Raw genomic sequence first — 53,631 nt, 5'->3', positions numbered from 1 at the left:
ACGGCTTCGCGGAACGGCCGGCCATCCAGCGTGGCGGGCAGCGCCGCCCCCGCGCGCTCGATGCACTTGCGCACCAGCGAGAAACCGTTGGAATGCACGCCGCTCGACGCGAGCCCCAGGACCACGTCGCCGGGCGCGACCTCGCGGCCGGTGAGGATGCCGGACTTCTCCACCGCGCCGACCGCGAAGCCGGCCAGGTCGTATTCGCCCGGCGGGTACATGCCCGGCATCTCGGCGGTCTCGCCGCCGATCAGGGCGCAGCCCGACAGCTCGCAACCGCGGGCGATGCCGCCCACCACGCGGGCGGCGGTGTCCACATCCAGCTTGCCGCAGGCGAAGTAGTCCAGGAAGAAGAGGGGCTCGGCGCCCTGCACCAGCACGTCGTTCACGCTCATGGCGACGAGATCGATGCCGACCGTGTCGTGCATGCCCCACTCGAAGGCGAGCTTGAGCTTGGTGCCCACGCCGTCGGTGCCGCTCACCAGCACCGGCTCGCGATACCGCTTGGGCACTTCGAAGAGCGCGCCGAAGCCGCCGATGCCGGCCAGCACGCCTTCGCGCAAGGTCTTCTTCGCCAGGGGCTTGATGCGCTCGACCAGCGCATCGCCGGCATCGATGTCGACGCCGGCGTCTTTGTACGAAAGGGGGGTCTGGCTCATGGGAGGGAGGGCGGCAAGCGCGAGGGCGCCCGATAGAATTTGCAGGATTTTACCGGCGGCACCCCTGTCCGCCCGCCTCCGCGCAGCGTCGTCCCACCCTCATGCAATTCACCCCCACGCAAAAGCGCGCCGCGCTCTGGGCCGCGATCGCTTTGCTGGCGCTGCTCGCCCTGCGCGCCCTCGGTCCGGTGCTCACGCCGTTCGTGGTCGGCGCCGTGCTCGCCTACGCGCTCACGCCGCTGGTCGACCGCCTCGACGAGGCGGGCCGCGGATGGGTGCCGCGCGTGGTCTCGGTGGTCGTGGTGGAACTGCTGTTCATCTTCGTCCTCTTTTCGCTGTCGCTGCTGGTGCTGCCGATCCTGGTCAAGGAGATCCCGCTGATGCGCGAGCAGGTGCCGGTGCTCTTCCGCTGGCTGGACGAGACCGTGCGGCCCTGGCTGGCGCAGTACGGGGTCAACGTCGCGCTGGACCTGGATAGCCTGCGGGCGCAGGTGATGCGCTACCTGAACACGAACTACGAGGAGGCCCTGTCGCGGGTGCTGCCCTCGCTGAAGATCGGCGGCAGCGTGGTGTTCACGCTCCTCTTCAACGCCGTGCTGATCCCGGTGGCGCTGTTCTACCTGCTGCTGGACTGGGACCGCTTCGTCCATCGCGTGCTGGAACTGGTGCCCCCTCGCATGCGGCCCGCCGTCGATTCGTTCACCCAGGAGTGCGACCAGGTGCTCGGGCAGTACCTGCGCGGCCAGCTGCTGGTGATGATCACGATGGCGAGTTTCTATTCGCTGGGCCTGGCGCTGTTCGGGCTCGACCTCGCCGTGCCGATCGGGCTGTTCACCGGGCTGGCGATGTTCGTGCCCTACCTGGGCTTCGGCATCGGGCTGGTACTGGCGCTGCTGGCCGGGCTGCTGCAGTTCGCCTCGGCCAAGGCGCTGGTGATGGTGGCGGTCGTGTACGGCGCGGGGCAGGTCATCGAAGGCTTCTACTTCACGCCCCGGTTCGTGGGCGAGCGCATCGGCCTGCATCCGCTGGCGGTGATCTTCGCGCTGCTGGCGTTCGCTTACCTGTTCGGCTTCCTCGGCGTGCTGGTGGCGCTGCCCGCCAGCGCGGTGCTGCTGGTGGCGATCCGCCGCGTGCGCGACGGCTACATGGGCAGCCGCCTGTACCAGGAATGAAGCAGATTCCGCTTCCCATCGGGATGGCGCGTGCGCCGACCCTGTCGGCCTTCTTCGCCGGACCGAACGAGCCCGCGGTCGCGCACCTGAAGCTCTGGGTGGGCAGCCCGACCCGCTCACCCGTGCCCACCTACCTGTGGGGGCCGCCGGCGAGCGGCAAGACGCACCTGCTGCGGGCGGTGCGCGAAGCCTTGCGGGAGCAGGGCGCTTCGGCCGGCTGGCTGGACGCCGCGGTGCTCGAGCCGCCGCCCTTCGACGAGCGCTGGGCGGTGGTGCTGCTGGACGACGTGCACCTGTACACCGCCGTGCAGCAGCACGCGGCCTTCAGCTGGTTCGTGAGCGCCCAGGCCCTGCAGCGCGGCGTGCTCGCCGCCGGGCTGCTGCCGCCCGCGCACCTGCAGCTGCGGGAAGACCTGCGCACGCGACTGGGCTGGGGCCACGTCTTCCAGCTGCAGCTGCTGTCGGAGCCGGAGCGGCGTGCGGTGCTGCGCCAGGCGGCGGACGCGCGCGGCGTGTTCCTGGGCGACGAGGTGATGGACTTCATGCTCACGCGCTTCTCGCGCGACCTGGGCAGCCTGATGCAGCTGCTCGAGGAGCTGGACGCCTATGCGCTGCAGACCCAGCGCGCCATCACCATCCCGCTGATCAAGTCGATGCTGGAGAACGAGTGACGCGCAAGACGAAGGTCGCCCTGTTCGACCTGGACCACACCCTGCTGCCGATCGACTCCGACTACAGCTGGGGCGTCTTCACGCAGGCGATCGGCTGGACCGACCCGGTGGAATTCAAGCGGCGCAACGACGAGTTCTACGCGCACTACAAGGCCGGCACGCTGGACGTGGACGCCTACGTGCGCTTCGCCACCGACGCGATCCGGCTGAAGGGCCGCGAGGCGTCGCTTGCGGCGCGCGAGCGCTTCATGCGGGAGGTCATCGCGCCGGTGGTCCGGCCCCAGGCGCTGGAGCTGGTGCGCGGCCACCAGCGCGCGGGCGACCGCGTCGCCATCGTCACCGCCACCAACGAATTCGTCACCGAGCCGATCGCGCGAGTCTTCGGCGTCGAGGAACTCATCGCGGTTCGCCTCGTCCTCGGGCCGGACGGCTGGATCACGGGCGAGATCGACGGCGAGCCGTCGCTGCGCGCGGGCAAGGTGACGCGAGTGGGCGAGTGGCTGGCCGCGCAGGGCCTGGGTTGGGACGAGGTGGAGACCACCTTCTACTCCGATTCGCCCAACGACCTGCCGCTGCTCGAGCGCTGCGACCACCCCGTGGCCACCAACGCCGACGACACCTTGCGCCGCCTGGCCCTCCAGCGCGGCTGGCGCATACTGGACCTGTTCGCTTCCCATCCATGATCAAGAAATTCATCGACCGCCTGCTGGGCGCCGGCGGCGCCGGCCGCAAGCCCCGCTTCGGCAAGCGCCAGGAGATCGGTCCCCAGGAACACGCCATCGATCCCTCCCTGGTGGACGAGCGCGCGCTCAACGTGGTGCACACGCTCAAGGAGGCCGGGTTCCAGGCCTACATCGTGGGCGGCGCGGTGCGCGACCTGCTGCTCGGCCTGCGCCCCAAGGACTTCGACGTCGCCACCGACGCCACGCCGGAGCAGGTCAAGGGGCTGTTCCGGCGCGCCTTCATCATCGGACGGCGCTTCCGCATCGTGCACGTGGTGTACGGCCGCGGCCGCGAGCACGAGGTGATCGAGGTCTCCACCTTCCGCGCCTACATGGACAACGCGGCCGCCGAGGCGGTGGCCGGCAACGAGAAGACCAGCCGCAGCGAGCTGGCGGGCATGAAGCACGCCGTGGATGCGACCGGACGCGTGCTGCGCGACAACGTGTGGGGCCCGCAGGAGGAGGACGCGACGCGGCGCGACTTCACCATCAACGCCATGTACTACGACCCGGAGACGCGCACCCTGGTCGACTACCACGGCGGCATGAAGGACGCGCGCAAGCTCACGCTGCGGATGATCGGCGACCCTACCACGCGTTACCGCGAGGACCCGGTGCGCATCGTGCGCGCCGTGCGGTTCGTGGCCAAGCTCAGTCCGCTCGGCTTCAAGCTCGAGGCCAAGACCGCCGCGGCCATCAAGCCCTGTCTTGCGCTGCTGGCCGACGTGCCGCAGAGCCGGTTGTTCGACGAGATGCTCAAGCTGCTGCAGACCGGGCATTCGGTCGCCACCATCGAGCAGCTCAAGGCGCTGGGCCTGGACAAGGGCATCTACCCGCTGCTCGATTTGATCGTCGAGCGCAGCGAGCAGCCTTTCGTGCGCGCCGCGCTGCAGGACACCGACCGGCGCGTCGCCGAGGACAAGCCGGTCGCGCCCAGCTTCCTGCTTTCGTGCGTGCTCTGGTCCGACGTGCGCGAGGGCTGGGCCCAGCGCCTCGCGCGCAAGGAGCATCCGTTTCCCGCGCTGCAGGGCGCGATCGACGACGTGTTCGATTCGCGCATCGGGGACGTGTCGGGCCGCGGCAAGCTGGGCGCCGACATGCGCGAGATCTGGATGATGCAGCCGCGCTTCGAGCGGCGCACCGGCAACACGCCTTTCAGCCTGATCGAGCAGCCGCGCTTTCGCGCCGGCTTCGACTTCATGCGGCTGCGCGCCGACGCGGGCGAAGTCGACGTCGTGCTGGCCGACTGGTGGCAGGAGTTCAGCCAGGCCGACGACCAGGAGCGCGAGGACCTCGTCGCGCAGGTGCGGCAGGAGCATCAGAAGGGCGCGCGTCGCGTGCGCGTGGTCAAGCCGCAGGAGAAGGCGTCGCCCGCCGAACGCCCCGCCGCGGGTGCGCCGCTGCCGCCCGAGTCCTCCGCGGAGGCGGCCGAGCCCGCGCGGGGGCCCGACGGCGCGGGCGCCGACGCGCCCAAGAAGCGCCGCCGCCGACGCCGCAAGCCCGGTGCGGGCGGCGGACATGCGCCGGCCGGGGAAGCCGGGCCGCTGCCTTCGGGCGGACCGGAGTGAGGCCGCGGCGCGCAGCCGCTTGCCTTGGCCAGCCATGAGGGAGCCGGTCACCGCGTACGTCGCGCTCGGCGCCAACCTCGGCGATGCGCAGCAGGCGGTGCGCGCGGCGATGGACCGGCTCGATGCGCTTGCGCAAACCCGCGTCACCGCGCGCTCATCTCTCTACCGCACCGCGCCTGTCGGTGCGAGCGGGCCTGACTTCATCAACGCCGTGGTGCGGCTGCAGACCGCTTTGACGGCGCCCGACCTGCTCGATGGCCTGCTGGCCGCCGAACTCGACGCCGGCCGTGAGCGTCCCTTCCCGAACGCTCCACGCACGCTGGACCTCGACCTGCTGCTCTACGGCGATGCGCGCATCGACAGCCCGCGCCTGACGGTGCCGCATCCGCGCATGAGGGAGCGAGCCTTCGTGCTCGTGCCGCTCGCGGAGATCGCGCCGACTGCGGTGCCGCCGAACGCGCTGGCGGCCCTTACCTCCCAGGTCATTGCCCGCATTCCCTGAGTTGGCGAGCATGGAGCCATCCCACAAGGAGGTTCACATGAGCGACACCGGATTGATTGCACTGGCCTGCGGGCTGATCATCGGCCTCGGCGCCATCGGCGCATGCCTGGGCATCGGCACCATGGGCGGCCGCTTCATCGACGGCGCGGTGCGCCAGCCCGAGATGATGGAACCGCTGCAGACCAAGATGTTCCTGCTGGCCGGGCTGATCGACGCCAACTTCCTGATCGGCGTCGGGGTGGCGATGATGTTCATCTTCGCCAACCCGTTCGCGCGCTGACCGTCAGCGCGGGCCGCCGCGCTGGCGGGCGACGTCCAGCTCGCTCACCGGCCCCGCGCGATTGCCCCACGACGTACGCAGGTGCGTGAGCACGGCGGCGACGTCGGCGTCGTTGAGCAGCATCACGTAAGGCGGCATGCCGTAGGGGCGCGGATTGCCTTCCGTCGCGGGCGGGTAGCCGCCCCCCATCACGACCTGGACGAGGTTGGCGGTGATGGGCAGCGTCACGGCGCGGTTGCCGGCCAGCGGCGGATAGGCGCCGGGCACGCCTTCGCCACGCAGGCCGTGGCATTGGGCGCAGTGCTGCGAGTAGATGCGCGCGCCGCGTTCGGCCACCTTGGGATCGACGGGCGGCGTGGGGCCGGGCTCCGAAGGCGGGATCTGCGGCAGCGATTTCAGGAACACACCCATGGCGACCGCGTCGGCGTCGGTGAGGTACTGCGTGCTGTAGAGCACCACTTCCGCCATCGGCCCGAGCACCGTGCCCTGCGCGCTCGCGCCGTCGCGCAGCAGGCGCGCGATGTCCTTGGGGCTCCAGTGCGCGACACCCGCTTCACTGGCCGCGGCGAGGGAAGGCGCGTACCAGTTCTGCATCGGGATCAGGCCGCCCGACAGGTCCATCATCTCGCTGCTGGCGCCCAGCACGTTGCGCGCCGTGTGGCAGGCCGCGCAGTGGCCCAGGCCGCGCACCAGGTAGGCGCCGCGGTTCCACTCGGCCGATTGCTCGGGGTCGGGCTCGTACACGCCGGGGCGGAAGTAGAGCGCGCGCCACACGGCCAGCGCGGCCTGCGTGCTGTAAGGCCAGCGCAGCGCGTGCCGCGTGTTCTGGCGCTCGACCGCGGGCACGGTGCGCAGGTAGGCATGCATCGCGTCGGAATCGGCGCGGGTCACCTCGGTGTAGTTCGGGTAGGGGAAGGCGGGATAGAGCAGCCGGCCGTCGCGCGATCGGCCGTGGTGCAGGGCGCGCCAGAAGTCGTCGGCGGTCCATGAACCCAGGCCCGTGCGGGCGTCGGGCGTGAGGTTGCTCGAATAGACGATGCCGAACGGCGTGTCGATCGCGCGGCCGCCCGCCCACGCCGCGCCGCCGCGGTCGGTGTGGCAGGCCATGCAGTTGCCCACGCGCGCCAGGTAGGCACCGCGCTCCACCGACGCCGGCCCCGCAGCGGCCGACGGGCCGGGGTCGTGGTCGCCGTAGTTCACGTACCAGACCCAGCCCGCGGCAGCCAGGACGAGCAGGGCGAGGACCAGCAGGACCCGCTTCACGGCCGCTGCCTCCCGGCCGGAAGGATCGCGCTGCCGCATGGCATCGGCGCCCGATGCTCGAGGTGCTCCACCGCTCGCGGCTGCGCGGGCAGCGGCTGCGCGGCCAGCCAGCTGGCGACCGCCACCAGGTCCTCGGGCGAGAGGGCGCGCGCGATCTGCGCCATGCAGTCGGGCGCATGCGCTCGCCTCTGCCCGGTGCGCCAGGCGCCGAGTTGCGCATTCAGGTAGTCGCGCGAGAGGCCGAGCAGGCCCGGCGTGTTCGGCTGGATGCCGGTGAGCGCTTCGCCATGGCAGCCGGCGCACGAGGGCAGGTTCGTGCCCGGGACGCCTTGCAGCGCGAGCTGCCGTCCGCGCTCGAGCACTTCCGGCGTCGCCTTCGGCGTGGGCGGTTGCGCGTACGGCAGGTCCAGCTGCGCGAAATGCTGCGCCATCTCCAGCAGGTAGTCCTCGGAGAGCGGATCCAGCAGGCGCGTCATCAGCCAGTAGTGGCGGCGGCCGTCGCGGAAATTGAGCAGCTGGTTGTAGAGGTAGCCGGCGGGCTTGCCGGCGATGCGCGGGTAGTAGCCGTCGGGGCCGGCGCGGCCCTGTGCACCGTGGCAGATGGTGCAGGCCATCGTGCGCTGGGCCATGGTGTCTTCGAAGGGCACCTCGGATCGCGGCGCCGTAGCACGAACCGCCGGAACGGCCACCAGCGCGACGGCAAGGAAGAGCAGGCGCGAGAGATTTGTCACGGAGCCGGATCATGCATCAGGCGCGCTGCACGGCCGTGTCCATGCGCCGCCGTCCTACATGTCCGCCATGGCCGCGTTCCTAGAGTGGGGCGAGGACCACCGTCATGAACAAGCCCGCTTCCGCCCCCGACACCATGCCCCCGCACGAGTTGCCGCCGCCCGAGAAGGACGAGGTGCCCGAGGGGACGAACGACACCATCCATCACCCGGACGACCAGGCCGGGAAGCATCCCGCGCGCGAGGACCAGAAGCCACGGTCTCCGTACGTCCACGGGAACACGTGAGGCGAGCCGCCTCACTCCAGCACGATGTCGGCCGCCGGGTGCGCCACGCAGGGCAGCACCCAGCCTTCGCGCTTTTCCTCCGCGAGCACGCCGGGCCACTCGATCCGGTAGCTCACCTCGCCCGAGAGCATGCGCTGCATGCAGGTGCGGCAGCTGCCGTTGCGGCAGGAGCTCGGGAAGGGCCATCCCGCGGCCTCGGCGGAGCGAAGCAGGGTCTGGTCCTGCGGCGCGTCGAAGCTGGGGCCGCCCACCCCGATCGTCACCCGCCACACCACTGCACCGACCTCGCTGTCATCCATCAGCGATCATAGGCACGCCCAACACACGGACCCACCACACATGGCCTCGAGTTTCTTCGCCCTGCTGGACGACATCGCGACGATCCTGGACGACGTGTCCCTTCTGACCAAGGTCGCGGCCAAGAAGACGGCTGGCGTCCTGGGCGACGACCTCGCGCTCAATGCGCAGCAGGTGTCCGGCGTCGCGGCCGATCGCGAGCTGCCCGTAGTGTGGGCGGTGGCCAAGGGATCGGCGATCAACAAGCTGATCCTCGTACCCACGGCGCTCGCCATCAGCGCCATCGCGCCCTGGGCGGTGCTGCCGCTGCTGATGATCGGCGGCGCGTACCTGTGCTTCGAAGGCTTCGAGAAGATCGCCCACCGCTTCCTGCACCACGAGGACGACCACGCGCGGGTGCGGGCGCTGGAGCGCACGCTGGCCGATCCCGCCGTCGACGTGATCGCGCTGGAGAAGGACAAGATCAAGGGCGCGGTGCGCACCGACTTCATCCTGTCCGCCGAGATCATCGTCATCGCCCTGGGCACCGTCGCCGCGGAAGCGCTGCCCACGCGCATCGCGGTGCTCGTGGGCATCGCGGCGCTGATGACCGTGGGCGTCTACGGCCTGGTCGCCGGCATCGTGAAGCTCGACGACCTTGGCCTGTGGCTCGCGCGCACCGGCGCGGGGGTGCGCCGCTCGGTGGGCAACGCCATCCTGCGCATCGCGCCGTGGTTGATGAAGGCGCTCTCGCTGGCCGGCGCCGCGGCCATGTTCCTGGTGGGCGGCAGCATCCTCACGCACGGCGTGCCGGCGCTCGAACACGCGGTGGAGCACGCGGCCGAGGGCCTGCCCGCCTTCGCGGGCACGCTGCTGCCGCTGCTTGCCCACGCGGTAGTGGGCATCGTCGCGGGCGGCGTGGTGATGGGCGGCGTCGCGCTGGCCAAGCGCACCTTCGGGCGGCGCGCCGCGGCCTGACCGAGTCCTACAGGCGCCGGGGGCTGTCACTGGCGCGGCCCGCGCCGCTCGCGCCTTAGTGTTGCGGCCCATGGAATTTTCCGAATGGATCGACTTGCTGCAGTGGCCCGCCATGGCTGCCAGCCTGCTGGCCGCGTGGCTGGTGGCCTCCAACCGCAAGGATCGCCGCAACGTGGGGTTCTGGGTCTTCCTCGCGAGCAACGTGCTGTGGGCCGTCTGGGGCTGGCATGACGGCGCGTGGGCGCTCATCGCACTGCAGGTGGCGCTGGCCGCCCTGAACATCCGCGGCGTCTCCAAGACCGAGCCTCCCGAGCACCACCGGGCCCAGGCGTAGGCGCCGTCCTACCGTGCGGTGCGGCGGCGGCCCATGTCGCGCTGTGGCTCATCCGGCCATCATGCTGCTGAGGCGGACGACACCGCCGGAAGGGAAGTCACCATGGCGCGCCTCCTGCAGCAACTCCTGTCCCCGTTCGACTCCGCCGCCGACGACGCGCGCGATCACTCGTACCTCCCCGCGGGAGACGACGAATTCGCCCTCGGATTCGAGTGCGCGAACCCCGCATTGCAGTTCGATGGCTGGGAGCCTTCCGGCGCCTTGCCGCAGGGTTCGAGCCGCGGCTACTGAGCAGCAAATCGTGACAGTGGCGGTCCTACAGGCCCTGCCGTTCTAAACCCACTTCGAGGCTCGTGCGGGGCGACCTAATCTTTGGTCAGCCGGTGCCAACAACTGCCGGCGCCTTTCCATCCGAACCCCCTCGTGGGCAGTTGAATCAAGGAGTTAGACATGATCAAGACAACCCTCACCACGGTGGCGGCCGCGGCCGCCCTGGCCTTCGGCAGTTACGCCATCGCCCAGAGCGCCGGCGCTTCCGGCAGCGGCACCAGCGGCTCCGCCTCCAGCACCAGCGGCGGCAGCGGCAGCGCCAGCGGCACCGCCGGCACGACCAACCCGCAGGACCGTTCCACGTCGACGGGCACCACCGGCACGATGGGCGCTTCCGGCAGCACCCCGAGCACCAGCGGCTCGAGCGCCAGCGGCTCCAGCAGCACCCCGAGCTCCTCGAGCAGCAGCAGCACGCCGGCCGCGAGCGGCTCCACCAGCACCCCGAGCGCCAGCGGCTCCGCCAGCACCCCGAGCGCCAGCAGCGGCTCGAGCAGCTCGCCGAGCAGCAGCGGCACGTCGATGGGCGCCAGCGGCGGCTCGAGCTCCAGCTCCAGCACGACGCCCCCGGCCTCCGGCTCCACCGCCGGTTCTTCGGGCTCGGCCAGCTCGCCGTCGACCGCTTCCGGCTCGGCCAGCACGCCCAGCAGCAGCGGCAGCACGATGGGTTCCAGCGGCAGCAGCTCCAGCAGCAGCACGATGGGCTCGGGCAGCTCCAGCGACGCCAGCGGCAGCCGCGCCGCCCGCGCCGACCGCAACTAAGCGGCACGCCCGCCGCACACAAGGGGCGGGCCTGCGGGCCCGCCCTTTTTCGTTGAGACTCTCGCCATGCGATTTCCCTGGCTCCCCACGACGTCCCGGCGAACCGATCAGCCTGCGAAGAAAGGCGATGGGGTGCGCGCGACCCTGGTCGCGGCGCTCCTTTGCGGATCGGCGGCAGTGGGCTGGTGGTATGGCCAGCCGCAGCAGCAGGGTGAACCCGCCGCGAAGGTCGCGCCGAAGCTCAAGTCCGCGCCGCACCTTCCCCGGTTCGCGACGTTCGCGGGCGAGCAGCCCACGCCCGACGTGCGGCATGTCGCCGACTGGGCCCTGGATTCCGGAGATGCCGGCGGCCGCTCGTACGTCGTGATCGACAAGCAACAGGCGCACGTGTGGCTGTTCGATCCGCAAGGCGTGCTGGTGGCGCACACGCCCAGCCTGATCGGCTCCGCGGTCGGGGACGACGCCGTACCGGGCATCGGCGAGAAGCCGTTGTCGCAGATCCAGCCGGAGGAGAAGACCACGCCGGCCGGCCGGTTCGTGGCCGAACCCGGCGTCAACGCCCAGGGCGAGGACATCGTCTGGGTCTCCTACGACCTCGCGGTGTCCATGCATCGCGTGCGCGCCAACGTGAAGGCCGAGCGCCGCCTGGAACGCCTCGCCTCCGAAACCCCGGACGACAACCGCATCTCGTTCGGCTGCATCAACCTGCCCGTGGACTTCTACGAACACGCCCTGCTGCCCGCGGTGCGCGGCACCGGCGCCGTCGTCTACGTGCTGCCCGAAACGCGCCCGGTGCAGCAGCAGTTCGGCTCCTACGACGTGGCCACGCGCTGGCGCGGCACACGGACCGCGCCCGCGTGAATTTGCGCACGGGCTCCCGCGCGAACCCATCCATCGATCCCCGATGCCGGCTTGCGGCTGCTGAGCGCCGCTAGCATTGCCGGAAGCTGAGCCGCTGCGGGTGCGGCAGCGCAGAAGAGCCCGCCCGCAGCGGGAACACGGGGACTTTCGGATGCAATGGAAGAGCAGGGCGGCGCTGCTGTGCGCCGCGTGGGTCGTCGCGTGCGCCGCCACCGCGGGCAATCTCGATGCGGGCTTCGAGCGGCAGCAGCCTTCGGCCGACGCGCGCGAGATGGCCGAGTTCGTGCAGGACACCCACGATGCAGGAGGTCGCCCCTACCTCATCGTCGACAAGAAGGCGGCGCGCCTGTTCGTCTTCGAAGGCAACGGCCGGATGCTCGCGAGCACGCCTGTGCTGCTGGGCGCCGAGCCGGGTGACCACAGCGTGCCGGGCGTCGGGGAGCGCGCACAGACCGGCGAGCTGGCCCCGGAAGACCGAACCACGCCGGCCGGCCGCTTCCTCACGCAGCCGGGCCGCAACCTCGAAGGCGAGCACGTGATCTGGCTCGACTACAACGCCGCGCTTGCGTTGCACCGGCTGCGCCCGGGCCGTGCCCACCAGGTGCGCGCTGCGAGGCTGGAGCATTCGCAGCCGCACGAGCGCCGCGTATCGCTGGGCTGCGTAGTCGTGCCGGTGGCCTTCTACGTGGATGTGATCGAGCCGCTCCTGGGCTCGCGTCGTGGCGTGGTGTACGTGCTGCCGGAAACGCAATCGGTGCGCGATCTCTTCGTGCAGCTGTGAAGCTGCGCGCAGCACCATGAAGAAAGCCGGGCGTCACCCGGCTTTTTTTTCCAAGCGCACCCGCCCGTTCAGATCGACTGCCAGTGGTTCTCCGCCACCACGCAGCCGCTGATGCGCCAGCTGCTGTCAGGCTGGCGTTCTAGCGCGAACAGCGCGAGCCAGGACTTGTCGTCCGTGTCCTTGATCTCGACCAGCTGCAGCACGCTGCCGTCTTCCTCTTGCGGCTTGTGGAAGCTGACGGAAGCGGGGCGGTAGACCATCGGATAGACGCCTCGCACCATCGCGAGGAAGCGGTTGGAGCTGCCGATGGCCGCGCGCACCTCGGGGGTGGCGGTCTCGAAGGCCTTGTCGGCATCGTCCACCGCCAGCGCCGACAGCTGCGCGACGATCACCTCCCGAACGCGGGAAGCTTCCGGCTCGGCGAGCGGACTGGCAACCGCGCGAACGTGGGCGCCGAGGGCCGCCAGCGCCATGACGATCAGCGCGAACAATCGAACGGAATGCCGGTTCATGGGACGCTCCCTGCTGGAAGGTGATGCATGCAGGGTAGGAAGCGGCGCGCGCGCGGGTTGTAGGCGGAACGCGCTGCGGGCAGTGCGCAAACACGTCTCCGCGCGTGGGCGGTTGCTAACGCGGCGGGGGGAGTTTTCGCCGCGTCGCGGGTGTGGCGCGACACGGTGGCGGAAGCGGGCAAGGTAAATGGCCCACCGCGGCCGCTGGACAATGTTCGTTCGTTTCGCAGTGGATCGCGGAAGACCGATACCTGTCTCGTGGCGCGGCACCCGGCGGGCACAAGGGGAAGTGTGGGGAGCGACCCGGTCGCACGCCGCAGGCAGGCTGCTTGTGCGGCTGTAGGCGCGTGCCCGGACCGCGCGCCGTCCTCGGGCCTACCGCGTGGCGGTGCCGGCCTGCCTCATGCGCTCGACGATGGTTTCGCGCGTGCTGCGGATCTCGGAAGCGAAGGGATTGCGCGGGTCGGAAGCGGCCTGCTCGATGAGAGCGAGGGCCTCGCGCTGCTGGCCCTGGTCGGACAGCACCTGGGCCAGGTTGTTGGCGACGATGGCCGAGGCCGGATGGCGCCGCCGAGCCTCTCGCAGCACTTCGGTGGCCTGCGCCAGAGCGCCGCGCGCGTGCAGCTGGTTGGCCAGCCCCACGGCGGCGGCCAGGTTGTCGGGCCAGCGGCGAAGCGCGGTCGCGAAGGCGAGGGCGACGCGCTCCGGGTCGGCCACTCTCGCCAGTGCGAGCACGGCGTTGGTCCACGCGTCCTCGGTGGCCGTGACGGGAATGCGGTCGGGCGGCGTGACCACCATGGCCCAGTAGCCGCTTTTCATCCAGGTGCGCTCGAAGGCGGTGAAGGGCATCTCCAGCCGCGCCGTGGTGCCCGAGCGCAGGTAGACCGTGCCGCTCGGGTAGTCGAATCCGTTGACGACGGCGTAGTGCCACTGCTGCGACAGCGCGCCGATGTCCTGCAGCACCAGCACCGGATTGCCCGCGGCCACTTCGCGCAGCAGGTCGGAGTAGCGCGGCGCGAGCACGTACGAGATGCGCCCGTTGCGGCGCGCGGCCGCGAGCATCTCCAGTTGCAGGCTGCCGCGTCGCGCCGGCACGTACACCTGCGACACCAGCGGCTCCGGCGTGATCGGCACGCCGGTGTGGGCCAGCACGGTGGCCAGCGCGGCGGGGCCGCACTGGTACTCGTTCTGCGGGAAGAAGGGGACGTCCTCGAGCTGGATGCTCTGCGGCACGCCGGCCGGCCAGCCGCTGCGCAGCGCCAGCGTCTGCGGCACCATCTGCGCGCAGCCGGCCGCCACCAGCACCAGCACGGCGGCGAGGGATGCGCGCAGCGCGAAAAACCAAGCCCGCATCAGGCGGGCTTCGGAATGCGGCATGCCGGTCGTCCGGCGGCGCGCATCAGCGGCGGAACCCGAAGTACCAGATCGCGGCCAGTATCACCAGCACGAGCAGCACGGTGCCGCCATCCGCGCCGGCGGGCGCTTCGCGCATGTCGGAAGCGAGCTGCGTGACCTCCTGGTCGCTCATGGCGGCGACGCGGTCGCGCGCCTGGTTCGGATCCACGCCCATCGCTTCCAGCCGCGAAGTCGTGTCCGCGCGGGCCAGCACCTCCAGCACCATTGCGCGATCCGTCTGCGCCGCACCCGGCGCGGCTTGGTCCGCACCGATCATCCCGGCCCCGGCTGTCTGGAAGGACAGCGCGAGCGTCGACACCACCAGGCCACGGCAAATCATCTTCTTCAGGTTCATCACGGGCTCCTTGTACGGTTGGAAGGGAACGGCGCCGGCGCGCGTGCCGGGCGCGCAACCAATATACGCGTGCGCCGCGGCGTTGTGTGGTGCTCGCGTCACGGTCGAGCAGGAGAAGCTTGTGCGTCGCGCGTCGAACGATCACGCCCCGTCATTCGTCGTCGCCGCCCAGCACGCCCCCGAGCAGCCCGCCCGCGCCGAAGCCGCCGAGCGCCGAACCCTCCTCGCGGGAGCCGCCGCGTTGCGGCGCGGCGGCGAACACTCGCGAGGCCAGGCGCGAGAACGGCAGGCTCTGCAGCCAGACCGTGCCCGGGCCCGAGAGCTTCGCGAAGAACAGGCCTTCGCCGCCGAAGAGCGCAGTCTTGATCTTGCCGACGTACTGGATCTCGAAGCTGGTGCTGGGCGTGTACGCGACCACGCAGCCGGTGTCCACCAGCAGCGTCTGGCCGGCCTGCAGTTCGCGCCGCACGACGGTGCCCCCGGCATGCACGAAGGCGAGACCGTCGCCGTCGAGCTTCTGCATGATGAACCCCTCGCCGCCGAAGAAGCCGGCGGACAGGCGCTGCTGGACCGCGATACCCAGCGACACGCCGCGGGCGGCGCACAGGAACGCGTCCTTCTGGCAGATGAGCGTGCCGCCCAGCTGGCGCAGGTCCATCGGCAGGATCTTGCCGGGGTAGGGCGCGGCGAACGCCACGCGCTGCCTGGTGCCCGAGTTGTTGCTGTAGATCGTGGTGAACAGCGATTCGCCCGTCACCAGCCGCTTGCCCGCGCCGAGCAGCTTGCCGAACAGGCCGCCCTGCTGCGCGCTGCCGTCGCCGAACACCGTGTCCATCGCGATGCCGGCGTCCATGAACATCATGCTGCCCGCCTCGCCGATCGCGGCCTCGCCCGGGTCGAGTTCCACCTCGACGAACTGCATCTCCGCACCGCGGATCTCGTAGTCGATCACGTCCATGGCCATGTCCAGAACCTCCGTTGCATGTTGAACGGGCGGATCGTAGATCGAGATGGCGCACGGACGCACACGGCCCCCGCGCAGCGATCGCGCGCCGCGCAGGAGACTTGGTGGGACTGGCACCGCGACGCGCGCTACAGCGCGCCGGTGGCGTACTGACGGCCGCTACAGGACCGATGTCGGGTCGCGGCGGATGGTGTCGCGGCCGCGATGCTGGTGCCGGTCGAGCTTGCCCAGCGTGTGCTCCAGCGCGTGGATCAGCTTCGTCGTCGCACCCCGGACGGCTTCGTCCTGCGAAGGCGCGTGGTGCGTGACCGCCACCGGGTCGCGTCCCGCGATGCGCGCTTCCAGCGTGCAGCGCTTGTCGTCCGCGCCCTTCTTGCCGCTGTTGGTGTCGCGCAGCTGGACCTCGATGCGCGTGATGTCCTGGCCGAAACGGTCCAGCGAGTCGTTGAGGAAGTCGCTCGCCCAGCGCTCCAGGCTTTCCTTGTTCTCGATACCGTTGCTCGTGTTCACCTGAACCTGCATTGCACGCTTCCTTTCATGCTTGCTCCAGGCCAGTGTGGCCACACGGCTGCGCATGGGGTGTAGGACAATGGCGGCCCCTTCGTTCAGACGTCCCTTTCCCCTCACATGAGCCTGCTCGACGCCATCGAGATCGAGACCGCGCCGCAGCCGTCCGCGACCGTCATCGTGCTGCACGGCCTGGGCGCCGACGGCAACGACTTCGTGCCGATCGCCAGCCAGCTGCGCCTGCAGCCCGTCGGGCCGGTGCGCTTCGTCTTTCCGCACGCGCCGGTGATGCCGGTGACGATCAACAACGGCTACCGCATGCGGGCCTGGTACGACATCCTCGGCGCCGACCTCGTGCGGCGCGAGGACGAGGCCGGGCTGCGCAGCTCGCTCACCGCTGTGGAGGCGCTGCTCGCACGCGAGAAGTCGCGCGGCATGCCGGCGTCGCGCATCGTGCTGGCCGGCTTTTCGCAAGGTTGCGCGATGGCGCTGCTGACCGGCCTGCGGCATGCCGAGAGGCTGGCGGGCATCGTCGGGCTCTCGGGCTACGTGCCGCTGGCCGCCACGACCACGGCCGAGCGCAGCGACGCCAATGCGCTCACGCCGATCTTCATGGCGCATGGAACCTACGACAACGTCGTGGCGCCGCAGCGCGGCCGCGAGTCCTGCGAGCTGCTGCGCGCGATGGGTTACGACGTGAGCTGGCACGAGTACCCGATGGCGCATTCGGTGTGCCTGGAGGAGATCGAGGACCTCAACGCCTGGCTGCTCAAGGTGCTGGCGCGCGATTGACGCGCGGTTGCCAGCCCACCTGCGCGCGACCGGCGCAGGCGCCATCCGGATGAGGGACGCCTAGCGCATCCGCGATTCCGGCGTGCGCTGCAGGAATTGCCCAAAGGTGTTAACTTCTGCGGCCTGTCCCCGAGGGCGAACAACGATCCCATGAGCCGACTGCAAGACGCCCTCAACCAGATTGCCGCCGAGCGGCTGCGGGGCATCCGCCGCGGCATCGAGAAGGAAAGCCTCAGGGCCACGCGGGCCGGCACGCTGGCGCTCACGCCGCATCCGGCCGCGCTGGGTTCCGCGCTCACGCATCCGCACATCACCACCGACTACAGCGAGTCGCAGCTCGAGCTGATCACCGGCGTGCATGCCACGCCCGAGACCTGCCTGGAGGAACTGCTGCGCATCCACCAGTACGTGGTGCGCGCGCTCGGCGACGAGATGCTGTGGGTCTCCAGCATGCCGTGCAACCTGCCGGCCGACGAGACGATTCCGATCGGCCGCTACGGCTCGTCCAACGTCGGGCGCGCCAAGAGCGTCTACCGCATGGGGCTGGCGCACCGCTACGGCCGGCGCATGCAGACCATCTCGGGCATCCACTACAACTGGTCCATGCCGGGCGTGGGCAGCGACCAGTACTTCGCGCTCATCCGCAACTTCCGCCGCCACGCCTTCCTGCTGCTGTACCTGTTCGGCGCCTCGCCGGCGGTCTGCTCGTCGTTCGTCGCGGGCCGCCAGCATGACCTGCAGGCGCTGGGCGAAGGCACGATGTTCATGCCCTGGGGCACGTCGCTTCGCATGGGCCGCCTGGGCTACCAGAGCGACGCGCAGGCCAGCCTGGCGGTCAGCTACAACGGACTGGACGGCTACGCGGCATCGCTGCAGGAGGCGCTCACCCGCCCGTACCCCGCGTACGAAGCGGTGGGCATCACGAACCCCGGCGGCGAGTACAACCAGCTGGCCACCAGCCTGCTGCAGATCGAGAACGAGTTCTACGGGCCGATCCGCCCGAAGCGCGTGATCTTCCCGGGCGAGAGGCCGCTGCATGCGCTGCGCGAGCGCGGCGTCGAATACATCGAGGTGCGCCTGCTCGACCTGGACCCTTTCGTGCCGGTCGGCATCAAGGCGACCACGCTGCGATTCCTCGACGTGTTCCTGCTGCACTGCCTGCTGGCCGACAGCCCGCCGGACACGCCGGCGGAGATCGCGCAGATCGGCCGCAACCAGCACCGCACCGCGGCCTTCGGCCGCCAGCCGGGCCTGAAGCTCGAACGCGGCCGCGGCGAAGTCCACCTGACGGAGTGGGCCGAGGAACTGCTGGACGCCTTCGCGCCGGCCGCGGCGGCGCTGGATGCGGCCCATGGCGCCAGCGACCACGCCGACGCGCTGCGCGCCGCGCGCGCGATGCTCGCCGACCCGGCCCTGCTGCCTTCGGCCCGCGTGCTGGAGGTGATGGCGCGCGACCACGCCGACTCCTTCATCGGCTTCACCCGTGCGCACTCCCTGCAGACGCACAACAAGCTGCTGTCGCTGCCGTTCAGCAGTGCGCAGCAGGCGCGCTTCGATGCCCTGAGCCAGCAGTCGCTGCAGGAGCAGCGCGACATCGAGGCGCGCGACTCCATGCCTTTCGAGATCTACCGGCAGCAGTACATCTCGCCGGAGAGGCTCGGGCTGGGCAAGACGGCGGTCGCGCCGGCCCTGGCGGCTGTCTGATCGCCGCAAAACCGCTGCTTTTTTTCACGTTTTTCGCGCCTGCTTCACGCGGGGCTGTCCACTGTTGAGCCACAGTGGCGCCTTGGGAGTGTTCCCGTCTTCCCGAGGAGGAGCGAATGAAGCAAATCGACCACAAGACCTGGTGCGCGGGGCTGCTGGCAGCCCTGGTCCTGGCGCTCGGCAGCCCGGCCCTGGCAGAAAAGCCCGACTGGGGCGGCGGTGGAAGTCACAAGCACAAGGGGGGTGGCAAGGACCACGACGGCGGCGGCAAGCATGCCCACAAGCATGAGAAGAAGGGCGGCGGCCACCGCGAGGCGCGCGTCGGCGGTTACTTCAACGACCGCGACCGCCAGGCGATCCGCGTCTCCTGGGGCGAGAGCTACGGTGGCGGGAAGGGCTGTCCGCCCGGGCTGGCCAAGAAGGGCAACGGCTGCATGCCGCCCGGACAGGCGAAGAAGTACAACGTGGGCCAGCCGCTGCCGACCGCGGTGGTCCATTACCCCGTGCCGTCCCAGGTCCTGGTGCAGCTGCCGCCGCCGCCGGTCGGCCACAAGTACGTCCGCGTCGCGGCCGACATCCTGTTGATCGCAGTGGGCACCTCGATGGTGGTCGACGCGATCACCGACCTCTCCAGGCTCTGATGCCCCGGTCCGCCGCGCCGCCTGGCGCGGCGGCCTTCACAACGGCCCGGGGAGAGCCTTCAGGCCGATCCACGCGGCCACGGTGACGGCGCTCACCGGCACGCTGAGCGCGCTGGGCACGTAGAACAGCAGCGAGAGCACCGGCGACTCCAGGATCATCTCCACCACGCCCCCCAGGCCGTAGAAGGCCAGCCCCCACCACATCCAGCGGCGCAGGTACAGCGGCAGCCAGCGGGCCTGCTCGCGGTTGTAGCGCCACGCGGCCGCGCGCTCGAACAGGGTGCCGCGGGTGACGTCCTTGAACAGCCAGCCGAAGAAGAAGTACCGGTAGAGGAGGGTGCGAAATTCCAGTTCTTGCACGATGCGACCCCGGCAATGGGAACGTGAGCCCAGTGTTTTTCGAAAGCCCCGGCGCGGGCTGTAGGAGCCGGCCGACCGCTCTCGTGGGGCGCGGTCGCGAGCCCCAGCGGCAAGAGGAGGCCTTCGGGTCGCCGTTCAGAGCGTCGCGAACATCGCCAGCAGCCCCGCGACCACCAGCGCCAATCCCAGCCTCTCCACCGGCGCGATCTTCTCGCGCAGGAGGCGGTGCGACACCAGGTAGCTGAACACCACTTCGGCCAGTCCCAGCGTGCGCACGTTGGCCGCGGTGGTGAGCGCGAAGGCGGTGAACCAGCCGATGGAAGCCAGCGCGCCCATCAACCCCGCGGCGGTGGACACGCGCCCGGCGGCGGCGATCGCGCGCAGCGAATCGGGCGACCGCCAGGCGAGCCAGCCGCCCAGCAGCAGCGTCTGCGCCGCCTGCGCGCACAGCACGCCCCACGCGCCCGACATCCAAGGTGAAACGTCCGGCAAGGCGAGCGCCGCGCCGCGATAGCCCACCGCGGACATGGCGAAGCCCGCCCCCGAGGCCAGTCCCCAAAGCGCCGCGCTGCCGGTCCATTCGACCTTCGCCGCGCCCTTGACCGGCAGCGAAAGCAGCACCACGCCCGCCGTCGCGAGTGCGATCGCCAGCAGCGTCGCCCAGCCCGGCAGTTCGCGCAGGAACAGCGTCGCGAACAGTGCGACCTGCAAGGCATCGGTCTTGGAGAACGCCACGCCGACGACGAAGCTGCGCTGCTTCATCGCCGCCAGCAGGAAGGCCGTGGCCGCGAGCTGGCTCACGGCGCCGAGCAGCAGCCAGCCCACCCACGCCGCGTTGAACTGCGGCACCGGCGCGGCCGTGCCCGGCAGCAGGTGCAGCAACGCCACCCAGGCGGCGGCGAACGGCAGGCCATAGAGGAAGCGCGCCAGCGTCGCGCCGAGCGTTCCGGCCCGGGCGACCAGCGAGCGCTGGGCCGCATTGCGCGCGGTTTGCGCGAGCGCCGCCCACAGGACGATGGGGATCCAGATCCAGGGCAGGGCGGCGGCGGACATCACGGCATTGTCCGCCGTCACAGGCCCTGCCTCAGCCGGTGCAGCTGCCGTTCCCGCCGCGGCGGAAGGAGGTGCCCCGCGCAAGGGCGAGCGGACCGTCGCCCTCGGTCACCTTCAGCTCCTCGCCCTGCTTCTCCAGCACGAGCACGCCCACCCTGGTTTCCTGCGTGCGCAGCACGTTGCCTTCGACCTTTCCCGTGATCGTGCGGCTGCGGCCCTTGCGCAGCAGCTCCCCTTCGACGTCCTGGTGGTGCTGGTTCAGCCGGAGGCTGAATTCACGCAGAGGCCCGGTGCCGCACCACAGGCCCTGCACCTGCGCGGGCACCACCCACAGGTGGACCTGGCTGGTCTTGTTCAGGCCCACCTTCTTGTCCGGAACGTCCAGCACGGAGGTGCGGTCGGGCTTCCAGTCGCCCATGTCCCAGTCGTGCGAGACCACGCGCGTGCCGGGCCGCAGCTTCAGGAGGGCGGGGCGCAGCTGCAGGTTCACTTCCGGCAGCAGGTACATCGTGACGACTGTCGCGGGCGACAGGTCGGTCCTGAACAGGTCCTGTTCGGCAAAGGAGACGCGGTCCGCCACGCCCGCTTCCTGCGCCGACTTGCGGCTGGCCGCGACCAGCTGGGGGTCGATCTCCACGCCCAGACCGCTGGCTCCGAAACGGCGCGCGGCCAGGATCACGATGCGGCCGTCGCCCGAGCCGAGGTCGATCACGTGGTCGCGGGGGCCGACGCCGGCCAGGCGCAGCATCTCGAGGGTGACGTTGTCCGGCGAGGTGATGAAGGGCACCTCCTCGCCGCCCTGGGCGCGGGCGCCGGCGCCCAGGCACAGGGCGAGCAGCAGGGTGGAAAGCATGCGGCGTTTCATGGGCCGCACCTTAGCAAACCGCCTGGCGGCTGAGCGCCGCGTTGCGGGCGCCCGATGCGCCGCCGCCGCGCGCCCCGAGTTGTCCTACAGACCCGCTTGTCCCTCACCGACAGACGATCGCGGGGCGGCACCTACAGTCAGCGCACGCCCGGGCGCGCGGTGCGCGGGGCGTCATAAACCAGGAGCAAGCTATGGCATCTTCGAAGTCATCCGCATCCAGCGGGAGCAAGAGCGGCGGCAGCAAGAGCCCAGGCAGCAGCGGCAGCCGCGGCAGCCGTGGCCAGGCCAACAGCGGCAGCATGAGCCGCGCGGAGGCCGGCAGCAAGGGCGCCAAGGTGAGCAACCAGAACAGCAAGGCGCAAAGCGAACGCGCCACCGGCAACACCAACCGCAGCAAGAGCAAGTGACGCTTCGAAGCGCGTAGCGCGCGAAGCGTCATCCCCGCGCAAGCGGGGGTCCAGAGAGCCCGGCGCAGCCGGGCTTTTTCATGCGCATGGGCGAGGCTTGCGTCACGCTTCCGCCATGCGCTGCGGTCGATTCACCACTCCCGCTGGGAATGGAAGGGCGCCTGCCCGACAATGTGTCCGATGTCCGCTGTCCTCTCGTTGCCCGCCAATCCGTCCAACTTCCGCGACCTCGCCGCCGGCGTGCGCAGCGTGCCGGTGCGGCGCAACGTGCTTTTCCGGTCGGACCACCTGGGCGCCCTGGACGCGAACGACGCGCGGCAGATCCTGGCCCTGGGTATCCGCCGCGTGCTGGACTTCCGCGGGGTCGACGAGCGGACGTCGGCCGTGTGTGCGCTGCCCAAGGTCCAGGTGCACTCGCTGGCGATCGAGCCGACCATCGTGCAGGTGCTGTCCGAACTCACCGCGCAGGGGCACAAGCTCTCCGAGGACGACGTGGTCGGCCACATGCAGGACACCTATCGGGGCTTCGTGCGCACCAGCACCCACCGCTTCGCCGAGTTCTTCAACCACCTGCTCGAATCGGACGACCCCACGGTGTTCCACTGCACCGCGGGCAAGGACCGCACCGGCTTCGCCGCCGCCCTGGTGCTGCATGCGCTCGGTGCCACGCGTGAGGAGGTGATGCACGACTACCTCCTGACGAACGACAGGCTCAAGCCGCCGTCCTCTTTCTGGCACCACCTCGAGCCGCGTGCGGCCGCCGTGCTGTGGGGGGTGCGGCCGGAGTTCCTGCAGGCCGCGTTCGACGCCATCGACCAGGACTACGGCGGCATCGAAGGCTACCTGCGCGAAGGCCTTCGCCTCGGCCCCGCCGAACGCGCGCGGCTGAACGCCCTGTACCGGCGCTGACGCGCACGCCAAGCCCAGCCGTTCTCCTACATGATGAGCCTGCGGGCGCCGACACGGCGCCCGTTTCGCCTGCTCGCACCATGCATGCAACAAGCCGGCGAAGCAGTCCAAATGCCGGCATGAAGGGAGATGCCATGGCGATGCAGGGGCTCACCGCGCTGACGCGCGAAAGGACCGAAGGTCCGCAAACGGAGGACTCGCCATGCGCAGGATGTTCGCTCCGCTGATCGCCGTGCCGGCGCTGGGCGCCGCCCTTTACGGCGCCGCCATCGCCTGGCTCTGGTTCCGCCAGGAACAGCTGCTGTTCGAGCCGGCACCGCTGCCGTCCGACCAGCCCCTCTTCACCGACCCCGACGTGCGCGAGTTCATGGTGGACGTCCCCGGCGCGCGCCTGTCGGTGGCGCAGTTGAAGCTGCCCGACCCGCGCGGCGTGGTGTTCTACCTGCACGGCAACTCGGGCAACCTGCGCAAGTGGTTCGTGGGCCTCGACGCCTTCCGCGAGCTGAACTTCGACGTGGTCATGATGGACTACCGCGGCTACGGCAAGAGCACCGGCCGCATCGAGAGCGAGGCGCAGCTGCGCTCCGACGTGCGCGCGGTCTGGAACGAAGTCGCCACCCAGTACGAAGGCCGGCGCATCGTGGTCTCGGGCCAGTCGCTGGGAACCGCGCTCGCCGCGGGCCTGTCCGCCGAACTGTGCGAAGCCGGCTGGCCGCCGGACCTGACGCTCCTGATCTCGGCCTACAGCAGCATGCGCGCGCTGGCCGACGAACACTATCCGTGGGTGCCGAGCCGGGTGCTGCGCTATCCGCTCGCGACCGCGGACATGCTTGCGAAGATCAAGGGACCGGTCATGCTGGTGCACGGCGACCGCGACGAGCTGATCGGCCATCACCACAGCGAGGCGCTGCGCAAGGTGCTGCCGCAATGCCAGCTGCTGCTGGTGGAAGGCGCGGGCCACGGCGACGTCCACGAGCACCCTTCCTTCCGGCAAGGCATCGCGTCGGCCCTGATCGGCCTGGCGGGCCTGGCCGCCGCCCCGGTTTCCTACGCGCCGTCCGGCGGGTCGCCTACAGCCGCGGTGAGCTGAGCGCCCGAGCATCGGGGAGGACTGCAGGAGACCTCCCATGCCCGACCAGAACCGTTCCCCCGACGAAACCGCGCGCAAGGACGCGGACCAGACGACCAAGCCCTATGCGGGCGACGGTCCCGGCAAGGTGGGCGTGACCAGCGACCGCCAGCCGGACCTGGTCGCGCCCAGCGGCGTCAACGAGCGTGACCACGGCGCGGCCGACGACAAGCCGATGGGCGGCGGCTCGGTGAACCTCGACGACGACGACGAACTGCGCCCGCGCGGCAACACCACCCGCACCCAGGGCACCTGGTCCGCGCAGGGCGGTGATTCCGGCGAAGTGGGCAAGTCGCCCGGCCCCGGCCTCTCGGACCGCAACGGCCCCAGCGATCCCGACGCCAAGGACGTGACCGGCCGCCGCTAGCGCGGCGCGCGACAGGCGGCCGCCCGATCCCGCCGCATGCTGTTCGCGCTCTGGTCCGTCCTGATCGGGCTGCTGCTGATCCTCATGGCGCTCAGCGCCACGGTGCTCACGCGCCTGCCGCTGTCGACCGCCATGATGTACCTGGCCGTCGGCGTGGCGGTCAGCCCGTGGTGGCTGGGCTGGATCCAGGTGACGCCCCTCAGCCAGCCCGTCCTGCTCGAGCGCCTGACCGAAGTGGTCGTGCTCGTGTCGCTCTTCGCCGCGGGACTCAAGCTCGGTCACGGCCTCAAGGACCGGCGCTGGCTGCTGCCGCTGCGGCTGGCGACCGTCTCGATGGTGATCACGGTCGGCCTCATTGCGCTGGTCGGCTGGGCGTGGATGGACCTGTCGCCGGGCGCCGCCATCCTGCTCGGCGCGGTGATCGCGCCCACCGACCCGGTGCTCGCATCCGACGTGCAGGTGCAGCGACCGACCGACCAGGATCAGCTGCGCTTCGCGCTCACCGGCGAAGGCGGGCTCAATGACGGGACGGCCTTTCCGTTCGTCATGCTGGGGCTGGGCCTGCTCGGCCTCCACGAGCTGGGCGAGGGCGCCTGGCGCTGGTGGTCGGTGGACCTGCTCTGGGCCGTGGCCGCGGGCCTGGGCATCGGCGCCGGACTGGGCATCGCCGTCGGCCGCCTCGTGCTGTTCCTGCGCCGCGAACACGAAGAGGCCGTCGGGCTGGACGACTTCCTCGCGCTCGGGCTGATCGCGCTGGCCTACGGCGTGGCCGTCCTGGTCCACGCCTACGGCTTCCTCGCGGTGTTCGCCGCCGGCGTCGCGCTGCGGCAGCTCGTGCAGTCGCAGAGTCCGTCGCCGGAGGAGAGCCGTGCCGCGGTGGAGCAGGCCACCGCCCTGGCGGACAAGAGCCTGGCCGACACGATGGCGGTCGACCCGAAGCACGCGCCGGAATACATGGCGCAGGCGGTGCTCGGCTTCAACCAGCAGCTCGAGCGCATCGGCGAAGTCGCGGTCGTGGTCACCATCGGCGCGCTGCTGTGGGCCGTGCAATGGGAGCTTGCGGCGGCGCACTGGTGGTTCGTGCCGCTGCTGCTGCTGGTCATCCGGCCGGCCGCGGTGGGCCTCGGCCTGGTGGGCACGCGCACGATGCCGGTGCGGCGGCGGCTGATCGCTTGGTTCGGCATCCGCGGCGTCGGCTCGCTCTACTACCTGCTGTACGCGATCAACCACGGGCTGCCGCAGGACCTGGCGCATCAGCTCGCCGCGCTCACCCTGGCCGTGGTGGTGACGTCGATCCTGCTGCACGGCATTTCCGTGACGCCGCTGATGATGCTGTACGAACGAAGGTCCGGCCGCCGCGCCTGATCGCCGGCGCTCTGCCCGCCGTCCTACAGCACCGGCAGAGGCATGCTGACAGGGCCAGGGAACGCCGCTTGCCTAGAGTTGGGCGACAGCATTACGAGCAGGAGTTTCCATGGAACCGGACCAGAAGCCGGCCGCCGGTGGCGAGCCGCAGCAGGGCAGGCGCATTCCCAACAGCGACATGCAGGCCGAGGACGCGGGCACCGCGGAGAGCGGCAACGAGGACGAGGGCCGCTCCAGCGCGAGCGAGTCCGCCATGAAAGAGACCGACAAGACCGACAAGGAAAGCGGCGGCAGCCGCTGAAGAAGGGGAGCGCCCACATGAGCGAAAAGAAGCAGGACGCCCTGGAACTGCTGGACGCGGACCATCGCGCGGTGCGCCAGTTGTTCCAGGAGTACCGCGAACTCGCCGCCAACGACGCGCCGGAAGCGCGCCGCAAGGCGCTGGCCGAGCAGATCTGCATGGAGCTGACCATCCATGCCAAGCTCGAAGAGGAACTGTTCTATCCGCCGGTGCGCGAGGCCATCCGTGACGACGACCTGATGGACGAGGCCGAGGTCGAGCACGCGAGCGCGAAGGACCTGATCGTGCAGATCCTCTCGATGGACCCGCACGAGGAGCTGTACGACGCCAAGGTCACCGTGCTGGGCGAATACATCGAGCACCACGTGCGCGAAGAGCGCGAGGAGATGTTCCCCAAGGCGCGCAGGAGCGGCATCGACCTGCAGCGGCTGGGCGAGCTCCTGCGCGAGCGCAAGGGCGAACTGCAGGCCGTGCCGGAAGCTCTGCGCGAAGAACTGCTGGTCGGGGCCCTGGCCTGAGCCTCTGCCGTTGCGGCGGGGAGGCAGAGCCTGTCCTACAGGCTTCAACAGTACGGGACGACAACTGGGCTGCGGTGCCCACCTAGAGTGCTAATCAGGCAGCGAGGGCTGCCATTTCTACGTCCCCATACCTACGTCCCCATACCGACACCAACCAAGGAGTTCCAGATGAACGCTTCCCAACTCTCTCGCGGCACCGCCCTGGCGGTGATCGTCGCCGCCGCGATGTCGCTGGCTGCCTGTGGCAAGGAAGGCGGCGGTGGCGGCTCGGCCGGCGCGGGCGGTGGATCGCAGCCCGGCGGCGCGTCCAGCAGCACGGCCGGCGGATCCAGCGGATCCAACAGCGGCGGCGCGTCGGGCTCGGCCAGTACTTCGCCCAGCACCTCGGGCAGCGCGGGCAGCTCCGGCTCCGCCAGCACTTCTCCCAGCACGTCGGGCAGCTCCGGTTCCGCCGGCGGCTCCACCACGATGGGTGGCTCGGCTTCCAGCTCGCCCAGCAGCTCGGGCAGCGGTTCGGGCAGCTCCGGCTCGGCCAGCTCGTCCCCCAGCTCGTCGGGCAGCTCCGGCGGCGCGAGCGGCAGCTCGGGTTCGATGGGCGCCTCCAGCTCGTCGGGCTCCACGGGCACGAGCACCCGCTGATGACGTTGCGTGCGATCGCCCTGGCGGTCGTCGCGGCGGCGGCCCTGTCGGCCTGCGGTCGCGGTGCCGACAGCGGCGCGACGGCCAACCCCAGCGCGCAGGGCAGCCCCGGCAAGGGCAATGCGGTCGAGCAGGCACGTGTGCCGTTGCGCGGCGATGGCCCGCCAGGGGGTTCGTCGGGTGCGAAGGGATCAGCGCCACACACGGGCGCCTCGGGCGGTGACGCGGTGCCAGGCACGACCGGCCGGGGCACCGCCGACGCCGGTGGCCGCAGCCAGACGCCCGGTCCGGGCACCGGCACCACCGGCGGGCTGGGCGCGAGCCAGGGTCAGACCGCGACGATGGGCGCGGCGCCTTCCGGCGGCACCGCGACTTCCGGCAGCAGCAACAGCACGTCGGGAAGCGCGGTCGGCGGGCGCTGAGTCCCGGCCACGCGCAAACGAGAAGGGCCCCGCGAGGCCCTTCGCCGTTTCAGCCCTTCGCGACCGGGCGCTTCGGGTCGCGGCACCACTCGCTCCAGCTGCCCGCATACAGGCCCGTGGGAGCGAAGCCCGCGACTTCCATCGCGATCAGGTTCGGCACGGCGCTGACGCCGCTGCCGCAGTGGTGCACCACGGATGCGGGGTCGCGGCCCTGCAGGAGGCGATCGAATTCGGCTCGCAGTTGCTGCGGCGTCTTGAAGCGGCCCTGCGCATCGAGGTTCTCGGCGGCGGGGCGATTCAGCGCGCCGGGGATGTGGCCGGCCACGGCGTCGAACGGTTCCACTTCGCCGCGATAACGTTGCGCCGCACGCGCATCGATCAGGGTCTGGCTCGCGGCGGGCAGCGCCGCCGCGACCTCGTCGGTGCCCACCAGCCGGCGCAGCGGCCGGCCCAGGCGGAAGTTGGTCTGGAAGCGCGCCGTCTCGGGCTCGCCCGTGACTTCGCCGCCCGCGGCCTGCCAGGCCTGCAGGCCGCCATCGAGCACCGCCACGGCCTCGTGCCCCGCCCACTTGAGCATCCACCACAGGCGGCCGCAGTAGCTGGACTTCTGCCGGTCGTACACGACAGCCTGCATGTCGTTGGAGAACCCCACGCTGCACAGCCACATCGCGAACTTCTCGCGGCTGGGCAGCGGATGCCTGCCGCCGGACGCGGCATCGTCATGCGGGCGGTGCGTGCCGTCGGGATCGACGACGCCCTCGTCGGACAGCGCGGTGTCCAGGTGCGCGTAGACGGCGCCGGGGATGTGCGCCTGCCGGTACTGCTCCTCGCCGGCCGCCGGGTTCATCAGGTCGAAGCTGCAGTCGAACAGCATCAGCGGCGCGCCGGACGAGCGCAGCGCCTTGAGCTGCTCGGGGGAGATCAGGGTGGTGTACATGTCAATGCTCTTCCGCGGGCGAGTTGGGTGCGGCGCGCTCTCGCAGCACGGTGGCGGCCACGCCGCTGGCGAGGATCAGCGCCATGCCGAGCCAGCCCGAAGGCGTGATCGCCTCGTCGAACAGCAGCAGGCCGAAGGCCGCGCCGAACACCAGTCCCGAGTATTGCAAATTGGCCACCACCAGCGTGGCGCCCTGGCTGTAAGCGCGTGTCATGCACCACTGGCCCAGCGACGCGAGCAGGCCGATCGGCAGCAGCCACAGCGCCTGCCCCCACTCCCAGTCCGACACCCCGGTGAGGGCCATGCCGGCGCCCCCGGCGATGGCGGACCCGACCGCGAAATAGAAGACGGTGCGCGCCTCCGGCTCGCCCAGGTGGCCGAGCGCCATCACCTGCATGTAGGCGAAGGCGGCCGTCATGCCGGAGAGCAGGCCCACCACGCCAGCCAGCGCCTGGTCCTGCGCGATGGTGGGCCGCAGCATCAACACGACGCCCGCGAAGCCGGCGAGCACCGCCAGCACCAGAGGGCCCTGCCGCGGCACGCCGGCGCGGGCATTCCACGCCAGCAGCGCGCCGCCGATGAGGAAGGCCGCGATCCACACGCTGCTCATGTAGTTGAGCGTCATCGCCGTGGCCAGGGGCAGGCCCGCGATGGCGTAGAACCAGGCCCCGAGCGACAGCACGCCGATCAGGCTGCGCCAGGCGTGCATGCCGGCGTACGCGGTGCGCAGCGAGACGCGCTGCTGCCGCGCCATCAGCCACATGAACAGCATGCCCAGCAGGCCGCGGTAGAACACCATCTCCGAGGCGCTGAACCACGCGCCCGCGACCTTCACGCACACCGCCATGCTGGCGAAGGCGAACGACGCCAGCAGCATCCACAGCGCCTGCATCAGGGCGGTGTGGTTGCCGGCTGGAAAGGCGGTGCGGTCGTCACGTCCAGCTGCGGCCGGACATCGTGCGCCGGTACCACTCGTGGAAGTGCTGCATGCCGTCTTCCATCGGGCTCTGGTACGGGCCGACCTGGTTCTCGCCGCGCTGCACCAGGGCCTTGCGGCCCGCGTCCATGCGAAGGGCGATCTCGTCGTCCTCCACGCAGGTCTCCATGTACGCGGCCTGCTGCGCCTGGACGAACTCGCGCTCGAACGCGGCGATCTCCTCCGGATAGAAGAACGCGACGACGTTGAGCGTCTTCTGCGGCGAGATGGGATGCAGCGTGGAGACGGTGAGCACGTGCGGATACCACTCCACCATGATGTGCGGGTAGTAGGTCAGCCAGATCGCGCCGTACCTGGGCGGCTCGCCCTGGCGCCACGACAGCAGTTCCTTGTGCCAGCGCTCGTACACCGGGCTGCCCGCCTTGCCCAGGCGGTTGGCCACGCCCACGGTTTGCACCGAGTAGTGGTCGCGCAATTCCCAGCGCAGGTCCTCGCAGGTCACGAAGTTGCCCAGCCCCGGATGGAACGGGCCGACGTGGTAGTCCTCCAGATAGACCTCGATGAAGGTCTTCCAGTTGTAGTTGCACTCATGCAGCTCGACGCGGTCGAGCACCATGCCGGAGAAGTCGAGGTCCGGCGCCACGCGCATGTTGGCCAGCTCCGCGGCGATGTCGCGGCCGTTGTCCTCGAACAGCAGGCCGTTCCACTCGCGCAGCTTCCACTTGTCCAGATTGAGGCACGGGTCCTGCGCGAAGTGCGGGGCCCCCAGCAGCGCGCCGGCGGGACTGCCGTGTCCGCCGCTGTAGGTCCAGCGGTGTAGCGGGCACACGATGTTGCCCCCGCCGCCCCCCGGGCCCGCGATCGACCCGCGGCCGCGCAGGATCACCGCCTGCCGGTGCCGGCAGACGTTGGACACGAGCTCGACGCCCGCGGGCGTGCGCAGGAGCGCGCGGCCTTCGCCTTCCTGCGGCAGGGCGTAGTAGTCACCGATCTCGGGCACCGAAAGCGCGTGCCCCACGTAGCGGGGCCCGCGGCGGAACAGTGTTTCGGTTTCGCGTGCGAACAGCGCCTCGTCGAAGTAACTGGATACGGGAAGTTGGCTTTGGGCCTGCTGGAGCTGAAGACTTAAATCAGACATATCACCTGACCTAGAGACTCCCCCTATGAAGGGGCAGGAAAGCGCTTGATCCGGGGACGTGGGCGCGCAAGGGGACGGGGATTGTACCCCTGGGGTACACATGGGGACCCCGCGCCTAGAATCCACCCTTTTCCCTCGAAGAATTCATGTCCCAGGACCCGTCGAAGCCCCCGGTGAGCTACGAGGCCGCACTGGAAGAGCTCGAGCAGCTGGTCCAGCTCATCGAGTCCGGCCAGCTGCCGCTGGAGCAGCTGCTCACCGGCTACCAGCGAGGCGCCGAACTGCTGGCCTTCTGCCGCGGCAAGCTCCAGGCCGTGGAGCACCAGATCAAGGTGCTGGACGAAGGCACGCTCAAGCCGTGGACGCCGCAGTGACGGGCCCGGCGTTCGATCTTTCCCGCTGGAGCAGCGAGCGGCTCGCACGAGTGGAGCAATCGCTCTCTGCGTGGGTCAACCCGGATGCACCGGCGGGCCTGGGCGAGGCGATGCGCTACGCCGTCCTCGACGGAGGCAAGCGCCTGCGGCCGCTGCTGGTGCTCGCGGCCGCGGAAGCAGTCCAGGGCAACGGGCAAGCCGCCCTGCGCGCCGCCTGCTCGGTGGAGCTGATCCACGCGTACTCGCTCGTGCACGACGACATGCCCTGCATGGACAACGACGTGCTGCGGCGTGGCAAGCCCACGGTGCACGTGAAGTTCGGGCAGGCGCGCGCGCTGCTGGCGGGCGATGCGCTGCAGGCATTGGCCTTCGAACTGCTCGCGCCCGAGGACGAGGGCATCCCCGCCGGCGTGCAGGCGGCGCTGTGCCGTCTGCTCGCGCAGGCGGCGGGCTGCCACGGCATGGCGGGCGGCCAGGCGATCGACCTGGCCAGCGTCGGCCGCACGCTCACCGAGAACGAACTTCGCCACATGCACCGCCTGAAGACCGGCGCGCTGCTGCAGGCCAGCGTGATGATGGGCGCGGCCTGCGGCGCGCCCGCTGCGCGCGCGCAAAATGCGCTGTCGGCGTACGGCGCGGCGCTCGGCCTGGCCTTCCAGGTGGTCGACGACATCCTGGACGTCACGGCCGATTCGCAGACGCTGGGCAAGACCGCCGGCAAGGACGCGGAGCAGGACAAGCCCACCTACGTGTCGCTGCTCGGCCTGGAACGTTCGCGCGAACATGCGCGCGAATTGCTGGTCCAGTCCCTGAGCGCGCTGGACGACAGCGGCCTGTCGGACGTGCGTGCGTTGCGCGCGCTCGCCCGCATGGTCGTGGAACGCGAGAACTGAATTGATCCCCATGGCATTGCTGGAAACCATCCAATCCCCCGCCGACCTGCGCCGGCTGCCGCGCCAGCAGCTGCCGCAGCTGGCCGACGAGCTGCGCGCCTTCGTGCTCGAAAGCGTTTCGCGCACCGGCGGGCACCTGAGCTCCAACCTCGGCACCGTGGAACTCACCATCGCGCTGCATTACGTGTTCAACACGCCGCAGGACCGGCTGGTGTGGGACGTGGGCCACCAGACCTATCCGCACAAGATCCTCACCGGCCGGCGCGACCGCATGGCCACGCTGCGCCAGCTGGGCGGCCTCTCGGGCTTCCCCCAGCGCAGCGAGAGCGAGTACGACACCTTCGGCACCGCCCATTCGTCGACCAGCATCTCCGCCGCGCTCGGCATGGCTGTCGCGGCCAAGCGCAAGGGCGAAGACCGCAAGTCGGTGGCCATCATCGGCGACGGCGCGATGAGCGCGGGCATGGCCTTCGAGGCGCTGAACAACGCCGGCGTGGCCGACTGCGACCTGCTGGTAATCCTGAACGACAACGACATGTCGATCTCCCCGCCCGTGGGCGCTCTCAACCGCTACCTGGCGCAGCTGATGAGCGGCCAGTTCTATGCCGCGGCCAAGAGCGTGGGCAAGAACGTGCTGAAGGTGGCGCCGCCGCTGTTCGAGCTGGCCAAGCGCTTCGAGGAGCAGGCCAAGGGCATGGTGGTGCCGGCCACGCTGTTCGAGAAGTTCGGCTTCAACTACATCGGCCCGATCGACGGCCACGACCTCGCTTCGCTGGTGCCCACGCTGGAGAACATCCGCCAGCTCAAGGGGCCGCAGTTCCTGCATGTCGTGACGAAGAAGGGGCAGGGCTACAAGCTGGCCGAAGCGGACCCGGTGGCCTACCACGGCCCCGGCAAGTTCGACCCGAAGGTGGGAATCACCGCTCCGGCCACGCCCGCCAAGCAGACGTTCACGCAGGTGTTCGGCCAGTGGCTGTGCGACATGGCGGCGCAGGATTCGCGGCTGGTGGGCATCACGCCCGCGATGCGCGAAGGTTCGGGCCTGGTGGAGTTCGAGAAGCGCTTCCCCGACCGCTACTTCGACGTCGGCATCGCGGAGCAGCACGCCGTCACGTTCGCCGCGGGACTTGCCTGCGAAGGACTCAAGCCGGTGGTGGCGATCTACTCCACCTTCCTGCAGCGCGCGTACGACCAGTTGATCCACGACGTGGCGCTGCAGAAGCTGCCGGTGGTGTTCGCGCTCGATCGCGCGGGGCTGGTCGGCGCCGACGGACCGACTCATGCAGGTGCCTACGACATCGCGTACCTGCGCTGCATCCCGAACGTGAGCGTCGCGTGTCCCGCCGACGAAAACGAGTGCCGGCGGCTGCTGACCACCGCTTTCGGCCAGGACCATCCGGTGGCGGTGCGCTATCCGCGCGGCGCGGGCGTCGGCGCGGCCATGGAGCGCGGCCTGCAGGCTCTGCCGTTCGGCAAGGGCGAGGTGCGACGCGAACGCACGGACGCTTCGCGCAAGGGGGTGGCCATCCTCGCGTTCGGCACGCTGCTGTATCCGGCGCTGCAGGCCGCCGAGCGGCTCGATGCGACCGTGGTCAACATGCGCTGGGCCAAGCCGCTGGACACGGGGCTGCTGCTTCGCATCGCCGGCGAGCACGAGGCGCTGGTGACGGTGGAGGAGGGCTGCATCGCGGGCGGCGCCGGCAGTGCGGTGGCCGAGGCGCTGCATGCGGCCGACATCCGCAAGCCGCTGCTGCAACTGGGCCTGCCGGATGTCTTCATCGAGCATGGCGATCCGGCCAAGCTGCTCGCGCTGCAAGGCCTGGACGCGGCGGGCATCGAGTCTGCGGTGCGCGACAGCTTCGAAGAACTCGTGGCCCGCGCGACGCCATCGCTGAAGGTGGTGGGCTGAGGGCGCTTGCGATGCGGCGTGGACCGCGCGTTTTTGAAGCCTGAAAGTTTCCTGACGCGAACGCTTTCACACGAAAGTGTTCGGGTTCTGCGCAAGGGAAAACCCCTGAGTACCTAAGTGTGGTCCTTCCTAGAATGGCGGCGACATTCGTTGTTCATCCGTTATTCGTACTCGAGAGGAGCTCACCATGGACCGTCGTTCACTCATCAGGGGCGCAGGCATCGCCGGCGTGCTGGCTGCCGGCGTCGCCCCGGCCGTCCATGCGCAGGCCGCGATCCGCTGGCGCCTGGCGTCGAGCTTCCCGAAATCGCTCGACACCATCTTCGGCGCCGCCGAAGTGTTCTCCCAGAAGATCAAGACCATGTCGGGCGGCAAGTTCGAGGTGTCGGTGCATGCGGCCGGCGAGCTGATGCCCGCCTTCGGCGTGGTCGACGGCGTGCAGCAGGGAACGGTGGAGTGCGCCCACACGGCGCCGTACTACTTCTTCGGCAAGGACGAGACCTTCGCCCTGGGCTGCGCCATCCCCTTCGGCCTGAACAGCCGCCAGATGACGGCGTGGATGGTCGAGGGCAACGGCATGAAGCTGATGCGCGAGTTCTACGCGAAGTTCAACATCGTCAACTTCGTCGGGGGCAACACCGGTTCGCAGATGGGCGGCTGGTACCGCAAGGAAATCAAGGGCCTGGCCGACGTCAAGGGCATGAAGATGCGCATCGGCGGCTTCGGCGGCAAGGTGCTCGAGCGCATCGGCGGCGTGCCGCAGAACATCCCCGGCGGCGAGATCTACCAGGCGCTGGAGAAGGGCACCATCGACGCGGCCGAGTGGGTGGGCCCGTACGACGACCAGAAGCTGGGCTTCAACAAGGTCGCTCCGTTCTACTACTACCCCGGCTGGTGGGAAGGCGGCCCGCAGCTGGACTTCTTCGTGAACCAGAAGGCGTACGAAGGCCTGTCGGCCGAGAACAAGGCCATCGTCGAGGCCGCGGCCTATGAAGCCCACGTGGTCATGCAGGCCCGCTACGACGCGCGCAACCCCGCCGCGCTCAAGCAGCTGGTGGGCGCCGGCACCAAGCTGCGCCCGTTCCCGAACGACGTGATGAACGCCGCGTTCAAGGCCGCCAATGAGCTGTACGAGGAGCTCAACACCAAGAACGAGAGCTGGCGCAAGGTCTACGCCGACTACAACAAGTTCCGCGCCGACCAGAACCTGTGGTTCCGTTTCACGGAGATGGGCTTCGACCGCTTCATGCAATCCCAGAAGCTCTGATCGCCGCGCGCGATCCCCAGCAAGAAGGCCGGGCAGACGCCCGGCCTTTTTCATTGGCGCTGACGATTGCCTGACGCCGGCGTCTCTCCTGTCAGTGACCTGCAAGGCTGCCTCCAGGGCGGCTCGGATGATCGCGCCGCGTCCGGCACGCGACCCGTGCGACGCAAGCATCCATCCACACACGAGCAGGAGAAGACCATGGACCGCCGTTCCCTCATCAAGCACGCCGGCATCGCCGGGGTGCTGGCCGCCGGCGCCGCGCCCGCGGTGCACGCGCAGGCCGCGCTGCGCTGGCGCCTGGCCTCGAGCTTTCCCAAGTCGCTCGACACCATCTACGGCGCGGCAGAAGTGTTCGCGAGCAAGGTCAAGGCGCTCTCGGGCGGCAAGTTCGAGGTCTCCGTGCATGCGGCCGGCGAACTGATGCCGGCCTTCGGCGTCGTCGACGGTGTGCAGAACAACACCGTGGAAGCCGCGCACACCGCGCCGTACTACTTCTTCGGCAAGGACGAGACCTTCGCGATCGGCGGCGCCATCCCCTTCGGCCTGAACAGCCGCCAGATGTCGGCCTGGACCTTCGAGGGCAACGGCCTGAAGCTGATGCGCGAGTTCTACGCGAAGTTCAACATGATCAGCTTCCCCTGCGGCAACACCGGCGCGCAGATGGGCGGCTGGATGCGCAAGGAGATCAGGAGCGTCGCCGACCTCAAGGGCCTGAAGTTCCGCATCGGCGGCTTCGCGGGCAAGGTGCTGGAGCGCCTGGGTGGCATTCCGCAGAACATCCCCGGCGGCGAGATCTACCAGGCGCTGGAGAAGGGCACGATCGACGCGGCCGAGTGGATCGGCCCGTACGACGACCAGAAGCTCGGTTTCAACAAGGTCGCGCCGTTCTACTACTACCCGGGCTGGTGGGAAGGCGGCCTGCAGCTGGACCTGTACATCAACCAGAAGGCGTACGACGCGCTGAATGCGGAGCAGAAGGCGATCGTCGAAGCGGCCAGCGCCTTCGCGCACGTGGAGACGCAGGCCAAGTACGACGTGAAGAACCCGCAGGCGCTCAAGCAGCTGGTGGGCTCGGGCGCCAAGCTGCGTCCCTTCCCGGCCGACGTGATGGCGCAGGCCTTCAAGGAGTCGATGGCGCTGTACGAGGAACTGGGCACGAAGAACGAGAACTGGAAGAAGGTCTACGGCGACTACGCGAAGTTCCGCGCCGACCAGAACCTGTGGTTCCGCTTCACCGAGGCCACCTTCGACCGCTTCATGCAGAGCCAGAAGCTGGGCTGACGCTGTAAGCCGAACGGCCGCAGCCTCATGCAGGAGCCGCACGGAAGTGCGGCTTTTTTTCTAGCCGCGCGGCGAAGGATGAATACAGCCGGTGCAACCGCTGCCAGCCTTCTGACAGGGTTCGGGCACCGGGCAGCCCATCATCGCGCGCGCGTTTCCTTCCAACAACAGGAGTTCCATCCATGGATCGTCGTTCCATCATCAAGCACGGCGGCATCGCGGCCGTGCTGGCCGCCGGCGCCGCGCCCGCGGTCCATGCGCAGGCCGCCGTCCGCTGGCGCGTGGCCTCCAGCTTCCCCAAGTCGCTGGACACCATCTTCGGCAGCGCCGAGACCTTCTCCCGCACCGTCAAGGCGCTCTCGGGCGGCAGGTTCGAGGTGTCGGTGCACGCGGCCGGCGAGCTGATGCCCGCCTTCGGCGTCGTCGACGCGCTGCAGAACGGCACGATCGAGATGGCGCAGACCGCGCCCTACTACTTCACCGGCAAGGACCCGATCTTCGCGTTCGGCTGCGCCGTGCCGTTCGGCTTGAACGCGCGCCAGATGGACTCGTGGATGGAGCACGGCAACGGCCGCAAGCTGCTGGACGAGTTCTACGCCAAGTACAACATGAAGAGCTTCTCCGCGGGCAACACCGGCACGCAGATGGGCGGCTGGTACCGCAAGGAAATCAAGACGGTGGCGGACCTCAAGGGCCTGAAGATGCGCATGGGCGGCGGCCTGTTCGGCGAGGCGATGGCCAAGCTGGGCGTGGTGGCGCAGAACATGCCCGCCGGTGAGGTGTACCAGGCCCTGGAGAAGGGCACGCTGGACGCCACCGAGTTCGTCGGCCCGTACGACGACGAGAAGCTGGGCTTCAACAAGGTCGCCCCCTTCTACTACTACCCCGGCTGGTGGGAAGGCGGCGCCGAGCTGGAGTTCTTCGTGAACACCAAGGCGTTCGAGGGCCTGTCGGCCGAGAACAAGGCGATCGTGGAAGCCGCCAGCAAGGTGGCCGCGCGCGACATGACGGCCAAGTACGACGCCCTGAACCCGATCGCGCTCAAGCGCCTGGTGGCCAACAAGACGCAGCTCAAGCCGTTCTCCAAGGAGATCATGGACGCGGGCTTCAAGGCGTCGATGGAAGTCTTCGCCGAGCACGAGGCCAGGTCGGCCGACTTCAAGAAGATCCACCAGGACATGCGCGCCTTCCAGCGCGACCAGCTGCTGTGGACCCGCTTCTCGGAATACCGCTACGACAATTACATGACGGGGGTGAAACTCTGAAATCGCTGCGCGATTTCAGAGTTGTCTTCTAGTCAGTCGAACGAGGACCGGCAAAGCCGGATCCTCGCTCAAGGTGTGTTCCCGCTGCATGCTATTGCGCGGGAACGGAAGCAAAGAGGCCCACGGGCCTCTTTGCATTTAGATTCGGCGCATGGACCATCATGTGCCCCTGATCGCGACGATCGCGGCTGCCCTCGGGCTTGCACTGCTGCTCGGCTTTCTCGCCGCCCGCGCCAAGCTTCCCGCCCTGGTCGGCTATCTCGTCGCCGGCATCCTCATCGGCCCGTACACGCCCGGCTTCGTCGCCGACATGTCCCTGGCTTCGCAGCTGGCCGAGATCGGCGTGATGCTGCTGATGTTCGGCGTGGGCCTGCATTTCTCGCTCGGCGACCTCATGGCGGTACGCAAGATCGCTGTGCCCGGCGCGATCGTGCAGATCGCCGCGGCCACGGTGATGGGCGCCGGCATGGCGCTGTGGTGGGGCTGGAGCGCGGCCGGCGCGCTGGTGTTCGGCATCTCGCTGTCGGTGGCCAGCACCGTCGTGCTGCTGCGTGCCCTCGAGAGCCTGGGGCTGCTCGAGACGTTCAACGGCCGCATCGCCGTCGGCTGGCTGGTCGTGGAGGACCTGGCGATGGTGCTCGTGCTGGTGCTGCTGCCGCCCCTGGCCGAAGCGCTGGCCGGCACCGGCGCCACCGGCGCGCAGGACGTGTGGCGCAGCATCGGCACGACGCTGGTGCAGGTCGGCGTGTTCGTCGCGCTGATGCTGATCGTGGGACGCCGCCTGTTCCCCTGGCTGCTCTGGCAGGTGCAGAAGGTGGGGTCGCGCGAGCTGTTCACGCTGTGCGTGGTGGCGGCGGCGGTGACGATCGCCTGGGGGGCGACCAAGCTGTTCGGCGTTTCGTTCGCGCTGGGCGCCTTCTTCGCCGGCATGGTGCTTCGCGAATCGCAGTTCAGCCACCGCGCGGCCGAGGAGACGCTGCCGCTGCGTGACGCCTTCGCCGTGCTCTTCTTCGTGTCCGTCGGGATGCTGTTCGACCCGAAGGTGCTGGTCGAGCAGCCGCTGCAGGTGCTGGCCGTCGTGGCCATCATCGTGCTGGGCAAGTCGATCGCCGCGGCCGTGCTGGTGCTGCTGCTGCGGTATCCGCTCAACACCGCGCTCGTCGTGTCGGCGAGCCTCGCGCAGATCGGCGAGTTCTCCTTCATCCTGGTCGGGCTGGGCGCGGCGCTGAAGGTGATGCCGCCCGAGGCGCAGAGCCTCGTGGTCGCGGGCGCGCTGATCTCGATCGCGCTCAACCCCTTTGTCTTCCGGAGCATCCAGCCGCTGCAGCAATGGCTGCTCGCCCGCTCGCAATTCGCGCGCGAGCTGAATGCGCGGCACGATCCGCTGGCCGAACTCCCCATGAGCACCGACGAGAAGTACCTCGCGCGGCAGGTGGTGCTGGTCGGCTACGGCCGGGTGGGGCGGCACGTCGCGACGGCGCTGCGAGAGGCCGGAGTGCCTTATGTCGTGGCCGAGCAGAACCGCGACATCGTCGAGCAACTGCGCAGCGAAGGCGTGCCCGCGGTGGTCGGCGATGCGGGCCAGCCCGAGGTGCTGGTGCAGGCGCACGTGGCGCGCGCGGCGATGCTGGTGGTGGCCACGCCCGACACGCTCGGCGTGCGGCAGATGGCGCGCAACGCCCGGCTGCTCAACCCGGGCATCGAGATCGTGGTGCGCAGTCACAACGAGGAGGAGGCGCGCCGGCTGCAGGAGGAACTCGCCGGCACCGTGTTCCTGGGCGAGCAGGAGCTCGCCAGGTCGATGAGCCGCTACGTGGTGGAGCGCTGCGCCCAGGTCTGAAACGCGGCGCGTCATGAAAAAGGCCCGCTTACGCGGGCCCTTTTTCGTGGAGAGCGCGGCCGCTATTTCTTGTTGAACAGCTCGTCGAGCTTCTTCTGCTCGTCGTCGCCGGATGGCGTGCTGCCGCCTTCCTGCTGCTTGAGCGGATCGTCCGTGCCGCCGCTGGGCTGTTCCACCGGCATCTCGATCTTGACCTTGTCCAGGTCGATCGTCTCCACCACGTCGCGCGAGACGATGCCCGGGAAGGCGATGATCAGGCCCACCATGATGATCTGGATGATCACGAACGGCACCGCGCCCCAGTAGATCTGGCCCGTGGTGACCGGCGCGATGGGCTTGCGCGTCACCTTGTCGGTGTACTCCTTCTCCGGCGCCACGCTGCGCAGGTAGAACAGGGCGAAGCCGAACGGAGGGTGCATGAACGAGGTCTGCATGTTCACCGCCAGCAGCACGCCGAACCAGACCAGGTCGATCCCCAGCTTCTCGGCGACCGGAGCCAGCAGAGGCACCACGATGAAGGACAGCTCGAAGAAGTCCAGGAAGAACGCCAGCAGGAAGATCAGGATGTTGACCACGATGAGGAAGCCCAGCTGGCCGCCCGGCAGGCCGGTGAGCAGGTGCTCCACCCAGCGGGGACCGTCGACGCCCTGGAAGGTCAGGCCGAAGATCGTCGCGCCGATCAGGATGAACACCACGAAGGAGGACAGCTTGGTGGTGGTGTTCAGGGCCTGCTTGAGAAGCGAGAACGACAGCCGCCCGCGCACCATGGCCATCGCGAAAGCGCCCAGCGCACCCATGGCGCCGCCTTCCGTCGGCGTGGCGATGCCCAGGAAGATGGTGCCCAGCACCAGGAAGATCAGCAGCAGCGGCGGGATCAGAACGAACGTCACGCGCTCGGCGATCCGGGACAGCAGCTTCAGGCCCGTGAGCTTGTTGATCAACGCGATCACGAAGGCCAAACCCACGCCGGCGGCCATGGCGAGCACGATCATCTCGTCGGTGGGCACCGTGGTGACCTCCTCGCCGCGCCACCAGCTGACCACCTGCGCGTAGTTGGCACCCAGCGTGATGGCCAGCCCCGCGCTGATGACGGTGAGGACCAGCAGGGATGGGACGCCGCTGCTGCCGTTCGGCTCGCGGTAGACACGCGCCTCCACCGGCAGCGCGGGCGCGGCGTTCGGCTTGACCAGGGACAGCGCCACGACGTAGATCACGTACATGCCGGTGAGGATGAAGCCGGGGATGAACGCGCCCTTGTACATGTCGCCGACGCTGCGGCCGAGCTGGTCGGCCAGCACGATCAGCACCAGCGACGGCGGGATGATCTGGGCCAGGGTGCCCGACGCGGCGATCACCCCCGAGGCGAGCGGCCGGTCGTAGCCGTAGCGCAGCATGATGGGCAGCGAGATCAGGCCCATGGAGATGACCGACGCGGCCACCACGCCGGTTGTGGCCGCGAGCATGGCGCCCACCAGGATCACGGCGATGGCCAGCCCCGCGCGCAGCGGCCCGAACAGCTGGCCGATGGTGTCCAGCAGATCCTCGGCCATCCCGCTTCGCTCGAGGATCAGGCCCATGAGCGTGAAGAAGGGGATGGCCAGCAGCGTGTCGTTCTGCATGATGCCGAACAGCCGCAGCGGCAGCGCCTGGATCAGCGACTCCGGCAGGGCGCCGAGGGCGATGCCGATGAGGGCGAAGAACAGTCCGCACGCCCCGAGGCTGAAGGCCACTGGAAAGCCGAGAAGCAGGAAGACGATCAGGCCCACGAACATGATCGGGGCGAGGTTCTGGACGATGAAGGCCGTCATGGTGTGCTCCGGTCGACGGCCGTCAGGCCTTGCCCTTGTTCTGTTGCTCCGCGAGACGGCGGATCTCCTCGGCGAGTTCCTCCTCCGCCGATCTCTGCACCCGCTTCTCGGCCGGGTCCCCGATCAGGCCCTTGTGGAAGGCGATGCGCTTGACCAGTTCCGAGATGCCCTGCAGGAACAGCAGCCCGAAGCCCAGCGGGATCATCAGGTACACCGGCCAGCGGACCAGGCCGCCGGCGTTGGACGACATCTCGCCCGAGCGGAAGCCCTGCAGGAAGAACGGCGTGCCCAGCCAGAGGAGCATGATGCACACCGGCAGCAGGAAGAAGATGAAGCCGAAGATGTCGATCAGGTTCTGGCCCCGGCGCGAGAAGCGGCTGTAGATCACGTCGATCTTCACGTGCTCGCCATTGAGCAGCGTGTAGCCCGCCGCCAGCAGGAAGGCCGCTGCGAACAGGTACCACTGCACTTCCAGGTAGGCGTTGGAACTCAGGCTGAAGGCCTTGCGCACCACGGCGTTCACGCCCGAGATGACGGTCGATGCCAGGATCAGCCAGATGATCCAGCGCCCCACGAAATCGTTGAGCCGGTCGATCGCGCGCGAGAGCTTCAGTAGCGTCTGCATGCTGTCTCCAGGGAAAAGGTATGCGTCATAGAACACCGGGCGCCCGCTGCATATGCAGATCGGCGCCCGGGGCTAAGTTCTTGGTAAAAAATTGTCCGTGAACTATAGAAGAGTTGCTGACGAAATGTTTACTAAAGAGAGCCAGTGTTTCCCCCTAGGCCGCCGCTTCCCATAATCGGCCGCATGGCTTCGCCAGGCCTCGCACCCCAGGGCATCGACCAGCCGGACATGCGCCGCGCCGGGGCAGACCGGCTGTCGCTCGCGCTGATGGACTCGCGCAACCACACGCTGCAGCTGCTGGCGCGCTACGAGGAGGCGATGGCCGGCGGCCTGCGGATCCCGCTCGAGCCGCGGATCGAACTGCCGCACTGGATCGCCGGCCACATCGCCTGGTTCGCCGAATACTGGATCGGCCGCAACCCGCGGCGAGGGCAGGGCGTGCGCTGCCCGGCCGATGCGCCGCGGCTGGGCTCGATGGAGCCGATGGCCGACCGCTGGTACCACCCGCTGCTGTCGGCGCACGACGCGCGCTGGGACATGCCGCTGCCGGACTTCGGCGAGGTGCGCGCCTACCTGATGGACACGCTGGAGCGCACGCTCGAGCAGCTGGAGCACGCGACGCCGGACGACGACGGCCTGTACTTCTTCCGCGCCGCGCTCTTCCACGAGGACCTGCGCGGCGAACAGCTCGTGCAGGGCGCGCAGTCGCTCGGCCTTTCGCTGCCGTTCGCAGCGCCGCCGGCCGCCGTGCAGCGCGAGCCGCTCGCGCTGCCGGCCAGCCGCTGGCGGCTGGGTGCCGAACCGGGCGGCTTCGTCTTCGACGTCGAGCAGTGGGCGCACGACGTCGACGTGCCCGAATTCGAGATCGACGCGCAGCCGGTCAACTGGGGCCAGTTCGTCGAATTCGTCGACGACGGCGGCTACGACCGCGAGGAGCTCTGGCATCCGCAGGGCTGGGGCTGGCTCGAACAGCTCGCGCAGTCCGAGGGCCGGCGCGGGCCACGGCACGTCGACCAGATCGGCGTGGCCAGCGGCGCCGTGCTGCAGACGCTGTTCGGGAGGGCGACCCGCATGTCCTCGCAGCAGCCCGTGATGCACGTGAGCTGGTGGGAGGCCGATGCGTGGGCTCGCTGGAGCGGCAGGCGCCTGCCGACCGAAGTGGAGTGGGAGATCGCGGCGCATCGCGCGGCCGGCCGGGGCTTCCGCTGGGGCGACGTGCGCGAGTGGACAGCGGGCACGCTGCGGCCCTGGCCCGGATTCACGCCGCATGCCTGGACCCGCCACACCGAGTTCGAGGCCGAGCCGCTGTTCGGCCGCGCCCGCGTGCTGCGCGGTGCGAGCTTCGCCACGCGCGCACGGCTGAAGACGGCCAAGGCGCGCGGCTTCGCGCTGCCCGAGCGCGACGACGGGTTCACCGGCTTTCGCACCTGCGCGCTGTAGCGCAGATCACGGCCCGGATGGGGGGCGCGCCGTCCGACAGAGCGGGGCTTGACCCGCCTACAGCGGCTGGGCTTGTCGCCGCCTAAGGTTGCCGCTTATGGCCGCTCCCGCCAGCACCCGCGCCGTCTGGAAAGGCGCCATCAGCTTCGGTCTCGTGCACATCCCGGTCGTGCTGTACAGCGCGACGGCCGAGACGCGCCCGAAATTCAACCTGATCGACCCCACCAGCATGAGCCCGGTGGGCAACAAGCAGGTGAGCAAGACGACTGGCGAGGCGGTGCAGAAAGAGGAGCTGGTCAAGGGCATCCAGGTCGAGGAAGGCCAGTACGTGGTGCTCAGCAAGGAGGAGATCCGAAGCGCCCTGCCGCGCTCCACGCAGACCATCGAGATCGAGGCGTTCGTGGATGCGGATGAGATCCCCTCCACCTTCTTCAACAAGCCCTACTACGTGGCGCCCGGCGCGCGGGGGCTGAAGCCGTTCGCGCTGCTGCGGGACGTGCTGCGCAAGAGCGGCAAGGTCGGCGTCGCCAAGGTCGTCATCTCGACCAAGCAGCACCTGGCCGCGCTCATGCCGGCCGGAGACGGCCTGGTGCTCGACCTGCTGCGCTGGGCCGACGAGGTGCGAGAGGCGCCGTCCTCGGTCTTCGGCGACACCGCCGCGGTGGCGGTGAGCGAACGCGAGTTGAAGATGGCCGAGCAGCTGGTCGAAGACATGGCCGCGGCCTGGAGCCCCGACCTGTTCCACGACGAGTTCAAGGAAAAGCTGCAGCAGCTGGTGCAGGCCAAGGCCGCCAAGGGCGACGTCGCGACGCTGCAACCGTTGCCGGGCGAGGAAGCGCCGTCAGCGACCGCGGAGGTCATCGACCTCACCGACCTGCTGCGGCGCAGCCTGCAAGGAAAGGGCGCCGCTGCTGCGCCCTCCGCTGCGCCCCGACGTGCTGCCGCCACGGCCACGGCTACGGCTGCTGCGAACGACGAGGAAGAAGTGGCCCCGCGCAAGCGCGCCGCGGCCACCAAGGCGCCCGCGAAAGCGCGCGCCACGGTCAAGCCGGCGCCGCGCAAGCGCTGAGGCGCAGGTTCCACTGGCTGTACCCGCCGCGATTGCGGCAGGCCCCCGTACTTTGCTCCTTCGAGTCCGAGAGTCCGGCAAGAAGACTACGGCTCCCCGGCAATGGACGCCGATGTGGAGCTTCGATGACCTACCAGACTCGCATCCTGCCCGTCGCTGATGACGGCACTTTCCTGCTTGCAACCTTCCATTCGGCACCCGTCGACCATCCACGTGAGGTCGAGTACGCCCGCTTTGCCTTGGGCAACGCGGGACGGCCCGATGTGCTCGAAGACGTGTCCCACTTGTTCACCATCCCTCTCCCAGCCGACGGGAAGGAGGCGCAACGCCTGGAAAACAGCGCCCGCGATGCGGAGGCCCTCGCGGAGGGCGGAGAGAAGAAGTACCGCGATGTCTATGCAAAAAATGCCCGGCGCGCGCGGTACGAGGCGCAACTGGCTGGCAGCGACAGCTTGCGCATTCCGGGTGTGCTCCACGCAGCCCGGAACGGGGTTGTCGCCGCTGCCCTTCCCCCGGCAGGCGACCGGCACCGCGCCGTCCTGCGCATCATCGACCTGCGGCAGCGCAAGATTGCGCTCGAAGTGAAGGAGTCGAGCAAGACACCGCTGCGGCTCGACCGGCCGCTCGCGCTCTCGAACGACAGCCGAAGGATCCTTTTTCGCGGCATGGGCCCGAGCGGTATCGAGATTCAAGAGCACCAAGCCAGTGCCGCGTTCGAGTTGCTTGCCACTTTTCGCGGTAGTGATGCGCATGCCTTCGAAGGAGGCTGGATCGTCACCGACCACAAGGAGCTCACCGTCGTTCGTCATGGGGACGCGGATGTGCGGACCGTCTCCATGCCCAAGGCCGCTCGACCGGAAAGGCCAGCCATCACTCCGGATGGACGGCATGTCGCGTTCATCACGGACGAGCTTTCCGTCTGGCTGGTCAGCGTTGAAGGCGGCAAGCCGAGGTGCTTCCGCCCGCATCGAGGCGCCAAGCGGGACGTCGTATTCGAGGTTGCGCTGTCCGACTGTGGCCGTTGGATGGCCACGCGCGCAGACGGGCACTTGGTCGTGACCGACCTCGAATCGGGGGAATCCTGGCCGGCAGGTCATTTCCCGGACCGGTGGATTGCCAAATCTGTCGCCGGACACGAGGCAGGCTCGTACGTTTCCGCATCGTTTTCATTTGTAGGCGGCAAGCTGCTCGCAAGCACCCCCGACAGCGTGCAAGCGGTCGACCTGGAGGCAGGCCGGTCTCACGCCTACGTCTCCGAGGAAGGGCGGCCCGGGGGGCGCGAGCGCATTTCGGTTCCGGCCAATGCGCCGCTGGAAAAACAGCTGCGCAGCGCCGGCCTGGTGGACCTGCTGCCTGCGATGGGGGCTATCCGCTATATCCGCCACCACAGGCGGAGATCGATTGCGAATGTGGCTCTCGCGGCATCGATCCCGGGAAGTTCCGGCCCGATCATCCGCAAGCAGCGGACATCCAGCGAAGCGCGGCGCGTTGGGGGCTTCTCCTGCAGATCACGAGCAATTCCGAAGCCGGGTGGCAGTGCGGCGACGGGCGCGACATCTTCTTCTACGGCGACCGGGCGGCCATGGAGAGGGGCGATTTCTCGCAAATCTGGATGAGGCATTAGGAGACAACGAGGGCCTCTGGCAGTCCACGACGGCGGAGGCCTGTCTCGCCTAGTCATGAAGTGAGGGACCCGCTTCAGCTCGTTCTCGCGGCCTTCGACTTGCGGAACTTCCACCAAGGCAACTGCCTGCTCAAGCTGAGCACCTCTCCACTCCACAACGGCTCATACCCCGCGAGCGAGCCCAACCGCTCCTGCCACTCCCGCGTGGCCAACACCTCGCGCAACGCCCGCGCAGCCGGCTGTTCCAGCACGGACCGCAGGCAAACGAGGTAGTAGTCCTCCTCCAGAAGCGGCACGAAGCCGAGCCCGCGGCTGCGCGCCGCCGTTTCAATCGCCATGCCCGCATCGGCGCTGCCCGAGGCCACCGCCTCCGCCACCGCCCAATGCGAAGGTTCGATGCGATCCCATCCCTGGATGTCACCCGCGGCGAGTCTCAAGTTCGCGAGCAGGTCCTCGGCGACGACGCGCGTGCCGGTGCCCAGCGCGCGGTTCACATAGCGCGCCTGCCGCCGCACCAGATCGTCCAGGCCCGTGATGCCCATCGGATTCCCCGCCGCGACCACCAGCCCCTGCCGCCGCCGCGCGAAGCCGATGATCTTGTGCTCTCCCGGCCGCAGCAGCGGCTGGTAGGTGCGCTGCGCCCGTGAGCCCGGCGCCGGCTGCGGCGGCGTGTGGAAGCCCGCCATCGTGCAGCGGCCTTCGTTGAGCGCCGCGATCGCATCGACGCTGCCGATGAACCGGATGTCCAGGTGCAGCCGCGCCGTCGCCGCGGCGTGGTCGCGCAACAGCACGAGCGCGTCGTCGTGGCTGGCGTACAGCGTCAGCACGTGGGTCGCGTCGTCGAACGCAACGGCAAACGCACGCTCCAGGTCCGCGTGCAGCGATTCGATCTGCGCCGCCAGGCGGGCCTGGGCCTGGCGCTCGGCCCACAGCAGCTTGTCGCCGAATTCGGTCAGGCGCGCCGGCTGGCCCTTGTCCCACACGATCAGCCCGCGGCCCAGCTCCGCTTCCCAGCGTTTCAGCTCCCCCCACACGTGCCGGTACGACTGCCCCAGCGACTTGGCCGCGCCGGAGATGGAGCCGTGCGCGCGGACCGCGTGCAGCAGCTCGATCAGCGGATTGCGGATCGCGGCGCCGGCCGGGCGGCGGCCGGTGAGCGAGTACGAGAGTTCTACCTTGTGCATCGGCGCGCGCAGTATGCGCTATGCAGGGTGATTCATAGGTTGAAGAACTTATGGTCTCGAACGCCCCGCAGGCCTAGCATCGCAGCCCGATGAGCAATTTTTCCGAGAGCCTGGCGCTGGCGCTGCGCCTGGTGCTCACGCCCGATCCCACCCTGGCCGCGATCGTGGTGCGCTCGCTCGCAGTGAGCGCCAGCGCGTGCGCGCTGGCCTGCGGCTTCGGCATCGCGCTGGGCGCATGGCTGGGCGTGGCCCGGTTCCGCGGACGCGTGGCGATGATGGCGCTGCTCAATACCTCGCTCGCCGTGCCCTCGGTCGTCGTGGGCCTGGTGGTCTACCTGCTGCTTTCGCGCTCCGGCCCGCTCGGGTTCCTGGGCTGGCTCTTTTCCTTCCCGGCGATGGTGCTCGCGCAGGCGATCCTGGTGCTGCCCGTGGCCGCGGCGCTCACGCGGCAGGTGGTGGAGGACGCCGACGTGCAGCACGGAGAACAGCTCGCCTCGATGGGCGCGCGGCCACTGTTGCGCAGTCTGCTGCTGGCGTGGGACGAGCGCTATGCGCTGCTCACCGTGCTGATCGCCTGCTTCGGCCGCGCGATCTCCGAAGTGGGCGCGGTGATGATCGTCGGCGGCAACATCGACGGCTTCACCCGCGTGATGACGACGGCCATCGCGCTGGAGACGACCAAGGGCGACCTGCCGCTCGCGCTGGGCCTGGGTGTCGTGCTGCTGGCGGTGGTGCTGGGCCTGAACGCGCTGGTGGTGGTGCTGCGGCGCTGGCGCCTGGCGCGGGGCGATGCGGCGTTGCCTCGCACGGCGGTCGCCACATGAGCGCCGTCGTACGGCTCCAGGACGTCGGCGTGGTGTTCGGTCCGGTGCCGGCCCTCAAGGGCATCGACCTGCGGATCGAGGCCGGCGAGCGCGTGGCGCTGATCGGCGCCAACGGCAGCGGCAAGAGCACGCTGCTGCGCGTGCTGCACGGATTGGTCCAGCCCACGCACGGAACAGTCCTGCGCGACAGTGCGGCGCGCCAGGCCATGGTGTTCCAGCGTCCGTTCATGCTGCGCACCAGCGCCATGAACAACGTGGCGCTCGCGCTGTGGCTACGCGGCACGCGCTGGCGTGATGGCCGCGAACGCGCGCTGGTCGCGCTCGGGCGCGTGGGGCTGGGCGAAGCGGCATTCCGGAACGCGCGCGTGCTCTCCGGCGGCCAGCAGCAGCGGCTGGCGCTCGCGCGGGCGTGGGCGCTGCAGCCCAAGGTGCTGCTGCTGGACGAACCCACCGCGAGCCTGGACCCGCATGCCAAGCGCGAGGTCGAGTCGCTGATGGAGGAATTCGCCCACGGCGGCATGACGCTCGTCTTCGCCAGCCACAACCTCGGCCAGGTCAAGCGCCTGGCCACGCGCGTCGTTTACCTGGAGCACGGCCGCGTGCTGGCCGATGCGCCGGTGGACGTCTTCTTCGACCGCGTGCGGCTGCCCGGCCTGTCGCGCGAGGCCGACCTCTTCGTCAAGGGAGAACTCGCATGAACCGACTTCTGCGCGGTGTGGTGTGCACGATAGCGTTGGCCGCTGCCGGCACCGTGTCGGCGGAAACGATCACCATGGCCTCGACCACGTCCACCGAGCAGACCGGCCTGTTCGCCCACCTGCTGCCCGAGTTCAAGCGCGCGACCGGCATCGACGTGAAAGTGGTCGCCGTCGGCACCGGCCAGGCGATCGACATGGCCCGCCGCGGCGATGCCGACGTGCTTTTCGTGCACGACCAGCCTGCCGAGGAGAAGTTCGTCGCCGACGGCTTCGCGCCCACGCGGCATGCCGTCATGTACAACGATTTCGTGCTGGTCGGCCCGAAGGACGATCCCGCCGGCGCGAAGGGCCGCGATGTCGTCGAGGGCCTGAAGAAAGTCGCCGCGGTGAATGCGCCCTTCGTCTCGCGCGGCGACAAGAGCGGCACTCATGCGGCGGAGCTGCGGTACTGGAAAAAGGCGGGCCTCGCGACCGCCCAGGTCGGTGGTTACAAGGAATGCGGCTGCGGCATGGGCCCGGCGCTCAACATCGCCTCATCGGCGAACGCCTATGCGCTCACCGACCGCGGCACCTGGCTCAGCTTCAAGAACCGCGGCGACCTCGCCGTCCTCATCGAGGGCGACAAGCGCCTGTTCAACCAGTACGGCGTGATGGCCGTGAGCGCGAAGAAGCATCCGCATGTGAAGCAGGCCGCGGCGAAGAAGTTCGTGGACTGGATCGTGTCGGCGCAGGGGCAGCAGGCGATCGCTTCGTACAAGGTGGCGGGGGAGCAGTTGTTCTTTCCGAACGCCGCGAATTGAACCGCAAGCAGGTGCGTGCTGCGCCGCATTGCATCGCGCACAAGCGCACCCTCGCGCTTTGCGCCTAGATCTTGAGCAGCCCGCCGTGGTGGAGGGAGAACCATGTGCCCGCGGCTTGAGCGAATTCGTCCAGCACCTTCAGCGAGAACTCGTAATCCTTGCGGGTCCGGCTGATGCCGCTGTACTTCAGGTTGCGCACGTCGCGGATGGCGTCGACACGGTCGAACACCGCTTCGCTCGCACCGATCGCTTCGCAAGCCGCTTCCAGCGTATAGCGGTGGTGGGCCGGCACCGGGCGCGCTTTCCAGCCATGCGCGTTCAGCACCGCCAGGGCGATGCTGAAGCAGGCGTCGTAGTTCGCTTCCACCCGCGTGTCCAGCGAATTCGCTTCGAGCAGCGCATCCGCCCTCTTGCGGGTCGCCGCGGCGAGCAGCGCCGCGACCGTTGACCTGTCCTGCGGGCAGGAATGGAAAGCCTGTTCATCGAGCGAGAGTTGGCGGGCCGAGCGCAGCATCGATGTTGTCTCCCTTGAGGGTGATGACCGGATGGGCGAGCACGTCGCGCCAGAAGGCTGTGCCTTCGGCGACCTGCTTGCGCAGGGTGTCCCGGTCCACGACCAGCACGCTGACTTCCCTCTTGTGCTTGCGCGCGACGCGCTTGAACGCCGCCTGCGCCTCGATCGTGGACAGGTCACCCACGACGAGCATGTCCACATCGCTGTCCGGTCCGGCAGTGCCTCGCGCCATGGAGCCGAAGACGTGCACCTGCTCGGCCGGCAAGGCCTGCGCGACCTCGCGCAAGTCGTGGAGGAGGGCGTCCGCGGCGAGGAACAGCTGCCTCAAGGCAGCATGCAGGGGCGACCCTTCGTCGGCCTGGTAACGCGTTCCCCTCGCATCCGCCACCTGCTTGACCAGGCCGACCGCCACGAGTCCCCGAAGCACCTTCACCGCATTGCCCGCGTCCACGCCGGCCAGGGATGCCAGCCCGCGCAGGTGGAAGGCTTCGTGCGGAGTGGAAAACAGCGCGCGCAGCAGCCTGGCCTTGGTCCGGCTGCCGAAGAGGTAGGCGAGGGTTGCGTCCACGATCATTCCCGGGCGTTGTGAATACTACAGCATGCGCTGTCGATCCAACAGCACCCGTAGTAGATGCTACAGCGTACGTTGTAGATTCAACAACAGGCGGACCCTCAACGCACCAGCCCCGCCGACTTCACCTGCGCGAACACCCTATTCCCCGCAACCAGCCCCAGCGTGTCGGCGGCGCGAGCCGTGATGCGCGCCACCAGCTGGTGCCCGCCACATTGCAGCGCCACGAGCGCCTGCGACGGGTGGGGGCCTGGCGCGAGTCCCGCGACAGTGCAGGCGAGCACGTTCTGGATGGACGACGTGCCCGGAGCGGACGGCTCCAGCGCAATGCTGACGTCCCTCGCGAGGACGCGGACGCGCACGCGCTCGCCCGCCTGCAACCCATCGTCGCGCAGCCAGAGCCAGCCGCCATCGAAGTCGACGCGCGCGAGGTGCCAGCGGGTATCGATCTGCGCGATCACACCCTGAAGCAGCGCGCCCGCTTCCTCGTCGCGAGTGAGCGGCAGGTCCAGCCGCGTGAGCGTTTGCGCGGGAGGTCCGCTCGCCAGCACGCGGCCGGCTTCCATCAGCACCACCGTGTCCGCCAGGCGCGCCATCTCCTCCGCGGAATGGGTGACGTACAGCATCGGAATGCCCAGCCCGTCGCGCAGTTCCTCCAGCCAGGGCAGCACTTCGCGGCGGCGCGCGGGATCGAGCGATGCCAGCGGCTCGTCGAGCAACAGCAGCTGCGGTTGCGTCGTGAGCGCACGGGCGATGGCGACGCGCTGGCGCTCGCCGCCTGACAGCTCGGGTGTCGATCGGTCCAGCAGCGGCGAGATGCCCAGCAGATCGATGACACGTTGCAGCGCCGAAGCATCGGCGTCGCGTCCGGCGCGTCGCTGTGCATAACGGAGGTTGCCGGCCACCGTGAGGTGCGGGAAGAGGCTTGCCTCCTGGAATACATAGCCGAGCGGGCGTTGCCACGGCGGCAGGAATTCGCCGCTGACGTCGTCCTGCCACGTTCGGCCGGCCACCCGCACTTCGCCTTGTGCGCGCTCAAGTCCGGCGACGCAACGCAGCACGGTGGTCTTGCCGGAACCGGACGGGCCGTACAGCACGGTGATGCCGCGCGGCAACGTGACGTCCACGTCCAGCGTGAACGCTGCCCGTTCCAGCCGCAGTCGCAAGCGGTTCAGCGTTTTGTTCACGGCATCAGTCTCGCCGTGCGCCGCGTGGACACCGCGACCGCGAGCAGCACGGCGAACGAGAACGCCAGCATGCCGGCCGACAGCCAGTGCGCCTGCGTGTAGGCCAGCGCTTCCACGTGGCCGTAGATCTGTGTCGACACGACGCGGGTCTTCTCCGGGATGTTGCCGCCGATCATGAGGACGACGCCGAACTCGCCGACGGTGTGCGCGAAGGTGAGGATGGCTGCGGTGATGAACCCGGGCCGCGCCAGCGGCACGGCGACAGTGAGGAAAGCGTCGATCGGCCCCGCGCGCAAGGTCGCGGCCACTTCCATCGGCCGCCGCCCCACGGCCTCGAACGCATGCTGCAGCGGCTGCACCGCGAACGGCAGCGAATAGAGCACCGACGCGACCAGCAGCCCGCCGAAAGTGAAGGGCAGCAACCCGAGGCCGAGCGCCTGCGTCAGCCGTCCGCCCCAGCCCTGGGGGCCGAACACCACCAGCAGATAGAAGCCCAGCACCGTCGGCGGCAGCACCAGCGGCAGCGCAACGATCGCCGCCACCAGCGCGGGCCAGCGGCCGCGCGCATGCGACAGCCACCAGGCCAGCGGCGTGGCGAGCAGCAGCAGCAGCACGGTCGTGGCGCCCGCCAGCTTCAGCGTGAGCCAGATGGCGGCCAGGTCTTCGCGGGTGAACGGCATGGCTACAGCTCGTAGCCGTGCGCGCGGATGATCGCGCGGGCGGCGTCGCTGCGCAGGAACGCCATGAGCGCGGCGGCTGCGGGGCTGTCCTTGCCGGCCGCAAGCACCACGGCATCCTGCCGGATCGGCGAATGCAGGTCGGCGGGCACGTGCCAGGCCGAACCTTTCTCGATGCGGCCGTCCACGATCACTTGCGACAGGGCGACGAAGCCCATCTGCGCATTGCCGGTGGCGACGAATTGGTGGGCCTGCGAGATGTTTTCGCCCTGCACCAGCCGCGGGTGAAGAGCCTGGTCGAGGCCGAGCCGCTTCAGGACCTCGATGGCCGCCGCCCCATAGGGCGAGAGCCGCGCATCCGCGATCGCCACCTTGCCCGCACCGGGCTTGCGGAGCACCTCGCCGCGCTCGTCCACGACGCCGGGGCTGGCGCTCCACAGCACGAGGCGCCCGGTCGCGTAGGTGAAGCGAGATCCCGGCACGGCCAGGCCTTCCTTCTCCAGCCGGGCCGGTGTCTCGTCGTCCGCCGCGAGCAGCACCTGGAACGGCGCGCCGTTCTTCACCTGCGCGTAGAAGCGGCCGGTGGAGCCGAACGCCAGGGTGGCCTTGTGCCCGCTGGCCTGCTCGAAGGCGGCCGCGAGCTTGCGCATCGGCGCGCTGAAGTTGGCCGCGACCGCCACGTTGACCTCCGCCGCATGCAGTGCAGCGGGTGGCAGGAGCAGGGCAAGGAGGAGGGCGGCGGGGCGCATCGCGCTATTCATGGGTGGAATAGCGCCCAGTGTACGGCGCGCCGTTTCCCGCCACAATGCGCAGCCATGCCGCGCCGACTGCACCTCGACCAGGCCCTCGGCCATGCCGCCACCGACAAACGGCTGGAGATCCTGCGGCTGGTGGGCGAATGCGGCTCCATCTCACAGGCGGCGCGGCAGGCCGGCGTGAGCTACAAGGCCGCGTGGCAGGCGCTGGACATGCTCTCCAACCTCGCGGGCGTGCCGCTGGTGGAACGATCTGTGGGCGGCGCGGGCGGCGGTGGCGCGCAACTGTCGGCGGCGGGAAAGCAGCTGTTGCGCGCAGGTGCGGCGATGGCTCGCACCCGGGAGCAGGTGCTCGGAGGCTTGAAGGCGCGGCGCGAGGCGTCGTCGCTCGCGGGCCTGGCTTTGCGCACCAGCATGCGCAACCAGTTGCCGGCGGTGGTGGCGGAGTTGCAGTCGCACGGGCCGCTGCTGCGCGTGGTACTTGCCTTCGCAGGTGGCGGCACGCTGGCCGCGCGCATCACCACGGAAAGTGGCGAGTTGCTCGGTCTCTCGGTCGATCGTCCGGTGCTCGCGCTGTGCAAGGCCACGGCGGTGACGGTGGCACGGCCTGGCGCGCGTCGCTCTGCGGGTTCGAACCT

General features: G+C 69.5%; 62 protein-coding genes (2 of these 62 cut by a window edge). 37 read left to right on the top strand and 25 right to left on the bottom strand.

Translation table 11 applies throughout. From position 1 onward, the window contains the following. Nucleotides 1–659: the 5' portion of a phosphoribosylformylglycinamidine cyclo-ligase gene (purM, locus tag EZ313_RS14070; RefSeq protein WP_135263917.1), read on the bottom strand. The gene continues 388 nt to the left of window position 1, outside the view; only the first 659 of its 1,047 coding nucleotides appear in the window; its start codon is at nt 657–659; its stop codon lies beyond the left edge, outside the window. A 101-nt stretch (nt 660–760) separates the two neighbouring features. Here purM and EZ313_RS14065 point away from each other — a divergent pair, with 101 nt between their 5' ends. From EZ313_RS14065 to atpE, 6 genes are read left to right on the top strand one after another with little or no spacing between them, the layout of a single operon-like run. Continuing rightward, complete coding sequence (locus EZ313_RS14065; RefSeq protein WP_135263916.1) at nt 761–1,831, top strand: AI-2E family transporter; 1,071 nt, start codon at nt 761–763, stop codon at nt 1,829–1,831. Then, complete coding sequence (gene hda / locus EZ313_RS14060; RefSeq protein ID WP_135263915.1) at nt 1,828–2,502, top strand: DnaA regulatory inactivator Hda; 675 nt, start codon at nt 1,828–1,830, stop codon at nt 2,500–2,502. The genes EZ313_RS14065 and hda overlap by 4 nt, the downstream gene beginning before the upstream one ends. Beyond that, nucleotides 2,499–3,185, top strand: coding sequence for an HAD family hydrolase (locus EZ313_RS14055; protein WP_135263914.1), 687 nt, complete (start codon nt 2,499–2,501; stop codon nt 3,183–3,185). The genes hda and EZ313_RS14055 overlap by 4 nt, the downstream gene beginning before the upstream one ends. After that, a complete protein-coding gene (gene pcnB, locus EZ313_RS14050) occupies nt 3,182–4,792 on the top strand; it encodes a polynucleotide adenylyltransferase PcnB (protein WP_135263913.1) in 1,611 nt (536 codons plus the stop codon). Before EZ313_RS14055 ends, pcnB begins: the two co-directional genes overlap by 4 nt. A gap of 34 nt (nt 4,793–4,826) precedes the next feature. Continuing rightward, a complete protein-coding gene (folK, locus tag EZ313_RS14045) occupies nt 4,827–5,294 on the top strand; it encodes a 2-amino-4-hydroxy-6-hydroxymethyldihydropteridine diphosphokinase (RefSeq protein WP_135263912.1) in 468 nt (155 codons plus the stop codon). A gap of 37 nt (nt 5,295–5,331) precedes the next feature. Next, nucleotides 5,332–5,574 (top strand): F0F1 ATP synthase subunit C, encoded by a 243-nt coding sequence (atpE, locus tag EZ313_RS14040; protein WP_135263911.1) that lies wholly within the window; start codon nt 5,332–5,334, stop codon nt 5,572–5,574. Between the two features lie 3 nt (nt 5,575–5,577). Here atpE and EZ313_RS14035 read toward each other — a convergent pair whose 3' ends face one another. Continuing rightward, nucleotides 5,578–6,837, bottom strand: a complete 1,260-nt coding sequence (locus EZ313_RS14035) for a c-type cytochrome (protein WP_135263910.1) — start codon at nt 6,835–6,837, stop codon at nt 5,578–5,580. Next, entirely contained in the window at nt 6,834–7,568 is a 735-nt protein-coding gene (locus tag EZ313_RS14030) for a c-type cytochrome (protein ID WP_420849316.1), read from the bottom strand. Before EZ313_RS14030 ends, EZ313_RS14035 begins: the two co-directional genes overlap by 4 nt. Nucleotides 7,569–7,672: 104 nt before the next feature. Here EZ313_RS14030 and EZ313_RS14025 point away from each other — a divergent pair, with 104 nt between their 5' ends. Beyond that, nucleotides 7,673–7,852 carry a hypothetical protein gene (locus tag EZ313_RS14025; protein ID WP_135263909.1) on the top strand — a complete coding sequence of 60 codons (180 nt, stop codon included), beginning with the start codon at nt 7,673–7,675 and terminating at the stop codon, nt 7,850–7,852. An 11-nt stretch (nt 7,853–7,863) separates the two neighbouring features. Here EZ313_RS14025 and EZ313_RS14020 read toward each other — a convergent pair whose 3' ends face one another. Then, nucleotides 7,864–8,151: a 2Fe-2S iron-sulfur cluster-binding protein gene (locus EZ313_RS14020; protein WP_135263908.1), complete on the bottom strand. Its 288-nt coding sequence runs from the start codon at nt 8,149–8,151 to the stop codon at nt 7,864–7,866. Between the two features lie 40 nt (nt 8,152–8,191). Here EZ313_RS14020 and EZ313_RS14015 point away from each other — a divergent pair, with 40 nt between their 5' ends. The 3 genes from EZ313_RS14015 (at nt 8,192) to EZ313_RS14005 (ending at nt 9,731) form a co-directional block, all read left to right on the top strand. Then, on the top strand, nt 8,192–9,106 hold the full coding sequence (locus EZ313_RS14015; RefSeq protein ID WP_135263907.1) for a DUF808 domain-containing protein: 915 nt from the start codon (nt 8,192–8,194) through the stop codon (nt 9,104–9,106). A 70-nt stretch (nt 9,107–9,176) separates the two neighbouring features. Then, nucleotides 9,177–9,440 carry a hypothetical protein gene (locus EZ313_RS14010; protein ID WP_135263906.1) on the top strand — a complete coding sequence of 88 codons (264 nt, stop codon included), beginning with the start codon at nt 9,177–9,179 and terminating at the stop codon, nt 9,438–9,440. Nucleotides 9,441–9,542: 102 nt separating this feature from the next. Further along, the gene (locus EZ313_RS14005; RefSeq protein ID WP_135263905.1) at nt 9,543–9,731 is read left to right on the top strand and encodes a hypothetical protein; all 189 of its coding nucleotides are present in this window, start codon (nt 9,543–9,545) and stop codon (nt 9,729–9,731) included. Between the two features lie 215 nt (nt 9,732–9,946). On the opposite strand, the gene EZ313_RS14000 is transcribed toward EZ313_RS14005, so the two are convergent. After that, nucleotides 9,947–10,525, bottom strand: a complete 579-nt coding sequence (locus EZ313_RS14000; protein ID WP_135263904.1) for a hypothetical protein — start codon at nt 10,523–10,525, stop codon at nt 9,947–9,949. Between the two features lie 136 nt (nt 10,526–10,661). Here EZ313_RS14000 and EZ313_RS13995 point away from each other — a divergent pair, with 136 nt between their 5' ends. Both EZ313_RS13995 and EZ313_RS13990 read left to right on the top strand, forming a co-directional pair. Beyond that, nucleotides 10,662–11,390, top strand: coding sequence for a hypothetical protein (locus EZ313_RS13995; RefSeq protein ID WP_205960394.1), 729 nt, complete (start codon nt 10,662–10,664; stop codon nt 11,388–11,390). A 151-nt stretch (nt 11,391–11,541) separates the two neighbouring features. Further along, nucleotides 11,542–12,171, top strand: a complete 630-nt coding sequence (locus EZ313_RS13990) for a L,D-transpeptidase (protein WP_135263903.1) — start codon at nt 11,542–11,544, stop codon at nt 12,169–12,171. Nucleotides 12,172–12,239: 68 nt separating this feature from the next. On the opposite strand, the gene EZ313_RS13985 is transcribed toward EZ313_RS13990, so the two are convergent. The 5 genes from EZ313_RS13985 to EZ313_RS13965 all read right to left on the bottom strand — a co-directional run bounded on the left by EZ313_RS13985 (nt 12,240) and on the right by EZ313_RS13965 (nt 15,919). Further along, complete coding sequence (locus tag EZ313_RS13985) at nt 12,240–12,683, bottom strand: DUF4864 domain-containing protein (protein ID WP_135263902.1); 444 nt, start codon at nt 12,681–12,683, stop codon at nt 12,240–12,242. Nucleotides 12,684–13,058: 375 nt separating this feature from the next. Then, the gene (locus EZ313_RS13980; protein WP_167772583.1) at nt 13,059–14,036 is read right to left on the bottom strand and encodes a PA2778 family cysteine peptidase; all 978 of its coding nucleotides are present in this window, start codon (nt 14,034–14,036) and stop codon (nt 13,059–13,061) included. Nucleotides 14,037–14,082: 46 nt separating this feature from the next. Then, entirely contained in the window at nt 14,083–14,433 is a 351-nt protein-coding gene (locus tag EZ313_RS13975) for a PA2779 family protein (protein WP_135263900.1), read from the bottom strand. 151 nt (nt 14,434–14,584) lie between these two features. Then, the gene (locus tag EZ313_RS13970) at nt 14,585–15,397 is read right to left on the bottom strand and encodes a TIGR00266 family protein (protein WP_135263899.1); all 813 of its coding nucleotides are present in this window, start codon (nt 15,395–15,397) and stop codon (nt 14,585–14,587) included. Nucleotides 15,398–15,556: 159 nt separating this feature from the next. Beyond that, entirely contained in the window at nt 15,557–15,919 is a 363-nt protein-coding gene (locus EZ313_RS13965; RefSeq protein ID WP_135263898.1) for an HPF/RaiA family ribosome-associated protein, read from the bottom strand. Between the two features lie 105 nt (nt 15,920–16,024). Here EZ313_RS13965 and EZ313_RS13960 point away from each other — a divergent pair, with 105 nt between their 5' ends. From EZ313_RS13960 to EZ313_RS13950, 3 genes are all read left to right on the top strand, one after another. Further along, a complete protein-coding gene (locus EZ313_RS13960) occupies nt 16,025–16,696 on the top strand; it encodes an alpha/beta hydrolase (RefSeq protein ID WP_135263897.1) in 672 nt (223 codons plus the stop codon). A gap of 150 nt (nt 16,697–16,846) precedes the next feature. Continuing rightward, the gene (gene gshA / locus EZ313_RS13955; RefSeq protein WP_135263896.1) at nt 16,847–18,400 is read left to right on the top strand and encodes a glutamate--cysteine ligase; all 1,554 of its coding nucleotides are present in this window, start codon (nt 16,847–16,849) and stop codon (nt 18,398–18,400) included. A gap of 116 nt (nt 18,401–18,516) precedes the next feature. Next, the gene (locus EZ313_RS13950) at nt 18,517–19,041 is read left to right on the top strand and encodes a hypothetical protein (RefSeq protein WP_135263895.1); all 525 of its coding nucleotides are present in this window, start codon (nt 18,517–18,519) and stop codon (nt 19,039–19,041) included. 36 nt (nt 19,042–19,077) lie between these two features. Here EZ313_RS13950 and EZ313_RS13945 read toward each other — a convergent pair whose 3' ends face one another. From EZ313_RS13945 to EZ313_RS13935, 3 genes are all read right to left on the bottom strand, one after another. Further along, nucleotides 19,078–19,401, bottom strand: a complete 324-nt coding sequence (locus tag EZ313_RS13945; protein ID WP_135263894.1) for a hypothetical protein — start codon at nt 19,399–19,401, stop codon at nt 19,078–19,080. A gap of 135 nt (nt 19,402–19,536) precedes the next feature. Further along, nucleotides 19,537–20,454 carry a DMT family transporter gene (locus EZ313_RS13940; RefSeq protein WP_135263893.1) on the bottom strand — a complete coding sequence of 306 codons (918 nt, stop codon included), beginning with the start codon at nt 20,452–20,454 and terminating at the stop codon, nt 19,537–19,539. A 31-nt stretch (nt 20,455–20,485) separates the two neighbouring features. Further along, on the bottom strand, nt 20,486–21,319 hold the full coding sequence (locus tag EZ313_RS13935) for an SAM-dependent methyltransferase (RefSeq protein ID WP_135263892.1): 834 nt from the start codon (nt 21,317–21,319) through the stop codon (nt 20,486–20,488). 191 nt (nt 21,320–21,510) lie between these two features. Here EZ313_RS13935 and EZ313_RS13930 point away from each other — a divergent pair, with 191 nt between their 5' ends. From EZ313_RS13930 to EZ313_RS13900, 7 genes are all read left to right on the top strand, one after another. Further along, nucleotides 21,511–21,726 (top strand): hypothetical protein, encoded by a 216-nt coding sequence (locus EZ313_RS13930; RefSeq protein WP_135263891.1) that lies wholly within the window; start codon nt 21,511–21,513, stop codon nt 21,724–21,726. A gap of 180 nt (nt 21,727–21,906) precedes the next feature. Beyond that, nucleotides 21,907–22,635, top strand: coding sequence for a tyrosine-protein phosphatase (locus EZ313_RS13925; protein ID WP_135263890.1), 729 nt, complete (start codon nt 21,907–21,909; stop codon nt 22,633–22,635). A gap of 202 nt (nt 22,636–22,837) precedes the next feature. Continuing rightward, nucleotides 22,838–23,725 carry an alpha/beta hydrolase gene (locus EZ313_RS13920; RefSeq protein WP_135263889.1) on the top strand — a complete coding sequence of 296 codons (888 nt, stop codon included), beginning with the start codon at nt 22,838–22,840 and terminating at the stop codon, nt 23,723–23,725. 37 nt (nt 23,726–23,762) lie between these two features. After that, on the top strand, nt 23,763–24,131 hold the full coding sequence (locus EZ313_RS13915; RefSeq protein ID WP_135263888.1) for a hypothetical protein: 369 nt from the start codon (nt 23,763–23,765) through the stop codon (nt 24,129–24,131). 36 nt (nt 24,132–24,167) lie between these two features. Beyond that, a complete protein-coding gene (locus EZ313_RS13910) occupies nt 24,168–25,496 on the top strand; it encodes a cation:proton antiporter (protein WP_135263887.1) in 1,329 nt (442 codons plus the stop codon). 109 nt (nt 25,497–25,605) lie between these two features. Continuing rightward, a complete protein-coding gene (locus tag EZ313_RS13905) occupies nt 25,606–25,797 on the top strand; it encodes a hypothetical protein (RefSeq protein ID WP_135263886.1) in 192 nt (63 codons plus the stop codon). A 17-nt stretch (nt 25,798–25,814) separates the two neighbouring features. Further along, complete coding sequence (locus EZ313_RS13900) at nt 25,815–26,315, top strand: hemerythrin domain-containing protein (RefSeq protein WP_135263885.1); 501 nt, start codon at nt 25,815–25,817, stop codon at nt 26,313–26,315. A 131-nt stretch (nt 26,316–26,446) separates the two neighbouring features. Here the strand turns inward: EZ313_RS13900 and EZ313_RS13895 are convergent, their stop codons facing one another. Further along, on the bottom strand, nt 26,447–26,947 hold the full coding sequence (locus tag EZ313_RS13895; protein WP_135263884.1) for a hypothetical protein: 501 nt from the start codon (nt 26,945–26,947) through the stop codon (nt 26,447–26,449). A gap of 6 nt (nt 26,948–26,953) precedes the next feature. Between EZ313_RS13895 and EZ313_RS13890 the strand changes: the two genes are divergently transcribed. Beyond that, complete coding sequence (locus EZ313_RS13890) at nt 26,954–27,376, top strand: hypothetical protein (protein ID WP_135263883.1); 423 nt, start codon at nt 26,954–26,956, stop codon at nt 27,374–27,376. A gap of 49 nt (nt 27,377–27,425) precedes the next feature. Here EZ313_RS13890 and EZ313_RS13885 read toward each other — a convergent pair whose 3' ends face one another. Genes EZ313_RS13885 through EZ313_RS13875 form a run of 3 tightly spaced genes read right to left on the bottom strand, consistent with a single transcriptional unit; the run spans nt 27,426 to nt 30,388 of the window. Continuing rightward, on the bottom strand, nt 27,426–28,313 hold the full coding sequence (locus tag EZ313_RS13885; RefSeq protein WP_135263882.1) for a sulfurtransferase: 888 nt from the start codon (nt 28,311–28,313) through the stop codon (nt 27,426–27,428). Between the two features lies 1 nt (nt 28,314). Beyond that, complete coding sequence (locus EZ313_RS13880; RefSeq protein WP_135263881.1) at nt 28,315–29,205, bottom strand: DMT family transporter; 891 nt, start codon at nt 29,203–29,205, stop codon at nt 28,315–28,317. 40 nt (nt 29,206–29,245) lie between these two features. Further along, nucleotides 29,246–30,388, bottom strand: coding sequence for an aromatic ring-hydroxylating oxygenase subunit alpha (locus EZ313_RS13875; RefSeq protein ID WP_135263880.1), 1,143 nt, complete (start codon nt 30,386–30,388; stop codon nt 29,246–29,248). Between the two features lie 146 nt (nt 30,389–30,534). Between EZ313_RS13875 and xseB the strand changes: the two genes are divergently transcribed. The 7 genes from xseB (at nt 30,535) to EZ313_RS13840 (ending at nt 39,217) form a co-directional block, all read left to right on the top strand. After that, a complete protein-coding gene (xseB, locus tag EZ313_RS13870) occupies nt 30,535–30,762 on the top strand; it encodes an exodeoxyribonuclease VII small subunit (RefSeq protein WP_135263879.1) in 228 nt (75 codons plus the stop codon). After that, the gene (locus EZ313_RS13865; RefSeq protein ID WP_135263878.1) at nt 30,747–31,655 is read left to right on the top strand and encodes a polyprenyl synthetase family protein; all 909 of its coding nucleotides are present in this window, start codon (nt 30,747–30,749) and stop codon (nt 31,653–31,655) included. The genes xseB and EZ313_RS13865 overlap by 16 nt, the downstream gene beginning before the upstream one ends. Nucleotides 31,656–31,665: 10 nt before the next feature. After that, nucleotides 31,666–33,564, top strand: coding sequence for a 1-deoxy-D-xylulose-5-phosphate synthase (gene dxs / locus EZ313_RS13860; RefSeq protein WP_135263877.1), 1,899 nt, complete (start codon nt 31,666–31,668; stop codon nt 33,562–33,564). A 187-nt stretch (nt 33,565–33,751) separates the two neighbouring features. Further along, the gene (locus tag EZ313_RS13855) at nt 33,752–34,831 is read left to right on the top strand and encodes a TRAP transporter substrate-binding protein (protein WP_135263876.1); all 1,080 of its coding nucleotides are present in this window, start codon (nt 33,752–33,754) and stop codon (nt 34,829–34,831) included. A gap of 198 nt (nt 34,832–35,029) precedes the next feature. Continuing rightward, nucleotides 35,030–36,112: a TRAP transporter substrate-binding protein gene (locus EZ313_RS13850; RefSeq protein ID WP_135263875.1), complete on the top strand. Its 1,083-nt coding sequence runs from the start codon at nt 35,030–35,032 to the stop codon at nt 36,110–36,112. Nucleotides 36,113–36,294: 182 nt separating this feature from the next. Continuing rightward, nucleotides 36,295–37,377 carry a TRAP transporter substrate-binding protein gene (locus EZ313_RS13845; protein ID WP_135263874.1) on the top strand — a complete coding sequence of 361 codons (1,083 nt, stop codon included), beginning with the start codon at nt 36,295–36,297 and terminating at the stop codon, nt 37,375–37,377. A gap of 151 nt (nt 37,378–37,528) precedes the next feature. Next, on the top strand, nt 37,529–39,217 hold the full coding sequence (locus EZ313_RS13840) for a cation:proton antiporter domain-containing protein (protein ID WP_135263873.1): 1,689 nt from the start codon (nt 37,529–37,531) through the stop codon (nt 39,215–39,217). 62 nt (nt 39,218–39,279) lie between these two features. Here EZ313_RS13840 and EZ313_RS13835 read toward each other — a convergent pair whose 3' ends face one another. Continuing rightward, a complete protein-coding gene (locus EZ313_RS13835; RefSeq protein ID WP_135263872.1) occupies nt 39,280–41,025 on the bottom strand; it encodes a TRAP transporter large permease in 1,746 nt (581 codons plus the stop codon). 22 nt (nt 41,026–41,047) lie between these two features. Further along, nucleotides 41,048–41,650, bottom strand: a complete 603-nt coding sequence (locus tag EZ313_RS13830; RefSeq protein ID WP_135263871.1) for a TRAP transporter small permease subunit — start codon at nt 41,648–41,650, stop codon at nt 41,048–41,050. A 183-nt stretch (nt 41,651–41,833) separates the two neighbouring features. On the opposite strand from EZ313_RS13830, the gene EZ313_RS13825 reads away from it, so the two are divergent. From EZ313_RS13825 to EZ313_RS23310, 3 genes are all read left to right on the top strand, one after another. Further along, a complete protein-coding gene (locus EZ313_RS13825) occupies nt 41,834–43,090 on the top strand; it encodes an SUMF1/EgtB/PvdO family nonheme iron enzyme (RefSeq protein ID WP_240788651.1) in 1,257 nt (418 codons plus the stop codon). Nucleotides 43,091–43,187: 97 nt separating this feature from the next. Then, complete coding sequence (gene ku, locus EZ313_RS13820; RefSeq protein WP_135263870.1) at nt 43,188–44,159, top strand: non-homologous end joining protein Ku; 972 nt, start codon at nt 43,188–43,190, stop codon at nt 44,157–44,159. Nucleotides 44,160–44,284: 125 nt separating this feature from the next. Further along, nucleotides 44,285–45,775 (top strand): hypothetical protein, encoded by a 1,491-nt coding sequence (locus EZ313_RS23310; RefSeq protein WP_167772582.1) that lies wholly within the window; start codon nt 44,285–44,287, stop codon nt 45,773–45,775. A gap of 82 nt (nt 45,776–45,857) precedes the next feature. Here EZ313_RS23310 and EZ313_RS13805 read toward each other — a convergent pair whose 3' ends face one another. Then, nucleotides 45,858–46,967, bottom strand: coding sequence for a substrate-binding domain-containing protein (locus tag EZ313_RS13805; protein WP_135263867.1), 1,110 nt, complete (start codon nt 46,965–46,967; stop codon nt 45,858–45,860). A gap of 89 nt (nt 46,968–47,056) precedes the next feature. On the opposite strand from EZ313_RS13805, the gene EZ313_RS13800 reads away from it, so the two are divergent. The 3 genes from EZ313_RS13800 to EZ313_RS13790 are packed head-to-tail and all read left to right on the top strand — an operon-like array spanning nt 47,057 to nt 49,289. After that, nucleotides 47,057–47,791: an ABC transporter permease gene (locus tag EZ313_RS13800; protein WP_135263866.1), complete on the top strand. Its 735-nt coding sequence runs from the start codon at nt 47,057–47,059 to the stop codon at nt 47,789–47,791. After that, nucleotides 47,788–48,489 carry an ABC transporter ATP-binding protein gene (locus EZ313_RS13795; protein ID WP_135263865.1) on the top strand — a complete coding sequence of 234 codons (702 nt, stop codon included), beginning with the start codon at nt 47,788–47,790 and terminating at the stop codon, nt 48,487–48,489. Before EZ313_RS13800 ends, EZ313_RS13795 begins: the two co-directional genes overlap by 4 nt. Beyond that, complete coding sequence (locus EZ313_RS13790; protein WP_167772581.1) at nt 48,486–49,289, top strand: ABC transporter substrate-binding protein; 804 nt, start codon at nt 48,486–48,488, stop codon at nt 49,287–49,289. Before EZ313_RS13795 ends, EZ313_RS13790 begins: the two co-directional genes overlap by 4 nt. Nucleotides 49,290–49,353: 64 nt before the next feature. Here the strand turns inward: EZ313_RS13790 and EZ313_RS13785 are convergent, their stop codons facing one another. The 5 genes from EZ313_RS13785 to modA form a co-directional block, all read right to left on the bottom strand. Further along, complete coding sequence (locus tag EZ313_RS13785; RefSeq protein ID WP_135263864.1) at nt 49,354–49,803, bottom strand: hypothetical protein; 450 nt, start codon at nt 49,801–49,803, stop codon at nt 49,354–49,356. After that, complete coding sequence (locus tag EZ313_RS13780) at nt 49,769–50,371, bottom strand: nucleotidyltransferase domain-containing protein (RefSeq protein WP_135263863.1); 603 nt, start codon at nt 50,369–50,371, stop codon at nt 49,769–49,771. Before EZ313_RS13780 ends, EZ313_RS13785 begins: the two co-directional genes overlap by 35 nt. A 104-nt stretch (nt 50,372–50,475) precedes the next feature. Then, nucleotides 50,476–51,561, bottom strand: coding sequence for a molybdenum ABC transporter ATP-binding protein (gene modC / locus EZ313_RS13775; RefSeq protein WP_240788650.1), 1,086 nt, complete (start codon nt 51,559–51,561; stop codon nt 50,476–50,478). Further along, nucleotides 51,558–52,241 (bottom strand): molybdate ABC transporter permease subunit, encoded by a 684-nt coding sequence (modB, locus tag EZ313_RS13770; protein ID WP_135263862.1) that lies wholly within the window; start codon nt 52,239–52,241, stop codon nt 51,558–51,560. The genes modC and modB overlap by 4 nt, the downstream gene beginning before the upstream one ends. 2 nt (nt 52,242–52,243) lie before the next feature. Then, on the bottom strand, nt 52,244–52,987 hold the full coding sequence (gene modA / locus EZ313_RS13765) for a molybdate ABC transporter substrate-binding protein (protein ID WP_240788649.1): 744 nt from the start codon (nt 52,985–52,987) through the stop codon (nt 52,244–52,246). 66 nt (nt 52,988–53,053) lie between these two features. On the opposite strand from modA, the gene EZ313_RS13760 reads away from it, so the two are divergent. After that, nucleotides 53,054–53,631 carry the 5' portion of a TOBE domain-containing protein gene (locus tag EZ313_RS13760; protein WP_135263860.1) on the top strand. 178 nt of this gene lie beyond the right edge of the window, so only the first 578 of its 756 coding nucleotides appear in the window; its start codon is at nt 53,054–53,056; its stop codon lies off the right edge, out of view.

It is taken from the genome of Ramlibacter henchirensis, assembly GCF_004682015.1.
Taxonomy (GTDB): Bacteria; Pseudomonadota; Gammaproteobacteria; order Burkholderiales; family Burkholderiaceae_C; genus Ramlibacter; species Ramlibacter henchirensis.
This window is presented reverse-complemented; position numbering and strand designations above follow the sequence as displayed.

Bases quoted from the DNA above. Each gene is read 5' to 3' on its own strand.
- EZ313_RS14065 (WP_135263916.1), top strand. From the start codon at position 761: ATGCAATTCACCCCCACGCAAAAGCGCGCCGCGCTCTGGGCCGCGATC.
- hda (WP_135263915.1), top strand. From the start codon at position 1,828: ATGAAGCAGATTCCGCTTCCCATCGGGATGGCGCGTGCGCCGACCCTG.
- pcnB (WP_135263913.1), top strand. From the start codon at position 3,182: ATGATCAAGAAATTCATCGACCGCCTGCTGGGCGCCGGCGGCGCCGGC.
- folK (WP_135263912.1), top strand. From the start codon at position 4,827: ATGAGGGAGCCGGTCACCGCGTACGTCGCGCTCGGCGCCAACCTCGGC.
- atpE (WP_135263911.1), top strand. From the start codon at position 5,332: ATGAGCGACACCGGATTGATTGCACTGGCCTGCGGGCTGATCATCGGC.
- EZ313_RS14025 (WP_135263909.1), top strand. From the start codon at position 7,673: ATGAACAAGCCCGCTTCCGCCCCCGACACCATGCCCCCGCACGAGTTG.
- EZ313_RS14020 (WP_135263908.1), bottom strand. From the start codon at position 8,151: ATGGATGACAGCGAGGTCGGTGCAGTGGTGTGGCGGGTGACGATCGGG.
- EZ313_RS14015 (WP_135263907.1), top strand. From the start codon at position 8,192: ATGGCCTCGAGTTTCTTCGCCCTGCTGGACGACATCGCGACGATCCTG.
- EZ313_RS14010 (WP_135263906.1), top strand. From the start codon at position 9,177: ATGGAATTTTCCGAATGGATCGACTTGCTGCAGTGGCCCGCCATGGCT.
- EZ313_RS14005 (WP_135263905.1), top strand. From the start codon at position 9,543: ATGGCGCGCCTCCTGCAGCAACTCCTGTCCCCGTTCGACTCCGCCGCC.
- EZ313_RS13990 (WP_135263903.1), top strand. From the start codon at position 11,542: ATGCAATGGAAGAGCAGGGCGGCGCTGCTGTGCGCCGCGTGGGTCGTC.
- EZ313_RS13985 (WP_135263902.1), bottom strand. From the start codon at position 12,683: ATGAACCGGCATTCCGTTCGATTGTTCGCGCTGATCGTCATGGCGCTG.
- EZ313_RS13980 (WP_167772583.1), bottom strand. From the start codon at position 14,036: ATGCGGGCTTGGTTTTTCGCGCTGCGCGCATCCCTCGCCGCCGTGCTG.
- EZ313_RS13975 (WP_135263900.1), bottom strand. From the start codon at position 14,433: ATGAACCTGAAGAAGATGATTTGCCGTGGCCTGGTGGTGTCGACGCTC.
- EZ313_RS13970 (WP_135263899.1), bottom strand. From the start codon at position 15,397: ATGGCCATGGACGTGATCGACTACGAGATCCGCGGTGCGGAGATGCAG.
- EZ313_RS13965 (WP_135263898.1), bottom strand. From the start codon at position 15,919: ATGCAGGTTCAGGTGAACACGAGCAACGGTATCGAGAACAAGGAAAGC.
- EZ313_RS13960 (WP_135263897.1), top strand. From the start codon at position 16,025: ATGAGCCTGCTCGACGCCATCGAGATCGAGACCGCGCCGCAGCCGTCC.
- gshA (WP_135263896.1), top strand. From the start codon at position 16,847: ATGAGCCGACTGCAAGACGCCCTCAACCAGATTGCCGCCGAGCGGCTG.
- EZ313_RS13950 (WP_135263895.1), top strand. From the start codon at position 18,517: ATGAAGCAAATCGACCACAAGACCTGGTGCGCGGGGCTGCTGGCAGCC.
- EZ313_RS13940 (WP_135263893.1), bottom strand. From the start codon at position 20,454: ATGTCCGCCGCCGCCCTGCCCTGGATCTGGATCCCCATCGTCCTGTGG.
- EZ313_RS13935 (WP_135263892.1), bottom strand. From the start codon at position 21,319: ATGAAACGCCGCATGCTTTCCACCCTGCTGCTCGCCCTGTGCCTGGGC.
- EZ313_RS13930 (WP_135263891.1), top strand. From the start codon at position 21,511: ATGGCATCTTCGAAGTCATCCGCATCCAGCGGGAGCAAGAGCGGCGGC.
- EZ313_RS13925 (WP_135263890.1), top strand. From the start codon at position 21,907: ATGTCCGCTGTCCTCTCGTTGCCCGCCAATCCGTCCAACTTCCGCGAC.
- EZ313_RS13920 (WP_135263889.1), top strand. From the start codon at position 22,838: ATGCGCAGGATGTTCGCTCCGCTGATCGCCGTGCCGGCGCTGGGCGCC.
- EZ313_RS13915 (WP_135263888.1), top strand. From the start codon at position 23,763: ATGCCCGACCAGAACCGTTCCCCCGACGAAACCGCGCGCAAGGACGCG.
- EZ313_RS13910 (WP_135263887.1), top strand. From the start codon at position 24,168: ATGCTGTTCGCGCTCTGGTCCGTCCTGATCGGGCTGCTGCTGATCCTC.
- EZ313_RS13905 (WP_135263886.1), top strand. From the start codon at position 25,606: ATGGAACCGGACCAGAAGCCGGCCGCCGGTGGCGAGCCGCAGCAGGGC.
- EZ313_RS13900 (WP_135263885.1), top strand. From the start codon at position 25,815: ATGAGCGAAAAGAAGCAGGACGCCCTGGAACTGCTGGACGCGGACCAT.
- EZ313_RS13890 (WP_135263883.1), top strand. From the start codon at position 26,954: ATGACGTTGCGTGCGATCGCCCTGGCGGTCGTCGCGGCGGCGGCCCTG.
- EZ313_RS13885 (WP_135263882.1), bottom strand. From the start codon at position 28,313: ATGTACACCACCCTGATCTCCCCCGAGCAGCTCAAGGCGCTGCGCTCG.
- EZ313_RS13880 (WP_135263881.1), bottom strand. From the start codon at position 29,205: ATGCAGGCGCTGTGGATGCTGCTGGCGTCGTTCGCCTTCGCCAGCATG.
- EZ313_RS13875 (WP_135263880.1), bottom strand. From the start codon at position 30,388: ATGTCTGATTTAAGTCTTCAGCTCCAGCAGGCCCAAAGCCAACTTCCC.
- xseB (WP_135263879.1), top strand. From the start codon at position 30,535: ATGTCCCAGGACCCGTCGAAGCCCCCGGTGAGCTACGAGGCCGCACTG.
- dxs (WP_135263877.1), top strand. From the start codon at position 31,666: ATGGCATTGCTGGAAACCATCCAATCCCCCGCCGACCTGCGCCGGCTG.
- EZ313_RS13855 (WP_135263876.1), top strand. From the start codon at position 33,752: ATGGACCGTCGTTCACTCATCAGGGGCGCAGGCATCGCCGGCGTGCTG.
- EZ313_RS13850 (WP_135263875.1), top strand. From the start codon at position 35,030: ATGGACCGCCGTTCCCTCATCAAGCACGCCGGCATCGCCGGGGTGCTG.
- EZ313_RS13845 (WP_135263874.1), top strand. From the start codon at position 36,295: ATGGATCGTCGTTCCATCATCAAGCACGGCGGCATCGCGGCCGTGCTG.
- EZ313_RS13840 (WP_135263873.1), top strand. From the start codon at position 37,529: ATGGACCATCATGTGCCCCTGATCGCGACGATCGCGGCTGCCCTCGGG.
- EZ313_RS13835 (WP_135263872.1), bottom strand. From the start codon at position 41,025: ATGACGGCCTTCATCGTCCAGAACCTCGCCCCGATCATGTTCGTGGGC.
- EZ313_RS13830 (WP_135263871.1), bottom strand. From the start codon at position 41,650: ATGCAGACGCTACTGAAGCTCTCGCGCGCGATCGACCGGCTCAACGAT.
- EZ313_RS13825 (WP_240788651.1), top strand. From the start codon at position 41,834: ATGGCTTCGCCAGGCCTCGCACCCCAGGGCATCGACCAGCCGGACATG.
- ku (WP_135263870.1), top strand. From the start codon at position 43,188: ATGGCCGCTCCCGCCAGCACCCGCGCCGTCTGGAAAGGCGCCATCAGC.
- EZ313_RS23310 (WP_167772582.1), top strand. From the start codon at position 44,285: ATGACCTACCAGACTCGCATCCTGCCCGTCGCTGATGACGGCACTTTC.
- EZ313_RS13805 (WP_135263867.1), bottom strand. From the start codon at position 46,967: ATGCACAAGGTAGAACTCTCGTACTCGCTCACCGGCCGCCGCCCGGCC.
- EZ313_RS13800 (WP_135263866.1), top strand. From the start codon at position 47,057: ATGAGCAATTTTTCCGAGAGCCTGGCGCTGGCGCTGCGCCTGGTGCTC.
- EZ313_RS13795 (WP_135263865.1), top strand. From the start codon at position 47,788: ATGAGCGCCGTCGTACGGCTCCAGGACGTCGGCGTGGTGTTCGGTCCG.
- EZ313_RS13790 (WP_167772581.1), top strand. From the start codon at position 48,486: ATGAACCGACTTCTGCGCGGTGTGGTGTGCACGATAGCGTTGGCCGCT.
- EZ313_RS13785 (WP_135263864.1), bottom strand. From the start codon at position 49,803: ATGCTGCGCTCGGCCCGCCAACTCTCGCTCGATGAACAGGCTTTCCAT.
- modB (WP_135263862.1), bottom strand. From the start codon at position 52,241: ATGCCGTTCACCCGCGAAGACCTGGCCGCCATCTGGCTCACGCTGAAG.
- modA (WP_240788649.1), bottom strand. From the start codon at position 52,987: ATGCGCCCCGCCGCCCTCCTCCTTGCCCTGCTCCTGCCACCCGCTGCA.